Genomic DNA, 57671 nt, shown 5'->3' with positions numbered 1-57671 from the left:
GCGGATTTTGCCGAACGGTATTCCTGCCAGAAACGCACCAGCCCGCTGAGGCCGACCATCGCGCAAATGATGTAAACCGACACCAGATCCGTTTCTTCTCCGGCGCGCAGCGGCAGCCAGTAATCGGTAAAGAAGCTGATTATCGCCAGCACGGTGAGCACATAAATAAACGGGTTGTTGAATGCTTTGATTAACTGAACCAGCGCGTGAGGTGGCCTGTCGTGTGCCACTTCGTTGTAGCCTTCTTTCTCCAGTCGTTTCGCCGCTTCCCCATGCGTGAGGCCCGCGCGGCTGGCATTAACATTAATCAGCGTCACGTCAATGCCGTTTTTGGCTTCCTGAGCGGCGCGCATGGAGAGCGCCTGTTTCTTTCTTTCTGCTGTTTTTCTTTCGAGTGTATTGTTGTTTTGTACAGTCATGGTGGTGCTCCTGTCACCGGATAACGTGCAGGGGAATAATGTCGCCTGTTATTTCAGGCAGTAAAAACCCTTCACGTTATTTCAGTGATCGGTATTAAATTCATATCGCGCAGAATTCCCCGCCGTTTATTATCCTTTAATTAAAAAGGGCCTAAACAGAGTGAAACCGATAGTGTGTCTTTTATTGACGCGTAACTTTTCTGTGTTTTTTATTACGCGAAGAATTTCTATTTCGCGGATAATAAAAAGACAGTGCCGTCAGGCATCAGTCAGGACGATGTTCAGCGCAGCGTAATGCCGGGACTGAATCAGATGAGGGATAACCGACTTTGGGGTTCTTCGCTGTCAGAAACGATGCAACGTTGCTCCAGTTGACCGGTGACAGGGCTGACACGCCATGTGGTGATGCGTGCGTTCACCCTGCTGATTTTAGAAGAAAAAATGGATGGAGAGTCTTTCTTATGCGCAGCCAGCGTCCGGTCGCGGGACGGGCGTACACGCAAAATGGATGTCAGGGTTTTGACATCAGAAAAAAGGGTAGATTTGAACTTCATAACACACCTCGGGACCGTGACATTCAGGTTGAGGTGAGATTACACCAGAGCATCAGGCTCTGGTGAGGCGCACCCAAACGGTGAAATGATCACAATCGATTTTATGTTTACTGTTCCGGTGCGCTATTTCAGCGTCATCCGGCAAGTTACTGGTTACAGTGTCCATTAGTCTCTTATGTAAAGTTAATAAAGGCCGCTACTTCCGGCTCGTGCAATTTACCCATGCGCCCTATTATTGTCAACCCGCAAAAACTGCTTAATATGTTTCGTTTATATTTCAGTGAGGAAATAGCCGGACAGCATGCGCTGACCGGCTGACAGACGTCACACCGTAATGTGATAACGTCAGAAATTATATTGGATCCCCAGGCGTAAACGGGTTTGCCTTTCGTCGGTGGTTTTCCTGACCGAAACATCACCGATCTCGGCGTAAGGCGTCCATTGCTTGTTAATATTATACGCGACCTTTAAATCCTGCTCATAATCCCATTTGTCGTTGTCATACAGGATCTGATCGCTGTGTTTATAAATATAGTTATATTCAAATCGCCAGTCTGCCAGACGGTAACCCAGCCATATTTCGCCGCGATTGGTTTTACGGTCTTCGGTATTTTCTTTGGTATAACGGGTATATTCATAACGATAACGGGCATTGAAATAAATGCCGCTGTCAAAGGTATATCCCGCAGTTAAAAATGGTTTGTAGATACTGCTGTCAGAGCTGGACTCCAGCGTGAATCCCGGCTGGACGAACACTTCTGGCGTCACTTTAACCTGATAGCTGATGGTGCTTTCTGTACCATTATCTACCAGATTATTAAAGGGTTTATTCTCATTGTCGCCGCCGGATTTCCATTTGGCCTCCAGCGAGAAACCGAACCCGTTGGCGAAGCGGTGGGAGACCAGCGCCCTGTCTTTATGTTGTTTACTGTCATCGAGCCATTCGTGGCGAAGGTCAATTGTGACGGCCTGACTGCTGGCGCTGGCCAGCAGTAAACCGCAGATCATCAGTCTGCTATTTTTCATTTTTATAAGTCCCAGAGATATTGAGTAGTATTGTTTTATATAAAGTATTGACTGTTAATAACGCCGCTTTATTTGTTTTTCAAAAAGTCAGCGTAATTAAATCCGCCGTCTGAAAGACGGGTAATCGGATCCGGCAACCGCAGAGAAATATAATCTCCCGGTTTAATTTCCTGATGCTTTGTATTCACCGTTTTGTGGTCAGCGTAAAAATAATTACTGTTATCCACATTACCGGTCACGGCATCGTCATACTTTCCTGCGGTGGTGCGCAGCGAAATGTTGTCCTTAAAAGTGCCCTGCTTGTCAGCCGTGGTGTATGGCGAAGGCCGGAACAGGAAGTTGAAGCGTTTGTTATCGACTGCGCGGTTGTCTTCGATAACCAGCGCACCCGGATTGAAGTTGTCGGTAAAGCCGTCCATGCCGTTGCCTACCGCGACGTTGTGACGCACCACATGGCTGACCGGTAATCCTTCACCACCCAGTTTGAAGCCATTGCTGCCGTTGTTCACTGACAGGCTGTGCTCAATGGTCACACTGCCGTTCGGGCCGTCTTCGATTTTGTTGAACAGGTCGAAACCATCGTCAATGTTGTCGTGGGAATAACAGTTCACCAGCCGGTTACCCTCGCCCACGCGCATTTTGACGGCAAATCCGTCGGCGTTCTTGCGCCCCGGATCCTGATTTCCCCAGGATTCAGCATTGCTGATGAGATTATGGCTGGCCCATAATGCCCGCCCGATGCCGTCCGGCGATGCCACCCAGATGCCGGTATCATCGGCGTGATGCGCCTTAACGCGGTCGATATGGTTATAGCTTCCGGCAATATGAAAGCTTTTTTGCGTAACGGTAATGCCCTGAATATTCCAGTAGCTGGCATTGAGTGTCAGGCCGTTAAACACTACGTTGTCGCCCTGTGCACGCAGGGTTTTCCGGTTTTTTTCGGTGCCGCTGGCGGTTGCCGGGATCACGCTTTCCGGATAATCACCCTCTTTCAGCCACAGCGTGCCGCCCGGTGCTAAAAGATTAACGGCACTGTTAAAATCCAGCGGATGTTCAGCCGAGCCGTCATTACCTGCCGCGCCAGCCGGTGAAACATACAACTGGTCAGGATTGCTGACCAGCGCCATACTCACCGCAAATTCCTGCGTCACCGGTTTGCCGTCTGCCGGGGTGTAGGTTATTTTCAGCGCTGTCACCGGTTGTTCAGCATGAAACGCAACCGCGACCACTTCACCACCGCGTACCGCTTTTTGCGGCAACAGCGGTTTGCCATTCTGAACAACCTGCACCTGTCCGTCACCGTTAGTACGTAACTGGAACACGCTGTCGCGGCGGGTAATGACCGGCGATGACATCACCTCAATACGCGCATTAAGTGACGGTGTCACATACGGCGCAGAGGGCTGAGTATGCGCTTCGCTGAGTGTCAGCTTTGCGTGATCTACCGTCATTTTGGCATTGCGTGAGGCGAAGAAACCGACGTAATACCCGGTTTTATCCAGTTGTGTCACGCTGTCCGCGCGCTGCACGGATTTGCTTACCCACTGATCACTGCCTTGTGGCGCATAGGCGACGGTAAAACCGTTGTCCGTGCGGGTCAGTCGCAGCGAAAAACGGGCTGGCGTACTCAGCGGATGATAGCTTTCACGTACCATGCTGATGCCGGTATTTCCCCAGGGTTGCTGTACGCCCTGACGGGCAATCATCGCCAGCACCGGCGGTTTATCGCCGATGGCCATGACGCTGTTCATCACCATATTTGATGCTGCCGGTAACTCCTCAATGCCCGGTTTGGTCACCGGCTCACGCGGATTGCCCAGAATATCGCGTACCAGTAATCCGGCCCCTTCCTGCCCGGCGGGTTTCGCACCATTTTCCGGCCCGAACTGGTTGAGTGTGATCTCCGCTTCAAGCTGGAAATTCACCTCCGCCGGTAAGCGTGTATAGAAATAAGTTAAGCCGTCGTGACTGTTACCGACTTTGCCGCCACGGCTTTCGAGTGTGAACGGCGTGCTGAGCACGGTGCCCGCCGCCGGAACTGCTTTGCCATCTGCCAGTAAGGTTTCGTTCATGCCGATTTTCTCCGGCAGAACGTTGGTGGCGAAATTGACGTCGGTTGACTGACCAAATGTGATGCTGTGCCAGACCAGTTTGCCGGTATCCGGCAATGCAGCGGCCAGGCTTTGTGCGCTCATTCCTAGGGACAGCGCGACAATGACAAATTTTGATGCCCACATAATCGTTCTTATCCTAAAAACGTGAGGGGTCACTGGCCGGTGACCCGGCCAGTCGGAAAAGTGGAAAAATAGAGTTAAATCAGCTGTTAAGGTTGTTGTGTGGTACTCACCATCGGTTTGGGTTCGGTGACCTCAACGGCAGGCGTATCGAAAATTTTGCGGCAGACGACGCTGTTACCCCAGCACTGTTCATACGGATAACCAATCAGTTCTTCCATCACCGCCCGTACTTCCGGCTGAACCTGGCTAATCTGCCCGCCCGCTTTGATACGTGCTACTTCGCCCAGCACCACAAGGTGAGTTTTGCGGTTCAGTTTCATCTGATTACTGAACACGATAGCCATCAGCGCCAGCGCAATAACACCGATACAGAACACCAGCGCAATCGCCATCACCGCACTTTCAGGCTGGGTATGAGATTTAGACTGGAAGCCGTAGAAGCTCAAAATGGCACCCATCACGAAAACAATCACCGAGCGCATCAGTTTGCCGGAGAAGGTCATCGCACCGGCGTAAATCCCCTCGCGGCGACGACCGGTGAAGGCTTCGTCAATGTCCGCCAGGAAGGTATAAACCGTCCACGGAATGTAATACACGCCGCCGGTACCGATACCGAAGATGACCGTGATAGTCAGCATGGCCGCTGTGGCATATTGCTGCGGCAGATGCAGGACGTGCAGCAGGCTGTAGCAAATGACCGAGAAAATCACGATGCCCAGCGCCAGAATGTAAGGCTTGCTGAACCCGTGCCTGACGCAGATGCCGATAAATATCGCGGTAGAGAACAGTTGCAGCATCGAGTTCAGGCTGCTCAGGCCGGCAACCATCGTCGGATCATATTGCAGCACGAAAATAATGAAGTAGGTGAAAACGGAAGCAAACAGCCATTCTGCCCCGAAGCCACACAGATACATGCCCAGATGCTTACGGAACACACGCAGGTGGAATGTCGATTTCATGTCGCGAACCAGCGTCAGCATGGTTTTGCCGAGGGTCATTTTCTTCTCATCGACCGGCGTGGTTTCTTCTACCGGGCGTTCCCAGGAAGAGAGATACAACATGCCCAGGGCGATAAACAAGATCACGCCATACGTCAGTGCGGTGTAGAAAAACGGCTGCGCGGAGTCTTTGCCGTAGATCAGAATGAACTGGCCCGGAATGAACGCGGCGAGGAAGTTCGCTACTTTGCCGAAAATCGCTTTATAGCCGGTCAGTTTTGAACGGGCGGAGAAATCGGTAGTCATTTCGGTCGCGAGGGTTTCATACGGCACCATCACCGAGGTGTAAATCAGCTCGAACATCACGTAAGTCGAGAGGTAATACCAGAATCCGAAGCCTTCAACCCACAGCAACGGATAGAACATCATCAGTGGCACGCCCAGTAAAATGAAGAAACGGCGGCGGCCAAAACGTTTGCCGAGGCGTGTTTTACCAAAGTTATCCGAGAGATAACCCATCAGCGGGTTACTGATGGCATCGATGATGCTGGCGACGGAGAAGATCGCCGATGCCTGTAGCAGCGTCAGGCCACAAAATGTGGTGTAGAAGTACAGCAGCCAGATCCCGGCGATCGCCAGTGCACCGCTGCCCAACAGATTTCCGCCGCCATACGCCAGCTGATGTTTAAATAAAATAGGTTTTTCTGCGTTCATAGGTTATCCGCCCAGAGAGATATTTATAAAATGAACCGGTGTTTTGTTTTTATAGAGATGACGTTTTATATAGGCGGGATGAATGAATAGATGTGAATAACATCACATTTAAAACAGCAGGGGGCGGCTGGCGATAAGATTTTGCGATACGTGTAACATTCCTCACCATCAAAAATACACAATTCACGAGATGGTTCAGATCGTATTAGTTTTAAATCGAATGATTAACTGACTATTGCTCTACAAAACCGCCACTTAACCCATGCGGGAATTTTACATCCGTATCAGAATTTTCGTTGAAGGTCAGGCATAAGCGTTGGGGGGACTGAACAAAAGGCCGTTCCCTGGCCCCTGATACAGCGGGTGATTTACGGGTAAATCTGAGGTCAGGCGTTCAGTAAAGACGCTGTGCTCTCATGCAATTCATCAAGCAAGGTATAACGCTTGCGGTATTCGGAACGTTTCTTGCTGGCAATCTCTTCCATCGGTTTGCGCGGCAGTTCCAGTGGTACGTGATATAAGGCTGAAGACGCGGGCGTGGCGCTGATGGAATCCCAGAATTCGTTATAACTGGCGACAAATACGTTTTTCTTGCGGTGACGGTAGCGCAGGCTGCGGAACACATGGCCGGTATCGCTGACCGCAAGAATGCGCTGTACGCCGGTTTCGGCCGCGACACGTTGCAGGCTTTCCAGCAGCAGGCGTTTCGGGAACAACCCGTAACAGGATTTGGTCGCCTGTTTAATCACTTCATGTGGCGTTGAGCGATGTGCCCCCTGGAAGCCGCCGATAATCAGTGTCCTCCCTTGCGGACGTTTCACAATGCTAAACGTCAGCGCCGCAAGCAGCGTGTCCCCCATATAAAGGAACATGTTGGCCTCGCCTTCGCGCTCAGATTTGCCGATGGAACCCAGCACCACCTGGAAAGCTTCACCGTCTTTGCCGGTGAACCGGGTGATGGTGTTGCCGGTTGCGCTCAGAAAAGTATTGCGCAGGCGGACGTTTTCCAGGTTTTTGACGAATGCGTAGTGATCAACCAGTGCATCAGCACGTCCGGCAGAATGTAAACCGAGGTGCAGATACGGCTTATGAATTTTACTCGGCAATTTGGTCTGTACGGTGAAAGCTTCCTGCCAGACCGGCTCAGCAGCCATCTTATTCAACACCTTCAGGGTATCGAGCGGATGCAGTAAGGTGCGCACGGCGTATTTGACCCGGAACATCCGGTCGCGCCACAGATTGTCCGGCACGCACGTTCCGCTCAGAAGATCGACAAACAGGCTGAATCCGCTGGTTTTTTTAATGGTGTGTTCAACGGGATACGCTTCGCTGAGTGATTCGGTTTCATTGAGAGGGATGTGTTCCATGATCTATTTCCGATGCCTGAAATAATCACGGTATCACCCAATTTTTAAACCTCTTTACAACGTGGTTTTAAAGAGAAGCGAGGTTGTCGGAATAAGTGCGGGCCGTTTAGCTGCCGTTTATCCGGGGTGACTGAAAGCAGTCTCACTGCCTGATATCTATTGATATGCGTGATGAGTTTCTCGTTTTCGGACATCATACAAACGCTATTGCACAGAATTTGGTTAACTTAGAAATGTTGGGAAATGTTACGAAAATGAATTCGTGATGATCATTCAGCAGTTGTAAGGAAACTTTGATGAAAATTATTACTACTTTTTGCCTCGCCAGTCTTTTCACTGTCAATGCGTTTGCCCTGACCGGCAACGATGCGACCACCAAACCAGACCTCTACTACTTAAAAAACGATCAGGCGATTAACAGTCTGGCGCTGCTTCCGCCACCACCCGCAGTGGGCAGTATTGCTTTTTTGAACGATCAGGCCATGTATGAACAGGGTCGTCTGCTGCGCTCAACTGAACGTGGCAAACTGGCGGCAGAAGATGCCAACCTGAGTGCGGGTGGTGTCGCGAACGCCTTCTCCGGTGCCTTTGGTTCGCCAATCACCGCCAAAGACACCCCGGAACTGCACAAACTGCTGACCAATATGATTGAAGATGCAGGTGATCTGGCGACGCGTTCCGCCAAAGAAAAGTACATGCGCATTCGTCCGTTTGCCTTCTACGGCGTGCCGACCTGTAACACCACCGAGCAGGATAAACTGTCGAAAAACGGTTCGTATCCTTCCGGCCACACCTCAATTGGCTGGGCCACCGCGCTGGTGCTGACCGAAATTAACCCGCAGCGCCAGGACCAAATCCTGCAACGCGGTTTCGATTTAGGTCAGAGCCGGGTAATTTGCGGCTACCACTGGCAAAGTGATGTCGATGCCGCGCGCATCGTCGGTTCCGCAGTAGTGGCAACCCTGCATACCAACTCTGCTTTCCAGCAACAGTTGCAAAAAGCCAAAGAAGAGTTTGCGAAGCAGCATCCGTAAATATTGCTGGCCTCCCCGGCCTGATCTTCGTAAAAGCCGGGGAGTCTGTAATGCCACATCTCTCATTGATACTAAATTTCTGAAAATTGCTTTTTTGCAACGGTCACTAATTGTTAACTCCCCTTCGCAGGCATAACGTCATTCCTCATTTTAAAAAGGAGTTTCATTATGGCTAGCCCCGCATATCTCTGGCTATACGATGCAAATGGCGCACTACTTTATGGCAGTTCTGAGGTTTTAAGCCGTGAAGGCGCGATCGAGATTCAAAGCTTCACGCATGGTCTTTCCGTACCCTTCGATGGCAATACCGGTCGGCTGACATCTACCCGTGTTCATCAAACCATGGGACTTGTAAAAGAGTTCGATAAATCTACTCCCTACCTCTACCGTGCCGTCGCCACCAGCGAAAAGCTGCAAAAGGCGGTGATTAAATGGTATCGCATTAATGCGGCTGGTATGGAGGAAGAGTTTTTGAATATGACAATGGAAGGCGTGCGTATACTTAACATCAATCCACATATGCACAATTTCAAACAAGCTGACGGACAGGCCAGTATGCCCACGGAGTCCATTGGCCTTGGGTATCAGAAAATTACATGGTTGTACCTCGACGGACATATCAGTTTTACCGATCAGTGGAACTCCAGCATTTACGCATAAACGGAGACAGGGATGATTTCATGCAGAGTGGATTTTAATCGCCTTTATGAGAGTGGAAAAATTGCAAAACTTTATTGTGCTGGGGTTGGGATCTTTCCTGTATTTTCAGGCTTATTCCCGCACACAAACAGAATAGGTTGTGGAGGTAATGAGAATGGGCCAATTCCGACGGGTAAATACTGGATTGTTGACCGCCCCAGAGGGGGAGTGAGGTCGAGATTAAAGGAGTACGAAAAGCATATTCGCACGGGTAATGATTACTCATCTTGGTTTGCCCTGTATCGACAAGATGGCTTGATTGATGATTCAACTTATATCGGTGAGACCTTGCGCAGAAGTTTCCGTTTGCATCCATTGCGACCGGATGGTACCGGCGTATCAGATGGGTGTTTAACATTCATGTATCATGCCGATTTTGACAAGCTCAGAAGCGCGTTGTTGAATTCGCACACTAGAGACATCCCAATCATACATCTGAAGGCATATGGAGAAATCGAAGTTACGGGGGATATGAATGCGCCATGCCTTATTCTGTAAGATAGCGGTGCGGCTGGCGCTTTTTATTTTTATAGATTACTACCTGCTGTCGCCCTTCCCCGGCTGGCTGATTGATTATGAATACATCAAATCGATAGCCATCGCGGATTATTTTGATCAACTGATGAAACCAGATTACGGAGCCCCCCCATGGCCTGGATTGCAGGATGATATTTTTGTCGTGTTGCTCTCCGTCACAGGATTAATTCCAACCTTGTTGATAATGGTTATGATTGAGGCAATTGTGAAGGCAGGCATTAAGGTCGTTAAACGTAAAAATATAAAGTAAACCCGGCTGATGCCGGGTTTTTCTGTTCAGGGAATTAAAGACCCCGATACCTTATTTATTCTCAACAAACTCAAATGCCAGACGCAGTTGTTCGGCGTTGGGGTTTCCCGGCAACAGATGAATGGATTCTCCGGGCTGGAGCGTGCGCTCAATCAGTCGGGAAAGCTGTTTCTCATCATGAATATCCACCTGCAACTGCGCCAGACTGACCGGCAGATCCAGCACTTTGTACAGCGCGGTTAACTGCTGCACCACTTCCGGTTGATTGAGCAGCGCGCTTTGCACCAGAATGCCGTAAGCGACTTTGGTGCCGTGCAGGAAGGCGTCAGTTTGGGGCAGCGCGGTCAGGCCGTTATGCACCGAATGCGCCGCTGCGATACGCGTATACCGGTCGCCCAGCCCGCCCACTAATCCGCCGCCCGCAATAATGGCGTCGAGCACATTGAGGAATGGCTGCGTCAGTTGATTATCGTCCTGCGCCTGTAATGCCGCTTCGCTTTCGTTGAGCAACACATCCCGAATGGTCAGCGCGGTATTCAGGCCGAGCTGCACGGTTAAGGGCAGTTTTTCCGGCTGCGGGCTGAGTACCACCGCTTCGTACCATTTCGCCAGCGTATCGCCGATCCCGGCCAGCAGATATTCCTTCGGTGCGCGCAGAATAATGCGCGGTTCGACCAGCACCAGATGGTTGGCGTCGTTGAATATTTCGTAACGCAGCGCCTGCCCTTCGTCGTTATACCACACAGACAATGGCGTCCAGGCCGCACAGGTCGCGGCAATGGTCGGAATGGCCACTACCGGCAATCCCAGACGACGCGCCACCACTTTGGCGGTATCCAGCACCGCACCGCCGCCGATGCCGATCACCACCTGCCGGTCATTGCCGCCGATATGCGCAATGCGCTGTACTTCAGTTTCGCTGCAATGTGCCGCGAACAACACACGCTTCGCCTGCGGGGCAGTAAACGCTTGCGGCAGGAAATCTTGCGCAGCCACTAGTGCACGCTCGCCGTAAATCCACAGCGCGTTATCCAGTTGTTGCGGCGTATAAAACTGCGCCAGCCGGTCGATGGCACCGGGGGAAGAAAAGTAGTTGGCAGGGCCGGTAACCACACGGATATCTGTATCACTCATGGGGAAATCCTTAATTTAGAAGCTGTTAACATCCTACGCCCGGACATCCGGATGGCTAATACTCTTTGGCATTAACTTATGCCTTTTCGTTCGTTGCCAAGTGTTACCCGGTCATGAAAACTCGGACAATCAATTCATTAACCCACTATAAAAGCCTGCACAAAGGGCTCGCGTGAATTGTCCTCCCGTTAAATGATGATTAACCACACAGGGTAATAAACATGAAACTGTTCTCCGCGTCGTTACTGGCGTTAAGTTTGCTCTCCGTTTTTCCATCTTTCGCCGCAGATACTGCACCGGTGCCGAAAGCCATTGCCGATCATAAAGGGCCGGTCCGCATAGCGGTGATCCGCAATCTGGGCTCAGATGACAACACCACGCAGTTTGTGTCCGGCGCCATTCAGGAAGGCCGCAAACTGGGCTTTCAGGTGAGTACTTTCCTCAGTAACGGCGATGACGCGAAATTCCAGGATTTCGTCAATCAGGCCATCAGCCAGAAATACGACGGTATTATTTTGTCGCAGGGGCGTGACCCGTATTCCACCGATTTGCTGAAACGTATTACCGCCAGCGGCATTGCGGTATCGGTGTTCGATACGGCGGTGAACGGCGATATTCCCGGTGTGACGGTCACGCAACAGGATGACGCCTCGCTCACCGATCTTTCCGTCGGGCAACTGGTAAAAGATTTCAACGGTAAAGCCAATATCGTCAAACTGTGGGTGGCCGGTTTCCCGCCGATGGAACGTCGTCAGGATACCTATAAAAAAGTATTAGCCGCCCATCCTGGCATTCATGAGCTGGAATCGGTCGGCGCCGTGTCGTCGGATGTTCAGGGCGATACCGCCAATAAAATCGGCGCGCTGCTGGCGAAATACCCGAAAGGAAAAATCGACGCGATCTGGGGCACCTGGGATGCCTTCAGTCAGGGGGCGTATAAAGCCTTGCAGGAGAATGGCCGCACTGAAATCAAACTCTACAGCATCGATATTTCCAATCAGGATATCGGTCTGATGCGTGCGGCCAACAGCCCGTGGAAACTCAGCGTGGCGGTGGATCCGAAACTGATCGGCGCGATCAACCTGCGTCTGGTCGCTAACAAAATTGCCGGTGAAAAAACGCCAGAGACTTATGAATTCAAAGCCTCGGCTATCCCGCAGGCGTTGCTGACAAGCAACCCTGATGCCGTGAACGTCGCATCGCTGGCGAAAGTGATTCCGGGCTGGGGCAAATCTGATGATTTCATCGCGCCGTGGTTCGCAACCCTTGAAGCGCAGCACAAAAAATAAGGCCGGACTATGACAACGCAATCTCTCCCGACCCCGGAATACAGTCGTAATATGCGACTGATCGGCCACAGCGATCAGGGCGGAAAACCTGACGGCGTACAGGTAATGGTCCATCGTGGCTACGCGTATATCGGCCACATGGTGTCGCAGGGTTTCTCCATTGTGGATGTGCGTGATGCCAAAAATCCGCGCCCTGCCGGTTTTGTGGCGGCACCGCCGGGCACCTGGAATGTGCATCTGCAGGCGCACGACGATTTACTGCTGGTGATCAACGCCCGTGATTTGTTCGCAGATGTCCGCTTCGCCGATGAAAAAGTCTATTACACCCGCTCCGTCAGCGAGACGGTTCAGGGTACGCAGCAGCGTGGCTGGAGCGCCGGTGTGCGTATCTTTGATATTTCGGTGCCCGATCAACCAAAAGAAATCAGCTTTCTCGCGCTGGAAGGTATCGGCGTGCATCGCATCTGGTATGTCGGCGGGCGCTGGGCGTACGTTTCAGCCCTGATTGATGGCTACAGCGATTATATTTTCCTGACGATTGATCTGGCCGACCCGCGCAATCCGCAGGTCGCCGGACGCTGGTGGCTGCCGGGGATGCATACCGCAGGCGGTGAAACGCCGGACTGGCCGGAAGGTAAACGTTATGCGCTGCACCATGCCATTATCAGCGGGGATACGGCATATGCCAGCTGGCGTGACGGCGGCCTGACGTTGCTGGATATCAAAGACCGCAGCGCGCCACAACTGATTTCTCACCGCAACTGGAGTCCGCCATTTGGCGGCGGCACGCATACCGCGCTGCCGTTGCCGGACCGGGATTTGCTGGTCGTGCTCGACGAGGCAGTGCTGGATAATCAGGAAGATGGCGAGAAGTTGATCTGGCTGTTTGACGTGCGCGAGCCGTCGAATCCGGTGAGTATTTCGACCTTTCCGCAGCCGGAGGAACGGGATTACGTCAGCAAAGGGGCGCATTTCGGGCCGCACAATTTGCATGAAAACCGGCCGGGCAGCTTTATCAGTTCAACGCTGATTTTCGCGACCTACCAGAATGCGGGTGTACGTGCGTACGACATCAGCAATCCGTACCAGCCGAAAGAAACCGGTGCGCTGGTGCCCGCTGCGCCCGTTACCATGATGGATAAACGTCCTGGCAGGCCGCAGGTGATTCAGTCCTGCGACGTGTTTGTCGATGCGCAGGGAATTATCTACAGCACCGACTATAACGGCGGATTATCCATTATCGAATATCTCGGCTGATCCCCTGCCCGCGCCTGAACTTATCGGGTTCCGGGTGCGGGCGTTTTTGTTTTTCCTGCCACTGACTTGCCCGGACTGAGGACCAGCCACACCGCCACGCAAATCAGAATGCCGCCCGCAAAAAAACCTTCTGACAGCGTTTCATTCAGCAGCAGATAACCCCACAGAATACCGAACGGCGGGATCAGAAATGTCACGGTCATGCTGCGCAGCGGGCCGATATCGGCTATCAGGCGGAAATACAGAATGTACGCCCATGCCGTACAGATAAACCCGACGGCCAGCACACAGAGCCAGACCAGCGGTTGCGCCCAGGTCACCGGCGCTTCGGTAGCCGAGGTATAAAGGAAAAAGGGCAACAGGAACAGTGTCGCGCCGAGCTGGCTACCGGTCGCCACCAGTTTGGGATCCAACCCGCCACGTTCGCTGATCCAGCGTCGTGTCAGGAAACCAGCCACTGCATAACAGCCGGTCGCCACCAGGCAGGCGATGACGCCCGCCAGTAATTGCGGCACCGATTCCGCACTGCCGGTGGTGGTGAGCAAGGTAATGCCGAACAGGCCGGTGAGTACACCGAGCGCTTTTTTCAGCGTCACGGTTTCATGAAAGAATAAACCGCCGAGCACGACACCCATCAGCGGCGTAGTGGCGTTGAGAATGGCGGAATAACCGGCGGGTAACCAACGTGCTGCCAGACAATACATCAGAAAAGGCAAACCGGAGTTGATCACCCCGAGCAGCAGCGAGCGGCCAAATTTATGCTGATAATCACGCGGCGTTCTCAGTACCGCAAGGATCACGACCAGTCCGACAAATCCGAACAGTACGCGAAGAAACGCCGTATTGATGGCACCGAACGCCGGAGCCGCCACGCGCATAAACAGAAAACTGCCACCCCAGATCGCCGCCAGCAGTAGCAATCGGCAATAATCCCCACTTTTCATTCACATCCCCTATTGAACATTGTCTGATGTCTTGTTTTATTGATGCCGGCGAATAACTAAAACGTGTTAATCAGTGTAGTGAATGTTCCGCCCGAAAAACCCTCTTTTTCTTGCTTTGTAATTCAGGGAACTTGCCAGTGAATGCAGTTAAAAACGTGTCAGCACCTCATATCCGGCTCGCGACAGTCAATGATATTGATGCGATTTTTGTCATCCGCACCAGTGTAAAAGAGAATCACCTTTCACGGGAGCAGTTGACCAGGATGGGTATCACTCATGGCGCGATTAGTGAGGCAATCCGGTCTTCACCCTGCATTTGGATCGCTCAAGTCGGTGAAAATTTAGCAGGGTTTTCTATGGCCGATATTAATGAGGGCAGCGTATTTGCAATGTTTCTCTTGCCTGAATTCGAAGGTCTGGGAATTGGACGTCTTTTGATGGAAAAAGTCGAAGAAACTCTCTTCCGGCATCACTCTGCTATTTGGCTCGAGACTGGCAGAAAAAGTCGTGCTCATGGTTTTTATCAGAGACTCGGTTGGCAAGTGACCCGTGAGTTAGAGGAGGGTGATGTCCGGATGGAGAAAAGCCGCCCTGAGGTTAATTCCTGATGACTGATTTCTCCACGTCGGCCGACTAAGCGTAAAAATCGCTCTTTTTGATCTTCATTTGATCTATAACCCGTATAAAGGTGTGTGATAGGTTTAATACTTATCATCTATCTTTTGCTGCAGCGTGTAGCGAGTGGGTTTTTCCGGGACAGAACACAATGAGCCACAGTAAACCGGATGCGTCAGAACATCCGCAGGGAGATTCCGCAGTTAATACCGGGATCTCCGTTATTGCTTTATTGGTTGCCGCTGCTTTCTTCATGGAGTTTATCGACGGTACGGTGATAGCCACCGCACTGCCGCAAATGGCGATTTCTTTCGGGGTATCTGCTGTTGATCTGAATGCCGGGATGAGCGCCTATATGCTCACGCTGGCGGTATTGATCCCTGCCAGCGGCTGGGCGGCGGAGCGTTTTGGTGCCCGCAACGTGTTCACGTTTGCGCTCGGCGTTTTCACGCTGGCCTCACTGTTTTGTGCAATGGCCTCCAGCGTCAGTGAATTTATCATTCTGCGTATTATTCAGGGGATCGGCGGCGCGTTGATGGTGCCGGTCGGGCGTCTGACGGTGTTGAAAACGACGCCGAAGCCGCAGCTGATTAAAGCTATTGCCACCCTGACCTGGCCTGCGCTGGTCGCGCCAATCCTCGGGCCACCGCTCGGCGGGTTTATCACCCATTACGCCTCGTGGCACTGGATTTTCTATATCAATGTGCCGCTCGGGATTATCGCGATGATGCTGGCATGGCGTCTGTTTCCGCAGGAACCTTCCGCGGAGCCGAAGCATTTCGACAAACCGGGGTTTGTACTGACCGGTCTGGCGATGCTTTCGCTGGTGACCGGTCTGGAGCTGATCAGTCAGGACCACATTTTATGGACCGCCGCCATACTGTTGCTGGTGACGGGAGTGGTGCTTTCGGTGCTGGCTATCCGGCATCTTTACCGCGACCCCGAACCGATGGTACATCTCGGGGCGATAGTCATTCCGACGTTTCGTATCAGTATGGGAGGCGGTTCTCTGTTTCGCGTGACCATCAGCGCCGTGCCGTTCCTGCTGCCGCTGATGTTGCAGGTCGGATTTGGCATGGATCCCTTCCATGCCGGCTTGCTGGTGCTGGCGGTATTTGCCGGTAATCTGGCGATGAAACCGGCCACTACGCCGCTGATCCGTCGTTTCGGTTTTCGCCCGGTGCTGGTGGTTAACGGTCTGCTGAGCGTTTTCTCGCTGTTGTTCTGCGCGTTTCTGACGCCGGACACGCCTGACTGGCTGGTGATGGTATTGCTGTTTCTCGGCGGCCTGAGCCGTTCGATGCAGTTCACCGGTATCAGCACTCTGGCGTTTTCCGACGTGCCTGCGAAACAAATGGCCGATGCCAATACCCTGTTCAGCACGGTGTTGCAACTGTCTGTCGGGCTTGGAATCACCGTCGGCGCGCTCGGTACCCGTCTTGGTGAACAACTGGTTGATGCGCTGGACTGGGCGTCTGTGCCCGGCATGAGTTTCAAAATCTCCTTCGTGGTTATTGCTGTGCTGACGTTGATCGGCTGGCTGGATATGTTGCGCCTGAAACCGGATGCCGGTTCCTCCGTTTCGGGCAAAAAGTGAATCGCTGCTCTATGATGAGTCGTGTTAATTAACCCTTACGGGAGAACCCGATGTTCACAGGATTAAGTGCTTTTCCTCTTACGCCGCTGACTGAAAAAGGTATTGATGAGAAATCTTTTGTCAGGCTGATGGAACGGCTGGTCAGTGCGGGTGTGGACTCCATTGGTGCGCTCGGCTCGACGGGCAGTTATGCCTATCTGAAGCACAGTGAACGCGACCGCGTTGCGCGGCTGGCAGTAGAACACGCCAATGGTATTCCGGTGATGGTCAGTATCGGCTCGGTGCGGACTTCCGATGTATTGCATCTTGCAGAAGATGCCCAGCGGGCAGGCGTCAGCGCCGTGTTGCTGGCACCGGTGTCGTATCAGAAACTGACGCAAGATGAAGTGTTTACGCTCTATGAAACCGTCAGCCGACATCTTTCCGTGCCGTTGTGTGTTTACGACAATCCGGCCACCACGCATTTCGATTTCACCGATGAGCTTTACGGACGTATCGCGCAATTGCCGCATGTGGGCAGTATCAAAATTCCCGGACTTTCAGCGGATCCGCTCGTCACGCGTAAACGGCTTGACCAACTCCGTCGACTTGTCCCTTCTCATGTGACACTTGGCGCGGCGGGCGATCTGGCGGCCGCCACGGTGCTGACGCAAGGCGGCGATGTCTGGTACTCCGTCATTGCCGGATTGTTCCCGGAAATTCCGCTGGCGATCACCCGCGCGGCGCAAAAAGGCGATGCGCAGACTGCGCAGGCGCTGTCTGCTCAGTTAGAGCCGCTCTGGGCGCTGTTCCGTCAGCACGGCAGCCTGCGCGTTGTGGCCGCCGCAGCGGAAATTCTTGGCCTGGTATCGGCCCCTTGTCTGCCGTTACCGCTTCAGTCGTTGTCGGCCGATGCCCGTCAGCATCTTACTTCCGTGCTTGATACCTTATTTCAGCACTGAAAAACTGCCTGAAACAGGGTGGATTATTAATTAAGTTCCTTTCTAAATCTAATGACATTCACAGCGTGAATGTCATTATCTTACAGCGTGTTACCCTGCCGTTTTATCCTTGCGTCATATCACTTTTTTCTGATTTTAAGGGGTCGAAATAAATCGCTTTCTATTATTATGCGTCGCGGCTGAAAGGCTATTTTCCGCGCGCGGAGAGGTTTGTTTTTAACTGAAAGTCAAAAGGAATGATAATGCCATACGGTGATAATGGTCAGGGACTCTTTCGCAGAGGGCAGCTTGAGCAACAAATAATCAGAACCACCAAGTTCTCGATTTACGCGCAGGCGGTGTATTGCGTTAACAGAATGCTGCGCGAGGCCAATGTCGGTATTTCGGAGCAGGCGTACCAAAGCATCTCACGCAATATTACTGCGGTGACAAACGGACGCCTTTACGAAACATCGGCTTCACTTTCAGAAGCGCGGGTATTTGCACGTGATACTGCGGGGGCGATAAAAGCCGGTGATTTTAAATCGGCGGCGATCACAGCCAGTGGCGCTGCGATCAACGCCATTGGCGGGCCGCTGTTTTTTGGTCATTATGACCGTAACAAACTGATGGCGATAGAACGCCATCTGTACGATAACTTCCACCTGTAATTTTCTGACGACCACATGGGGGCTGACAGTGCGTTTTGCCCCCGTACGGGTTTCCCCTCTTTTGCCTCGCGCTCCACGCCACAAACAGCCACCCTTTTTATCGCTTATTCACCCGTTTGATTTCGCTTAAATCGCCTAAAGTGGCAGCATCATGAACCTTTTCTGCCTGCGCGCTGGCGCGGAGCAAAACACATAAAGGCTATTCAGGCGTGGCAAAATCATTTTTACGCAGTGGCAGTCTCAATGACATCCTTGCACTGGGCGAAAACGGGCTACCGGTTTACGCATCAGCCCTGCAATTACGCGAAACCTTACGTCTGCGTAAACAACCGGTGATTGCCGACTGTCTGGCGATCCCGCAGCTTAATGAGGCCGGTGACCGCCTCGACTGGTATTCCCCCCGTGAAGGTAAAGTCGTTTCCTGGGCCGCTGCCACAGATACCGCGCGCGCATCGGCTTTGCGCCAGCTCGAGAACTGTCTCGACACCGTGTCACAAATCAGCAAAGCGGCAAAATCTTCTGAGAAACCCGCCACTCAGTTTTTTGGCTCGTTACTGGAAAAAGCCTTCCGTTTTCCGGATCAAAACCATGTGTATCTGGTCGGAGGGCAGCCTGTACTGACCTTCTGGGGCTTCCTGAGCCTCGACAGCGTCAGTAATCCTGATCCTTTTGCGGCGCTGCGCAATACGCTGACCGCCGATGAACCCCTGCCAGCGCTGTCGCTGGTAGCAGAAAAAATCAAAGCGCCGGAACCGGTCATTGAAAAGCCGGAACCTGTGCGGGTAATTAAAACCATTGAAGCCCGCGCGGCTGAACAGGAAGTTACGGCGCCGGAACCGGTTGCGACCCCGCGCCGTAAAAAATCTCCGCTGATCTGGGCACTGCCGGTCGCGGCGCTGGTCGTCGCCGGTTCTGCCGCAGGCTGGTTATATTCCCGTACGCCTGCGCCAAAAGTTGAAACCGCGAAGACCGAAGCGCCGAAACCTGCTGCGACAACGGAACCGGCGGTGATTGCCCCGCCACTGGTGGCTGAAGAAGTGAAATCCCCCGAAGTGAAGACGCCGGAACCGACACCGTTACCGGTCGCACCGGCCGCTGTGGTGGTGCCTTCTCCGGAGCCCGTCGCGGAAGTGGAAAAAACACCGGTCGCTGCTGTACCGGCTGTGCCTGTCAGCAAAAATGCCTTAGTGATGCCACCTGATGCGGTAAAAATCGGCTCGACCAAATTTCTCAACGGTAACTGGAATGTGGTGGTGGATATCAAAGATCCGGTTACCGGTAAACCGCCGGTGTTGCGTTATCAGTTTAAACAGGGTCAGGGTACGGTAAAAATTACCTACGGCGCGGGCGTGACCTGCCGCACGGTGGCAAATGCCGGTCTGATGCAATCAGGAAATCTGGTGATTAACAGCCGTTACCGGGCGAAATGCAGCGACGGCTCCCGTTATCAGATGCCGGAAATCAGTTGTACTCAGGGCGCGACTGGCGCTGCCGTGTGTCAGGGTCGTTATACCGGCGACACGGTTTACCCAATGACCATTAAGCGTGAAGGTAAATAACAGCATGCTGGCAACCCTTACAGATTTTAAACAAAAGATTACCCTGATCCGCGACAGCGGCATCCAGTTCCTCGACTTCGCGCTGAAGCCAGTGTGGGATGACGGACTGCCTGCCAAATTTGTGCGCAAGAGCGCCAACGGCCCGTTATTGCGCCTCGACTATAACCCGCAAAATGGTCGTCACTTTTTACCGGGAGTGGATGGCGGTGCGCCGGAAGTGGTGCGTCCTGAATTCAGTTTCCCGCTGGAACAGTCGCTGAAACTGCTTGACCAGATCTGGCTGCCGTTGCCGTTCCTGCGCTTTAATCCGCCGCGCACCTTTATGGCCGGTCCCGACAACTGGGCGCGGGTGCAAATCCGTGAACTGGATACCCCGGAAGCGGATGGCAGCACGCACCGCGTCGTGATTGCCTTTGATACCCGCGTAGTGGAAGGCGATGACGAACAAACCCAGCTCGCACCGACACCGGATGACGTCAAAAACGGCATCAGCTTTGCGCTGGCATGGCATAACGAAGAACTGCCCGATTTCCTCGATCAGACCTGGGTGGACGGCTGGTTACGTGAAGTATTCACCGAGCAGTCCGCTATCCGCGAGGAACGTGAAGCGCGCAATATTAAAGTCGCCCTGCGTGAATTCGAATATCAGGCACATTATCTGAATCTGCTGGAAATGCTCGGCAGCCAGCTTGGTATCCCTGAACTGAAAATTAATGGCGCGACGTTGCAGGAACCGGCGATTAACGTCGATCTGATTCTGGATGTGGGTAACTCGCACACCTGCGGCATTCTGGTGGAAGACCATGCAGGCGAAACCGATGGCCTGAAGCAAACCTGCGAACTGCAACTGCGCGACCTCTCTCAGCCGCATTTTCTTTATAACGAACTGTTCGAGAGCCGGGTGGAGTTTGCCCAGGCTCGCTTTGGTAAACCGAACTTCTCTGTCGAAAGCGGCCGTGATGACGCCTTTATCTGGCCGTCAATTTTACGCGCCGGTCGGGAAGCCAGTCGTCTGGCACTGTTGCGCGAAGGAACGGAAGGATCGACCGGGATTTCCAGCCCGCGCCGTTATTTGTGGGATGAAGACAGTTATACGCCGGGCTGGCGTTTCAGCCAGGGCGGTCACGGTGCGATTACCGAGCCGGTCGCTGCAGCCATGCCGCTGACATTTCTGATCAATGACGACGGTCAGCCGCTGTCTGATCTGCCTGCGGAAGATCGCCTGCCGGTGTTCTCCGCCCATTACAGCCGCAGCTCGGTGATGACGCTGATGCTGTCGGAACTGCTGGCGCAGGCGCTGATGCAAATTAACAGCCCGGCGCAGCGCACCCGTATGCTGCGATCTTCCGCACCGCGCCAGTTACGCAATATTATTCTGACCCTGCCCTCGGCGATGCCGAAACCGGAGCGTGAAATTTTCCGCCGCCGTATGCAGGAAGCCATCGGGCTGGTGTGGAAATCCATGGGCTGGCATCCCTCTGACGACGCGTTTAAAAACCAGAACGACAAAGCCAAAAGCAGCGTGCCGGTGCCGGATGTGCAGATGGAATGGGACGAAGCAACCTGCGGTCAAATGGTGTATCTCTACAACGAAACGCAGGTGAATTTTGGCGGTCATACCGGCGAGTTTTTTGCCAGCATGGCGCGTCCTGACCGCGAACTGGCCGACGATGAACCGGTGGGCAAAACCCTCCGTATCGCCTCGATTGACATCGGCGGCGGGACGACCGATCTGGCCATCACGCAATACTGGCTCGATGACGGGATGGGGAATAATGTCAAAATCACTCCGCGTTTACTGTTCCGCGAAGGCTTTAAAGTGGCGGGCGACGATATTCTGCTGGATGTCATTCAGCTCTATATTTTACCTGCGTTACATGCGGCGCTGAAGAAAGCCGGACTGGCTAACCCGGACAGCCTGATGACGCGCCTGTTTGGTAGCGAGGGGCGCATGGACGGGCATGCCACCTTGCGTCAGCAAAGTACGCTGCAAATTTTTATCCCGCTGGCGCGGTCAGTGCTGGAAGTTTACGAACGCTTTGATCCGCTGGATACCCACGCAGAAATTGATGCGCCATTCGGTGAATTGCTGGAACAGACACCGACGCTGAAAGTGCTGGATTATCTGCATACCGAAATCCAGCGCGTTCTGCCTGCCGGTTCGGCGGTATTTGATCTTCTTCAGGTACCGCTGGTACTGAAACTCAGCAAACTGCACAGTGAGTTTTTATCCAACCGCATGAGCATTACGCAGAACCTGCGTTCGCTGTGTGAAGTGGTGTCGTTGCATGACTGCGATGTGTTGCTGCTGACCGGTCGTCCTTCGCGTTTCCCCGGCATTCAGGCGTTGTTCCGCCATCTGCAACCGCTGCCGATCAACCGTATGCTGTCACTCGATGGTTATCACACCAGCGGCTGGTATCCGTTTAACAAACTCGGGCGCATCGACAACCCGAAATCCACAGCAGCCGTCGGCGCAATGCTGTGTCTGCTGGCGCTGGATTTACGTCTGCCGGGCTTCTATTTCAAAGCCGGTGATTTCCAGCCGTATTCGACCGTGCGCTATCTCGGTATGCTCGACGGCAATCAGGTGCTGACTGAAGATAACGTTTGTTACGGTGATATCGATCTTGATGCCCATGATTACAAACTCGATAGTGCGGCCAGTTTCCGCATTCGCGGTGCCATTTGTCTGGGCTTCCGCCAGCTGGAAAATGACCGCTGGCCAGCCTCGCCGCTGTATACCCTGTCCATCGCGGAACCTGAACTGGCGCGTAAAGTGGCGGGTGACAGTGTGCTGCGGGTGAAACTGGCGGTGAAAAAAGGGGAAGATCATCCGACGCCGGAATTTTTTGATATTGCCAGCGCGGTGCTGGATAACGGCACCAAAGTGCCTCCTCATCACCTGCGCCTGCGGCTAAATACACTGGGCGAGAGCCATTACTGGATCGACAGTGGGAGCGTATTCGTCTCATGACAACAAGCACGACAGAAACAAACGCCGGTCTGACCACCAATGTTTTGCAGCGTCAGTTTGCGGCGGTATCTGACACCATCGGCGAGGCGCTGGGCTGGGTCGACGCCACACGCGCTGAAGCTCCGCGTCTTGATCTGGAAGCCGACCGGCTGAATTTGCAGTTAACACGCTGTCGCGAGAAAGCACAGCGCCTGGCACAGGCCTGTGAACTGCCGCCAGCACTGGGTTTTTACGGGCATTCTCAGGCCGGGAAATCGTACCTGATTTGTTCGCTGGCGGCCGGTAACTACGGGCGACTGGAGACTCGTCTCGGGGGTGTCACGCTCGATTATCTGACCCAGATTAACCCCGGTAACCGTGTGGCGCGTTTCGCCACCCGTTTTACCCGTCAGGCAGACGTCAGGGATCGCGCATTTCCGGTTCGTGTGCTGCTGCTCAATGAAGCCGATCTTGCCCGCATCGTTATCCGCGCTTTCCAGCCGGACAGTCATTACCCCGTGGCGGACACACAGCAAATCACCGAGCACCTCAGTAAACTGATGATGCACCGTCAGCCGGAGCCGGTAGACGGCTTTACCAGCGAACAGATTATGGGATTATGGGATTCCATGATTCGCCTCGATCCCCGCCGTTTCCGTTATCTGAATGCACATTACTGGCCAGTGGCGGTGAAGCTCGCGCCTTATCTGAACATCGACGATCGCGCACGTCTGTTCTCTCTGTTATGGGGCAACGACCCTGCGCTGACGGCAGCGTATCGCCACTATGCCCACACGCTGCAACACCTCAGCGGTGCAGAAAGCCTGCTGGCACCGTTGAGCATTCTGGTTGATGACGCCATGCAACCGGCAGACGGTATTTTCAGTCAGTCGCCCGGCTGGGATATTCAGATCCCGGTTTGCCCGCAATGGGGAGATGAAAGCGCACCATCTGTGACGTTGTCACTGGCTGAGCTGACCATGCTTGCCTCTGAAGTGCAAATACCCCTGCTTTCCCCACCACGCGAAGTCCTGTTCGAACAGATCGATTTACTGGATCTGCCGGGTTATGGCGCGCTGACTGATGAAAGCGGTGAGGATGAACATTCCGATCTGTTCCGCGCAAAAATTTCTTATCTGCCGGAGCGCTATACCGACCGGCATGAAATGAACATGCTGATGGTTTGCACGGCGGCTGACGTGCGTGATGACGTGGTTGCCGTGGGCCGCACGCTGGAATACTGGGTCAAAGAAATGCACGGCGAAAACACGCAGGTGCGTGACCGCCGCAAACCGGGACTGGTGTGGGTATTCACGCCGTTCGATCGCCGCATGAGCGGATCGGCACATTTCGACGAGGCCGTTCAGCGTCATGTGGGCAATCCGGGTGATGCCTGGGGCGCGCTGCTGGCGATGGATGATCGCGGTCTGCAACGTATGGCAGATTATCTGGCGGCTGAAATTCGTCCGGAAATCAGGCTGAACCGTCTGAGCGAAATACGTGACGAGCTGCGTCGTGAACTGGCGGATAACCTGCTCGGACGCTGGTATCAGGCGGGCGACAAAGCCGATCCGGCACAAAAACAACGCACAGTTCAGACCGTCATTAAAGCGCTGCAAACCCGCACGGGTGTTCACGGCGAGCTGCTGGAAAAACTGCTGCCCGGCCGCGACGAACTGCACCGTATTTATCACGAACATGCCGGTAAGCAGGCCGAAACGGGCGAGCAGGATGAATCTGGCGTGGAAAGTTTTGGTATTGGTATTGATATCGATTTATTCGCTGAGCAGCAGGACGTGCAGGTCTGGCAGGAAAAACCGGACGACGGCACGGCGTTTGCGCGCCAGGTACAGCGTTACTGGATTAACCATCTGCGCAGCCTGCCGGAAAACGAACCGCTGATCGCCCTGCTTGGCGTGGCTAAGCCAACAGTCGAGTTGCTGATGGAAGAGTTGATCACCGCCAGTTTCCGTCTGAACATGGGCGATGCGCTGGTACGTTCACTCAGTGGTACGTTATCTGCGGGGACGCGTGAACATGAGCATCATGCGGATCGTCAGGTTTCACGTGCCCTGACGGTGCTCGGTGATTTTGTTGCCTGGCTGGGCTTTGAGAAGCAAGCAGAAGCCGGACGCCCGGAAAGCCGTATCAATAAGGGCAATAAGATTTTTGCCAAGCCGAAGAAAAGCGTTGCAAGCTGGAAGTCATCCCGCCGCCTGACAAAACTTTCTGCCACGCCGACCAATTCCACGGCGTTTTACATTTACGACTGGCTGGTCGGTTTGCAGGAAAGCATCATGCGCAACGCCGGTTACGCGGCGGGCGGGGAAATCCCTGCGCAGCGGCGGGAAAGTCTGGAGCGATTACTCAATACACTGAAAGCCAACAACTAATATCAAAAACCGGAACCGCACAATGCTGTTCCGGTTTTTTTTTACAGTGAGTGTCTGCGCGTGGCTGACGTCAAACAGAGACATAACCGCAGCATGAGTCACACAAACCCGGCGTAATCCGTCTATACCTAGTGGGGTAAGAAAATATCATTCACCGCTTTGTGCCCCGCACAGAGCAGAAACGGAGTCCATTATGACTGATATCACCAAGTTGTTAGGCAAAGAAGCCGATTCACTTCTTCAGCATCAATGTTCCACCATCACCTCAGACCAGCTATACCTGCCGGGAGCCGATTTTGTTGACCGTGTGATGATCGACAATAACCGTTCGCCGCGCGTACTGGCTGCGATGCAAAACTTGTATAACACCGGACGGTTAGCCGGTACCGGTTATCTGTCGATTCTGCCGGTCGATCAGGGTGTTGAACACTCAGCGGGCGCCTCGTTTGCCGCGAACCCGTTGTATTTCGATCCTAAAAATATTGTTGAACTGGCGATCGAGGCAGGCTGTAACTGCGTAGCGTCAACTTACGGCGTACTGGCTTCCGTTTCACGCCGCTACGCCCATAAAATTCCGTTCCTGGTCAAACTCAATCACAACGAAACCCTGAGTTATCCGACACAATATGACCAGACACTGTATGCCAGTGTGGAACAGGCGTTTAATCTCGGTGCGCAGGCTGTGGGCGCGACCATTTATTTTGGCTCAGAAGAGTCACGTCGCCAGATAGAAGAAATTTCAGCCGCTTTCGAGCGGGCGCATGAACTGGGCATGGTGACCGTGTTGTGGGCATATTTGCGTAATCCGGCGTTTGTGAAAGACGGCAAAGATTACCATTCCAGCGCCGACTTAACCGGCCAGGCAAACCACCTTGCAGCGACCATCGGCGCAGACATTGTGAAACAGAAAATGGCAGAAAATAATGGTGGCTACAAAGCGGTTAAATTCGGTTATACCGATGAACGCGTCTATTCCAAACTGACGACCGATCACCCGATTGATCTGGTGCGTTATCAGCTGGCGAACTGTTACATGGGGCGGGCCGGATTGATTAATTCCGGCGGTGCCGCAGGTGAAAATGATATTCAGGAATCCGTGCGTACAGCGGTCATCAATAAACGCGCTGGCGGGATGGGACTGATTCTGGGGCGTAAAGCCTTCAAGAAATCAATGAAAGAAGGCGTGGGTTTGATTAATGCCGTTCAGGATGTGTACCTGGATACGAAAGTGACGATTGCCTGATCCTGATTTTGCACAATAAAAAAGGCCGGAAGATTACCCTTCCGGCCATGTTTACTTGTTTCGATTATTTGCTCAGTTGCTGAACTAACAATTCTGCCGCTTCTGCGGAAGAACCCGGATTCTGCCCGGTGATCAGCAGACCATCCTGCACTACGTAAGAACCCCAGTCAGCGCCTTTCGAATACACACCACCCAGTGCTTTCAGTTCATCTTCCACCAGGAAAGGCACTACGTCGGTCAGCTCAACCGCTGCTTCTTCGCTGTTGGTGAAACCGGTGACTTTTTTGCCCTGTACCAGCGGATTACCTTGTGCATCTTTCACATGACGCAGCACGCCAGGCGCATGACACACCAGCGCAACGTGTTTACCCGCAGCCTGGAATGACTGGATCAGCTCAATGGAGGTTGTATCTTCCGCCAGATCCCACAACGGGCCATGACCGCCCGGATAAAAGACTGCATCAAAATCAGCCTCAGAAATGCTGTCCAGACGCACGGTGGAGGCCAGTTGAGCCCTCGCCTGTTCATCGGCTTCAAAGCGGTGGGTTTGCTGCGTCTGGAAATCCGGTTCGTTACTTTTCGGATCCAGCGGTGGCTGGCCGCCAGCCGGGGACGCCAGCACAATTTCTGCGCCTGCATCTTTAAAAGCGTAATACGGTGCTGCCAGCTCTTCCAGCCAGAAACCCGTTTTACGGCCCGTGTTGCCCAGTTTGTCGTGCGAAGTCAGAACCATCAGAATTTTCATGTTGTTTATCCAGGTTGTTGATGCTGTTGAAATGTTTGTATAGTAGACCAGTCGTCTTGTAATCATTTTCAAAAAAACACCTCAACGTGAGGTGTCATTTGTTACGCATCAGCTTACTGCGGCTGATGGATAATCTGTTGTGTCATCGTCATGGCGGCGTCAAAAGGTTGCGTATTACGTAAAATTTTCACCATCACACTTGACCCGAGCCACAACTGATACAGCCCTTGTGCGGCAATCAGCGGCGCATCATTGACGGCCATCGATCCTTCTTTAATTCCCGCTTCAATCGCCCGGGCAATGCGGCTGATAATGCCGGAAGTGCCATCATTCAGCGCCTGACGCATCGGTTCAGAAAGATCGGCTACTTCGGCACCCAGTTTCACGGCGAGGCATTTACCCTGACAGTCGTAAAATGACTGACTCTCCTGCCATTGCTGCCAGTAATTCATCAGACGCTGCGCCATCGTCAGCCCCGGCTGGGCCAGGGTAACATCCATCGCAGACAGGTAATCCTGAAAATAGCTTTTCAGCAGTTCCTCACCAAATGCATCTTTCGACGTGAAGTAGTAATAAAACGACCCCTTCGGTACGGACGCGGTGGTCAGAATTTCATTCAGGCCGACTGCCGAGAAACCTTTCTTCGCCATGAGGGACTGCCCCACAGCAAGAATGTGTTTACGCTGGTCAGTTTTGCCTGTGTCAGATGCTTTTGTCGTGTTCATGGGCTGACAATACATTGAATTAGACCAGTCGTCTAGTGGTTAAGAAAAAAATTGATGTCCACTGTTCCTCAGTGCCGGTAAATGTCGGTTTTTCGTCAGGAATTAAATCCGGCAATCTACAAAATCTCCTCAACTTTCTGTAAATTTGGCCGATGAAAGTTCTTTCGGTTATATACAGTTTACGCTTCTGGGGTGATACGGATGTTGATAGGAATAGATTTAGGCACTTCAAACTGCGCAGTTGCCATCTGGCAAGACGGTCAGTCCGTTCTGGTTCCTAACGTCTATGGAAAAAATCTGACACCCTCAGTGATCGGTCTCGATGATAACGGTCATGTCCTGGTCGGCGCGCCTGCACAGGCGCGGTTATTTACCCACCCTGACCTCACCCTTTCCAGTTTTAAACGTTTCATGGGCACGGAGCATCAGTTCCGGCTTGGACATCAAAACTTTCGTGCGGAAGAGCTCTCCGCCCTTCTGCTGCGCAGCCTGAAAGCGGATGTTGAGCAACATTGTGGCTGTGAGGTGAAGCGCGCCATTATCACCGTTCCTGCTTATTTTAATGATATTCAGCGCAAGGCCGTGAAGGCTGCCGGTGAACTGGCGGGACTGCATGTTGAACGTCTGCTCAATGAACCGACGGCGGCGTCACTGGCCTACGGGCTGGTGAATCAGCAGGAGCAGAAATTCCTGGTGTTCGATCTGGGGGGCGGCACGTTTGACGTTTCAATTATCGATATGTTCGAAGGCGTGATTGAAGTGCGGGCCAGCAGCGGCGACGTGTTCCTCGGTGGCGATGATTTTACCCGCAGTCTTGCCGGCTGGATGCTGGCGCAGTATCCGGAGCTGGATAAAGACGATAACGCCCTTTTCGGACAGTTGATTACGCTGGCGGAAAAAGCGAAATGCCAGCTGACCACGCAAGACAGCACGCCACTCAGATACCAGTGGAATGACAGATCGCTGAACTGGACGCTGACCACTGAAATTCTGGCGCAATGCTGTGAAAGTACGCTGGAGCGGATGAAAAAACCGGTGATTCAGGCGCTGCGCGATGCCAGGTTCTCCGCCGATGAAGTGGATCATGTGGTGCTGGTGGGCGGTGCAACGCGAATGCCACTGGTGCGTCAGGCGGTGGCCCGTCTGTTCGGGCGCTTCCCACGCAGTGAGTTACAACCGGACGAAGCCGTGGCGCTTGGTGCCGGTATTCAGGCCGGACTGGTCTTGCAGGATCAGGCGCTCGATGACATCGTGCTGACCGATGTGATGCCGTTTACGCTCGGCATCGGAATTTCCCGCCCTAAAGGCGACGGCTACGAAGACGGTCATTTTCTGCCGCTGATTGAGCGAAACAGCTTTGTACCGGTGAGTCGCGTGGAAACGATTGTCACGATCTCCGATCAGCAAAAGTACCTGAATCTGTCCATTTATCAGGGTGAAGCACGGCGGGTCGCCGACAATATACTGCTCGGATCGCTGGCCGTTGATGTGCCTCCGCGCCCGGCAGGTGAAATGAGCGCCGAGGTGCGTTTCACTTACACGCTCGACGGCATTCTGGAAGTGGAATGTAAAATCACCAGCACCGGGCAGGTGGAAAAACTGGTGATTGAGAAAGCGCCGGGCAGCCTGACACCTGCGCAAATTACCGCAAGTCTGCTGAAACTGGAAAACATCAAACAGCATCCCCGTGAGCAACTGGTAAACCGCCAGCTGGTAGCAGAAGCCAATGCGTATTATGAACAAAGCCTTGGCGACCAGCGGCAGTTTATCGCTGCTCAGCTGTATCGCTTTGAACATGTGCTCGACACGCAGGATGCCCGGCAGATTGCGGCAGCGCGTAAGGAATTTGAGGCGCTGCTGGTGCATCTGCGCAGTGAGTGGGAATAGCCCGATGGCGATCTGGTCAGTTCTGGGGATAGAAGCCACGCAGGACATCAGCGCGATCAAGCGGGCCTATGCGCGGCAGCTCAAAAACACGCGACCCGATCAGGATCCCGAAGCGTATCAGCGTCTGCGGGAAGCGTTTGAATCAGCCCGGCGCGGCGATTATGTGTGGAATACCAGTGACGCTGTCACTTATTCATCTCCCCTTTTGCCGATGACTGATGACGCATTAATCAGCCGGACGCAGGTCCACCATCTGGTATCCGATACCGTCAGCCTGCTGCTGGAAAATGAACAGGCTGGCGTGGCGTTGCTGAAAGTTTGTCTGTCAGAAGAATTGCTGCAAAATCTTCAGTTGCGCGAAATGTTCAGTCAGCAGCTGGCGTGGGATCTGGCGGAGCGTGAAGGACTGACCCGCCCGGTGCTGGTGAACGTTGCCGTGCTGATGGGATGGGAAATTGACCATTATCAGCCCGTCGGGATTTCGCTTTGTCAGCTTGATGCGTTGCATCAGCAAATTGAAAATACTGCCGGAAGTCGTTGCCGGGATGATTCCGGTACACGCTGGGGTGAAGACTGATGTTTCTTTTGAATTCAGGATTAATGACGTGGGCGATGGAATGAGCAGCCAGGGAATTTGGTCAGTTTTAGGCATTGAGCCCACTCAGGATCTCAGCGTGATTAAACGGGCTTATGCCCGACAGCTGAAAAATACCCGTCCGGACCAGGACCCGGAAGGGTATCAACGTTTGCGTGAAGCCTTTGATGCGGCGAAAAATCAGGGGAATGACGCGACAATCAGTGACGTTGTCACAATACATGAGCCATTTGCTGAGGTTGTCCCACAGACCTTTTTGCAAAAACCTGCTCCGTTTAACCCCGTCAATGAGATCCGGCAGGAAACCTATCGTGATACTGCGCTACGGCGAAAAATCATTTCACAGGCAACTGAAATTATTGATGAAATGATGGGCGATGAAACTGCCGGCCTTAAGCGTCTGGATGTTTTTCTCAAGAGCAATGTGCTGCAAAACCTTGAACTGCACGAATTGTTCAGTCAGGAACTGGCAGCGCAATTAAGTGATCGTGAAGGGTTATATTCCGCACTTCTGATCAAGGTCTCCGACATTATGGGCTGGGATGTCGACCATTATCAACCCGGTGGCATCTCACCTTACAGGCTGGCGGCCCTGCAACGTCAGGTTGAGATGACTGGTGCGAAACGTTACTGGTCGGTGATGGTACGTGCATATCAGGATTCAACACTGAATCGGTTGCGCTTGCGGTTACTCACGGTTGAAGGTGCAACCGTGCCCTGGTGGGCAAAGCTGGTACCCGATTTTATGACATCACTGAGCAATAAACTCAGAGAGATCAGAATGTATCATCCTGCGTTATTACCCTATTTAAATTCTGTGCTGCTGAAAACCCTGTCTGAAACCCGGGTAGCGCTAAGTTGGGGAACTGTTTTCCTGAACGGCTTCTGGCTTTTGCTGATCATGTTGGCGACGCGTGAACATCCAGAGCCGTGGCGCTCGCGTATCTTACTCATCGCGATTATCGGGTTGTATATTCACGGTTACCGTTACCTGGAGCGAAAGTTGCGTTATCGCCCGCGTATGTTATGCGCGACAGAATGTGTGTTGTCGGTGCTCTCGACCGCGATTATGGTGAAAATAATGCTGGGTTTCTTTACGATGTTTAAGCCTGACGCAGGAAATATGGTTATGGCATTCACCAATTATGGTGTACTCAGTGCCAGCAGTTTTTGCGTGCTCTGGATGATGGCACCAAAACACTGGAAATGGTACGGCGTGCCGTTAAACGCGATTATCATATTGGCGATGCTGCCGCGGCAGTTGATGGGAAAAAGTGCCGGAATCGTCAGAGCTGTAGCGTTTATCGCATTACTGGGGGGGTATTCCCTGCTGATTGCTTTCGGCTTCCGTTAAGGTTGCGGGTGGTTAATCCACCCGCTGTTGTTTTACTCTGCCAGAGTCCAGACACTGACGCTTCCGGCAGCGCAGTAAAATTGCGCGCTGCCTTGCTCGTCGGTTGTAATGATATCCTCGCGGTTTTCCAGCACGTCCCGCCATTTTTTACCGGCGAAGTTGTCGCCCAGATCAATCGTTTTCTCACCTGCTTCGCCGTTGGACATCACCACCACGCAGCCCGGGTGTTCTGCGGTGCCGCTGCGTGAAAACGCAATGCAGTTCGGGTGATCGAAATAATCGGTTTGTGCCCCCCATGCGTAGCGCTGACGGGCTCTGATCAGCGCTTCCAGTGGCACAATCGCAGGCAGTTCAATCGTGTAATTGTTACCGTCGTCCCCTTCATCCTCGTAACTTGCGCCGAATAAATCCGGATAAAATACGATCGGCACGCCCTGTTCCCGCAACAGGATTAACGCGTAGGCCAGCGGTTTGAACCACGGCTCAACCGGGGCTTCAAGAGACTGTAACGGCTGCGTGTCGTGATTGGCCACCAGGGTCACGGCATGCTCCGCATCGGCGGCAACCAGGGTGTTATCAAAAATGGTGGTCAGGTCAAAATCCGCTCCCTGCTTCGAAGCATGGTGGAAATTCAGCTGCAACGGCGCATCGAACAGCATGGTTTTGCCCTCCACCTGATGGATGTAATTTTGCAGCGTCTGGACATCGAATGACCAGTATTCCGCGACCAGATACATCGGCTGTTCGGCTTCCGCCTGAATATGGTCAATCCATTCTTTATAGAACCAGGCCGGAATATGTTTCACTGCATCAAGACGGAAACCGGTACAGTTCGTTTGTTCCATGATCCAGCGGCCCCAGTATTTGAGTTCCTCGCTGACCGCGTTATTGCGAAAATCGACGTTGGCTCCCATCAGATAATCGTAATTGCCAAACTCGTCGTCGACCTGATCGTTCCAGCCGCCGCCGGTGTAGTCGTTAACGATTTTGAAAATGCCCTGTTCATCCGGGTTTTCAATATGGTCGACACCGCTGAAGCAGTGAAAATCCCAGATAAATTTCGAATACCGGCCCTCACGGGCGGCAAAAATGAAACGTGTCCACGCTTCCGCTTCAATGATGTCATCACTGATTTCTTCACGGTTATCAATGTTAACGCGGTTAACCTGCACGCGTTCTTTCTCATCCGCCCCCATTTTATGATTGAGCACCACGTCAAGAATGACGCCCAGCTTATGCTGTTTCAGTGCGCCGATGGCCGCAAGTAATCCCTCTTTGTCGCCATATTTAGTGGCCCGGGAGCCTTTCTGTTCAAACTCGCCCAGATCAAACAAATCATATGTGTCATAGCCAACCGAATATCCCCCGGATTCGCCTTTATAGGCGGGCGGGAGCCAGGCAGCGGTAATGCCAATCTCAGCCAGCCAGGCTGCTTTTTCGGCCACCTCCGGCCAGAGCTTCCCCCCATCCGGGTAATACCAGTGAAAGAACTGAAACAACGTAGGATTCTGCATACAGACTTTCCATTCAGATGACCAGGAAATGAAGTATGGAGCAGGAACGAAAAAAATGCGGTAAAAGGCAAAAAAAAGCCGGTCAGCAAAGTGACCGGCTATGGGCATGTTGGAAAACGGAATCAGTTGATATCAGGATGCTGAGCAATCAGATTTTTTCTTTTTGCTTCAAGTTCAACAATCTGCGCATCAATATCTTCAATTTTCTGTTCGATGTTATCGTGATGTTCCTGGAGGATTTCACGCGCTTCCGCACGGTCTGAGGCCGCCGGTGTGGCGCCTTTCAGCGGACGGTTGGCGGTTTCTTTCATAAAGATACCGGTCACCAGACCAATCATCGCCACCACCATCAGGTAATACGCGGGCATGTACAGGTTATTGGTTGTTTCTACCAGCCACGCCGCGATCGTGGGCGTCAGACCCGCAATCAGTACTGAAATGTTGAAAGCAATCGCCAGCGCGCTGTAACGGATATGCGTCGGGAACATTGCCGGTAACGTTGACGCCATCACACCGATGAAGCAGTTCAGTAGCACCGCGAGGATCAGCAGACCTAAGAAAATCAGGCCTATCACATCACTGTTAATCAGAATGAAGCACGGGATAGCCAGAATGAACAGGCCGATGCTGCCGATGATCACGAAAGGCTTACGGCCAAAGCGGTCGCTCAGCATCCCCATGAATGGCTGTACAAACAGCATACCGACCATGATGGCGATGATGATCAGCACACCGTGATCTTCAGAGTAATGCAGGCTGTGGGACAGATAGCTCGGCATGTAGGTCAGCAGCATGTAGTAGGTGACGTTTGTGGCAATCACCATGCCGACACAGATAATCAGAGGCCGCCATTGCTTGGTCAGGATTTCACGGAAAGAGACTCTTGGCGGTTCAGCGATGTCTTTGCGTGCATCGCTGTCGATTTTATCCACGTGCTGCTGGAATGTCGGGGTTTCTTCCAGCGCATGACGCAGATAAATACCGATCAGGCCCAGCGGCGCAGCAATGAAGAACGGAATACGCCAGCCCCATTCGAGGAAGTTCGCCTCACCCACAATGCTGGAAATCAATACAACGACGCCCGCACCGAGAATAAAACCGGCGATGGAACCGAAATCCAGCCAGCTACCGAGGAAGCCGCGTTTCCTGTCAGGAGAATATTCCGCAACGAAAATCGCTGCACCGGTATATTCGCCACCCACCGAGAAACCCTGCGCTAATTTTGCCAGTAACAGCAAAATGGGCGCCCAGATACCGATGGAGTTATAACCGGGTATCAGCCCGATACAGAAGGTGCTGACGGACATGATGATGATGGTGACGGAAAGGACTTTCTGGCGACCAAATTTGTCGCCAAGCGCACCGAAGAACAGGCCGCCCAGAGGCCTGACAAGGAACGGTACGGAAAAGGTTGCCAGGGCGGCAATCATTTGAATACCCGGGTCTGCACCCGGGAAAAACACCTGCCCTAAAGCAAAGGCCACAAATCCATACACACCGAAATCAAACCATTCCATCGCATTGCCCAGTGCTGCGGCGGTAATGGCTTTTTTCAGTTTGGTGTCGTCAATGATAGTAATGTCATTGATTTGCATAGGTTTCACACGTTTTTTTCTTAATCTCATCTTTTACATCCCTTTTCTAAAATACTCCACCGTGTAAGCGTGAGATATTTTGTTCGTACTCTTTAATCATCCAGAGTATCAATAGCATTTGAGTAAGCTATATCATTATAGGATGGTTTTACGCTGTGGCAAAAGCCAACCGTTTTGTGATCAGCTTTGCACTTTTGTTTTCACCCGACGCCGTTTTATCTCACTAAGTGGTAATGTGTTTTCAAATTAATGAAACTGCATTTTAATTAATGAAAAGGAAGCCAGAACACCGGCTGATTTCAAACTACTTGTGGGGTGAATCATGGCAAAAGGTTCTCAGATTCAATTTAATTTCCATACCGTTCAGGACCCTCAGACCGGTGCGCGGGTAACCCGTTTAACGCCGCCCGATGTGTTGTGTCATCGCAATTATTTCTATCAAAAATGCTTTACCCGTGATGGCAATAAACTGTTGTTTGCCGGTGAGTTTGACGGCAACCGCAACTATTACCTGCTGGATTTGAAAACACAGAAAGCGGTGCAACTGACGGAAGGCAAAGGCGATAACACTTTTGGCGGTTTCCTCTCTCCGGATGATCAGTATCTTTACTACGTCAAAAATGAACGTAGCCTGCAGCGCGTAAAACTGGCTGATTTTAGTGAGCACACCGTGTATCAGGTGCCGGAAGAATGGGTTGGCTACGGCACCTGGGTGGCCAACAGCGAATGCACCCGTCTGGTGGGTATCGAGATCAGTCGTGAGGACTGGACGCCCCTGTCAGACTGGAAAATCTTCCAGGCGTTTTATCACAGCAATCCGCACTGCCGTCTGTTGCGCGTCGATTTACTCAGCGGGAAATCCCGTGTGATCCACGAGAAAAACGAATGGCTCGGACACCCGATTTATCGCCCGTTTGATGACAACACCGTCGCTTTCTGCCACGAAGGCCCCCACGATCTGGTTGATGCACGCATGTGGCTGGTGAATGAAGACGGCAGCAATGTGCGTAAAGTGAAAGAGCATGCGCCAGGCGAAAGCTGCACACATGAATTCTGGGTACCGGACGGTTCTGCGCTGATGTATGTGTCTTATCTGAAAGGCCAGCATGATCGCCACATCCGCCGTTTCGATCCGCAAACTGGTGAAGATGTCTGTCTGATGACTATGCCGGCCTGTTCGCATCTGATGAGCAACGAGAATGGCACGCTGCTGGTCGGTGACGGTTCCGGTACGCCGGTAGATGTGAAAGATACTGCCAGCCATACGATTGAAAACGATCCGTGGTTGTATATTTTCGATGCCAAAACCCGTCAGCATGCTCCTCTGGCCGCGCATAACAGTTCATGGCAAGTGCTTGATGGCGACCGGCAGGTGACGCATCCGCACCCATCTTTCTCGCCCGATGACCGTCACGTGCTTTTCACCACCGATTACGAAGGCTTACCGGCACTGTATCTGGCGGAAATCCCGGATGCCCTCCTCAGTTCATTACGCAAGGACTAACCGATGTTTACGTTTAAAAAAGATATTCCCTTACAGGATCTGGGTGACGGTGTGAGCCGTCGCGTTCTGGCGCATGACGGCACCATGATGGCCGTTGAAGTGTATTTTGAAGAAGGCGCCATTGGACCGATGCATAACCACGTGCATGAACAGCTGACATATGTGTTGTCCGGTCGCTTTAAATTCACGATCGGTGAAGAAACCCGTGAAGTAAGCGCAGGCGATACGCTGTATAAAAAACCGTACATCATGCACGGCTGCGTCTGTCTGGAAAAAGGTGTGTTGCTCGACACGTTCACGCCGCAACGACAAGATTTTTTATAATTCTTTCTGATCATAAAAAAAACCGGTGCCATGAGCACCGGTTTTTTTGACCCCACAGAAAACAAAATCTTATGCGAGGATTTCACGCACAAAGGTTTCGATCTCTTGGTTCTGGCAGTTTTCAAAGAAACATTTCTGGAAACGTTCGCCGGTGACAGCGGTTTTTACCAGTTCAGGATCGATAGCACGCAGCGTATCCAGATAGTTTTCTTTTACCACTGCGGCTTTCACCTGATTCAGAATACCGGCGTTGCGCACCTGAGGTTCTTTGCGGTCAGCCGGATAGCCTTCTCCTTTCACACCGGTAAAGGCCTTTTCAAAGATGAAACGCACGTTCAGCTCAGCGCCCCAGCCGAAGCCTTTAGCGAATGGCAGTGATAAGGCGTTGCCGTTGTTGATTTGCGCGAACAGGAAGGCATCCGCCGGATCAATGCAATAACCGCAGTTAACGCCCGGGTGAATGTTCAGAGACATCAGTGCGCCCTGACCGGTGCCGCAGCCTGCAACGACAAAATCCACAGCTTTAGAATTGAGCAGAATACTGGCCATGATGCCCAGATGGATGTATGTCAGGTGGTGATCCTGTTCGTCAGACATGCCCACGTTGTAGACCGGATACTCTTTTTCCGATGCCACGGCGTTGAGTTCTTTCAGGATGATCGCGTTTTTAGCGGCCTGACTGTTTTCCATCATCAATGCAATTTTCATGAGATTTCCTCTTTGGGCAGCGGTGTGATCCGCTGCTGTCGGTGAATATTTGTCAGTAATTAGCGTGATTAACGCGCCAGCCAGCCGCCGTCAACGGCAATCGTGTAGCCATTGATATAGTCGGAAGCCGGTGAAGACAGGAACACAACCGGCCCCATCAGATCAGATGGCAAGCCCCAGCGGCCAGCAGGAATACGCCCCAGAATCTCTTCGCTGCGTGCTTCATCGGCACGAAGTTGCTGAGTGTTGTTGGTCGCCATATAACCCGGTGCAATCGCGTTCACGTTGATGTTGTGTTTCGCCCATTCATTGGCCAGCAGACGAGTCACACCCATGACGGCGCTTTTCGATGCGGTATAAGAAGGCACGCGGATACCGCCCTGATAGGAAAGCATCGACGCGATATTAATGATTTTGCCGCCGGTGCCCTGAGCAATAAATTGCTTCGCGACAGCCTGTGACATGAAGAACACGGATTTGATGTTCAGGTTCATCACATCATCCCAGTTCTTTTCGCTGAACTCGATGGCATCTTCACGGCGGATGATCCCGGCGTTATTGACCAGAATATCCAGATGTCCCATTTCTGCGACAGCGCGTTCGAGCAGTGCCGGAATGACTTTCGTGTCGCTCAGATCAGCCGTCAGGCTCAGGAAACGGCGGCCTGTTGCGCCAACGCGTTCGATAGTTTCTGTGGGCTCGACAATGTTGATCCCAACAATGTCACAACCGGCTTCGGCGAGGCCGATTGCCATACCCTGACCTAAACCGGTATCGCAACCGGTCACTACCGCGACTTTTCCCTGAAGCGAGAAATTATCCAGAATCATGATGGTTCCTTTATGCATAAAACGGAGGCGAATACGCTTTTCCGCAGGACTATTGGTTGTCGGGCTGTGCCCGGCGCCGAAATGATAAAAGGAGTTTAGCGATAAAACTCCCGCAACTCAAGAAATTGAAACGTCATTTCAATTTATGTGAACTTTGATGTCGTTTTTTGTTGGGTTGATCACGTCCTGACGCAGGGGGTCGGGCAAATGCCAGAAACTGAACGCTGTAAACAGGAAAAATGCGCAGCAAAGCGCCTGATGAAATTAATCATCCGGAGGAATTCTGGAGAGGAAAGGGAAGTTTATGAGGGAGAGAAAAATTCACTGCCCGGCAGGGAAGCCGGGCCAGCGGTACACGCTCACCAGGTAAGCGGAGAGCTTAAGCAGAGGCAACCGTTAGTGCAGGCAGCCCTGACATTCCGTTGCCAGATTCAGACCACGACGCCAGTCGCCCGGAGTCTGACCAAACTGGCGTTTGAAACTGCGGGTGAAAGATTGCTGTGAGTCGAAGCCCAGAGAAATCGCAACGCTGACAATAGGTTCGCCACTACTGGCCAGCATATCGGCAGATTTCTTCAGTTTTTTCTCACGAATGTATTCACCCATCGGCAAGCCGGTGTGCTCTTTAAACATACGCTGCAGATACCAGCGGGAATACCCTGCCCGTTTGGCAACAGTTTTAATATCCAGACGTTCTTCCAGATTGTGATCGATCCACTCGATCAGGTCGTGAATGAAATCCTCGGTTCTCATGGCAAGTCTCCTGCTTCTTTTTTGTTTGCGCCCCCCGAGGGCGACTCGTCTTTTAATACGTTGACCCAGTTTTCGATTAAATGCAAGTTTTACTATTGCATTTAATTGGCCGTTACCGGATAGTCTCTTTCCCGAAGTAAACGTTCTGTAAAATAGCACAGAAAGTGTAACAGTAATTCTTGCACTTTAGTAAGCGCATCCCTACAATCCCCCTCGAATCAATTGTATCAATATTTGATACATTATTGTGCTGATGAACGGCGCAAGTCCCAAAAAAGTCAGATCAGGCAAAGGACGTTACCCGGCGGACAGGCCGGTGTATTGCCTGGCAGTACTTACTCACTGGAAATAAAAATAATGATGAACCTGCAAAAATCACAGGTTGTTGTACGCGGCCGCTCCGGCGGTACGCCTTTGACGTTGCGCCTTTCAGGGGTTGCGCTGATGGTTGCCCTGCTCGCCGGGTGTGACAACAGCGTGGCGCAAAATGCTGCACCACCTGCTCCGCAAGTCAGCGCGGCAGATGTGTTAATCAAACCAATCAGCCAGTGGGATGCGTTTAACGGACGTGTGGAAGCGGTACAAAGTGTTCAGTTGCGCCCCCGCGTGTCCGGCTATATCGATAAAGTGAATTATCAGGAAGGTCAGGAAGTGAAAAAGGGTCAGGTGCTGTTCACCATCGACGACCGCACTTACCGCGCCGCGCAGGAACAGGCGCAGGCTGAACTGGTGCGTGCGCGCAATCAGGCCAGTCTGGCGAGAAGTGAATCCGCCCGTACGGAAGCGCTGATCGGTTCGCTGGCTGTGTCGAAAGAAGCTGCGGAGCAACGTCGTTCGGCCGCTTCGCAGGCACAGTCAGATGTGCTGGCAGCTCAGGCACAGCTGGACATGGCACAGTTGAATCTTGATTTCACCCGTGTCATCTCCCCGATTGATGGTCGCGCCAGCCGTGCGATGATCACGACCGGCAATCTGGTAACAGCGGGCGACAGTGCCAGTGTACTGACCACGGTGGTGTCACTCGACACGGTCTACGTGTATTTCGATGTCGATGAAGGGACGTTCCTGCGCTATCAGGCGCAGGCCCGCGAAGGGAAATTCAATGACAGCCCGCAAAGTCGCTTACCGGTTCATGTCGGGCTGGTGGGTGAAAACGGCTACCCGCATCAGGGCGTCGTCGATTTTACTGACAATCAGCTGAACTCCGGCACAGGCACGATCCGCATGCGTGCTCTGCTGGATAACCGCGACCGCACATTTACGCCGGGATTGTTTGCCCGCGTTCAAATGCCAGGCAGCGCACAGTTCAACGCCCTGCTGGTGGACGATAAAGCCATCCTTACCGATCAGGATCGTAAATTCGTTTATGTGGTGGATAAAGACGGCAAGGCGCAGCGACGTGATGTTGAAATTGGCCGTATATACGGCGGCTTACGCATCGTGCAGAAAGGCCTTGAAGCAGGCGATCGCGTCATCATCGATGGCGTACAAAAAGTGTTCATGCCGGGCATGCCGGTCAATGCCAAAACCGTCAGCATGGCGGCTAATACTGTCACGCCAGCCGCTCCTGCCGTTCAATAAAAGAGAATCCTGACTCATGGACTTTTCCCGCTTTTTCATCGACAGGCCGATTTTTGCGGCCGTCTTGTCGATTCTGATTTTAGTCACCGGGGCGATTGCCATTCCCCTGCTGCCGGTCAGCGAATACCCGAACGTGGTACCGCCAAGCGTGCAGGTTCGCGCTGAATATCCGGGTGCTAACCCGAAAGTGATTGCTGAAACCGTGGCGACGCCGCTGGAAGAAGCGATCAACGGTGTTGAAAACATGGTGTACATGAAATCCGTGGCCGGTTCTGATGGTGTGCTGGTGACGACAGTCACTTTCCGTCCGGGAACCGATCCGGATCAGGCACAGGTTCAGGTGCAAAACCGTGTGGCCCAGGCCGAAGCCCGTCTGCCGGAAGATGTCCGCCGTCAGGGCGTGACCACGCAGAAACAATCGCCAACGTTGACGCTGGTGGTGCATCTGGTGTCACCTTCGGGTAAGTATGATTCGCTGTATCTGAGCAACTACGCCACGCTGAAGGTGAAAGACGAGCTGGCACGTTTGCCGGGTGTCGGGCAGATCCAGATTTTCGGTGCAGGCGAATATGCCATGCGCGTGTGGCTGGATCCGAACAAAGTCGCGGCGCGGGGTCTGACGGCTTCTGACATTGTGAAGGCAATGCAGGAACAGAACGTACAGGTGTCTGCCGGTCAGCTGGGCGCAGAACCGATGCCGAAAGACAGTGATTATCTGCTTTCCATCAATGCCCAGGGTCGTCTGAAAGATGAAGATGAGTTCGGCAAAATCATCCTGAAAAGCGGTGATAATGGCGAAATTGTCCGTCTTCGTGATGTGGCGCGTATCGAAATGGGGTCCGGCAGTTATGCCCTGCGCGCGCAACTTAATAATAAAGATGCAGTCGGGATCGGTATCTTCCAGTCGCCTGGCGCGAATGCGATCGATTTGTCAGACGCGGTGCGAGCCAAAATGGATGAACTGGCAACCCGGTTCCCGGAAGGCATGACCTGGCGTGCGCCGTACGACCCGACGGTGTTTGTGCGTGATTCCATCAGTGCGGTAGTTCACACATTGCTGGAAGCTGTCGTGCTGGTCGTGCTGGTGGTTATTCTGTTCCTGCAAACCTGGCGCGCATCAATCATTCCTTTGCTGGCGGTACCGATATCTGTGATCGGGACATTCAGCATTCTGTATTTGCTCGGATTTTCGCTTAATACACTCAGTCTGTTCGGGCTGGTGCTGGCGATAGGGATAGTGGTCGATGATGCCATTGTGGTGGTGGAAAACGTCGAGCGAAACATCGAGGAGGGACTCGCGCCAAGGGACGCTGCGCACCAGGCGATGCGGGAAGTTTCAGGGCCGATAGTGGCTATCGCGCTGGTGCTGTGTGCGGTGTTCGTGCCGATGGCGTTTTTGTCGGGCGTGACCGGTCAGTTCTACAAGCAGTTTGCGGTGACCATCGCCATTTCAACCGTGATCTCGGCCATCAACTCACTGACGTTGTCCCCTGCTCTTGCGGCATTATTGCTGAAATCGCACGGTGCACCGAAAGACATGCCGTCGCGGCTTATCGACCGCCTGTTCGGCTGGATTTTCCGACCGTTCAACCGGTTCTTTAATGCCAGTTCACATCGTTATCAGAATGCAGTGTCTAAAACACTTGGGCGTCGTGGCGCGGTATTTGTGGTTTACATTCTGTTGTTGTGCGCGGCGGCCTTTATGTTCAAAGCCGTGCCGGGGGGCTTTATCCCGACGCAGGATAAACTGTATCTGATCGCGGGCGTGAAAATGCCGGAAGGCGCGTCCTTATCCCGCACTGATGCGGTGATCCGCAAAATCAGCGCAATGGGGTTAAGTACTGATGGCGTAATTGATGCGGTGGCGTTCCCCGGGTTGAACGCTTTGCAGTTCACCAATACGCCGAATACCGGTACGGTGTTCTTCGCGTTGAAACCACTGAGCGAACGTACCCGTACAGCGGCGGAGATTAATGCGGAAATCAACGCCAAGATTTCGCAGATCCAGGAAGGGTTCGCCTTCTCCATTATGCCGCCGCCGATCCTCGGATTGGGTCAGGGATCAGGTTATTCTCTGTATATACAGGATCGTGCAGGGCTGGGTTACGGTGCATTGCAAACCGCGATTAACACCATGTCCGGCGCTATCATGCAAACGCCGGGAATGGGGTATCCGATTTCTTCATATCAGGCTAACGTGCCGCAGTTGGACGCGCATATTGACCGTGATAAAGCCAAGGCGCAGGGCGTATCGCTGGACGAACTGTTCAGTACGCTGCAGGTGTATCTCGGCTCGTCCTATATCAATGATTTCAACCGGTTCGGACGTACCTGGAAAGTAATGGCACAGGCCGATGGCCAGTTCCGTGACACCGTGGAAGACATTGCCAATCTGCGTACCCGTAACGATAAAGGTGAAATGGTGCCAATCGGCAGTATGCTGAATATCACCACCACTTACGGTCCCGATCCGGTGATCCGCTATAACGGCTATCCGGCAGCAGATTTAATCGGTGACGCTGATCCCCGCGTGCTTTCTTCGACGCAGGCAATGACCGAGCTGACTGCAATGTCGAAAAACCTGTTACCGAACGGCATGAATATCGAATGGACCGACCTGAGCTATCAGCAATCCACACAAGGCAATGCTGCACTGATTGTGTTCCCGATGTCCGTGTTACTGGCGTTTCTGGTGCTGGCCGCCCTGTATGAGAGCTGGACGCTGCCGCTGGCGGTAATCCTGATTGTGCCAATGACCATGCTATCGGCCCTGTTTGGCGTGTGGCTGACCGGTGGCGACAATAACGTGTTTGTACAGGTCGGACTGGTGGTGCTGATGGGACTGGCATGTAAGAACGCGATTCTGATTGTTGAGTTCGCCCGCGAGCTTGAACTGCAAGGTAAAGGGATTATCGAATCTGCGCTTGAGGCATGCCGTCTGCGTCTGCGCCCTATCGTCATGACCTCGATTGCGTTTATCGCCGGGACTATCCCGTTGATTCTGGGTCACGGCGCGGGTGCGGAAGTGCGCGGTGTCACCGGTATTACCGTATTCTCCGGTATGCTGGGTGTGACGTTGTTCGGGTTGTTCCTGACGCCTGTTTTCTACGTCGCACTTCGCAAGCTGGTGACGCGTAAGAAAGTCGTTTTAGAAACGCAAACTGTGTAAACCGTTAAGATCAACAGAATGCAAAAAGCCGGGAGAATGATCTCCCGGCTTTTTTTTATATGCTTTATTGAGAGCGGTGCGCGGTGTCTTGCGTATCAGCGCTCTATTTCAAACAGAGCGAATCTTCTGGGTTTTGCGCCGCTAAATCTTTGGTACATTTGTATTTGCCACCGCGTTCAAACTCAGCCAGGGCATCCGCAACGGTATGACGGGCTAACACCTGAAACGACGCTTCTTCAGCTTCGCTGACAATGTTTTTGAAATAGGTGCAGGCATTGGCGCTGACCACACAGCGGGCGGGCACGTCCGGGCGCGCTGCCCACAGACGTTTATCTTCAATCACCGCGCAATAAATATCACGAAGTGTGATTTCTTCCGCCGGACGGCCAAGTGTAATCGAGCCGGTGCGACCAAGTGTGGAGACGATAATGCCATGCTGAGTCAGTGGCACCATCAGTTTGCGGATAAAACTGGAGTTGGCTTCCAGACCCGTTGCTAAAATCGCACTGGTGCAGCGCTGGCCAGCCTTTTGGGACTGAGCGATACAAAACACCATCTGCATAGCTGTCGGAAAGCGATAATCTAACATGTCATTGTCCTGAGAAACCAAGTCTTAGGTGAAGCACCGTATCACAGAGGAAATCCCCTATACGTGATCTGGTCAATAATATAACAAACACTGTTGCATTATTGAAGGCAGACACCTCTTAAACGCACAGAAAGCCACGATTTAAGGCACAAAAAAACCCATCCGGAGATGGGTTTTGGTACTCAGATTCTTTTATGAGAAGTTTCGGAGATTAGAACTGATATTGTAAGCCTACACCCACGATATCATCGGTAGAGATTTTGTTGGTTTCGTAGAAATTATCATCGTTGTCCAGCAGGTTAATTTTGTAATCAACGTAGGTGGACATATTTTTGTTGAAGTAATAACTCGCACCAACAGAAACATATTTAACCAAATCTTTATCGTTGTTATCAGAAGTATTACTGCCGTCTGCAGTCAAATCCTTACCTTTAGATTGCAGGTAAGACACTTCAGGACGTAATCCAAAATCAAATTGATATTGTGCGGTTACTTCGAAGTTCTGCGTTTTGTTTGCAACACCACTCTCACCAAACATTGTCATATTACGCGTTTCGGAATACATCGTAGCGAGATAGACATTGTTTGCGTCATATTTTGTACCCACAGTCCAGACATCAGCTTTATCCCCTCCTGCAAAATTCTCGCCTGCAGAAGTCGTCTGATCGTTTGTACGGTCAGATGAGGCATACGCGGCACCCGCAGTGATACCCATACCGAAGTCGTAGGAAGTGAAATGTTCATTAACTATATGTTTAATATGATTATTAACTTGATTTTCAGCTTGATTGCGTAAATAAATCCCACCACGCATCCCCATGAATTCATGAGGAATAAATTTAGTTTTGCAGAAAGGTTTTATTTTACTAAGACAAATATTGCTGTATGCATACCCAGTTTGTTTTGTGCATTGTAGTTTATGCTTGTTAAGCGGGTGTACAACAAAAGAAATATGGCCGGTGTGCCGAATGTCAATGCGCTGATCTTGGCCGAATGGACAAAGCGTGTGATGGATAGAAAAACACAGTTACAGCCCATTACCTTGAGAGGCCACACTTTCCGATTGATTTTTTTGAAGTATTTACTATTCATCGTCGAGGGCTACGTCTTGCTTTGGAATATCTTGACCTATTTTGGCGACAGCATGCTCATTTTGCCCACCGGAATAACCCTCGATTTTTTATCAATGCTAGTGGCACTGGTCAGTAATGAGCTATGCCAATCAATTTTTCAATCTACTAATTCCTATGATGAAGAGGTTGATTAGAAATTAGGATACTAACTAGCATCAAATGCCGAAATTTTGTGGCACACAGCAGACAAAAACGTGACGCTGAAGGTCTGCTGAGAGCGAGAAGCGGATATCAACTCGATGTCAGAAATGACATTTTGTAGTTGAACTATAGGGCAGGATCGTCTACCGGGTCAGTCCAGACAATCTATGGTTAGAAGCTGTTTAAACGACTGCTTCCGGCCAATTGATGTCAGCTAGCTGTGGTCGGTATGCCGGAATCTTAGTGAAGGGGGTAGAATCATACTAACATCCCTCCTGATAAAATTAGATTATAATATGTTTCGTCATTAAATTGTATTGTTTCTTGCCCCTGGAATTTTTGGATAGAACCAAAAAGAGTATTGGAATAAAAGAAACCCGAAGATTTATTTTCTCGAGGCCCTCTAATAGGATAGAGTTCATCTGCAAGACCTTGATTTTTCATTGATAAATCTTTCATTTTGCGAATGGTTATTTCATCAATTCTATCATTGGTTGCACCGCCTTGATACTGCATAACCCATATGGGGAATTTTTTAAATGAAATGATTACTTGCCCGTAAATATTCCTCCCCTCCGTAAAGTAATTTCTATAGGTATAGCCACCATCATTATATTCAATGACTTTCATATCCCCCCCTGTTAATGACTTTATAATTACATTTTCAGGGTTTCTATAAAGAAAACGATTTGCTTTTATTAAAAACTCTTCCATTTACACTCTCGAAATTTTAATATCATGCAGATAATAAGTCCTTAGAATTGTCAATGTATTAAAAAGGTATGAAATTTAAAAATACTTAGCATTCATAAAAGTTGTTTTATAAATATGTCGGAATCTTCGCTTCTCATGAAATTTTAACGTCAACTATGAGAGTCCGTATTACTCATGATGCTAACTATGCATGAGTAACCTTAGAAAAACCTTAAGAACAGAATTTATTTGAAGCCTTTTTTTACAAAATCAATCTAAATAATACATCTCATTACTAATAATTACTTGTGCACTCAATTTTTTTCAATTACCCCTATGTCTGGATACAAGCTTTTAGCACCATTCCTGGCTTTGTTGAATAAATCGGACTTTTGGCCGCAATCAGGATCAGATCAGCACATTCATGATGACCTGCTCTCTGTTGGTTAATGCACTATATGTTAACAACTCCCGCTTCTGGCACACAGCAGACAAACACGTGACGCTGAAGGTCTGCTGAGAGCGAAGAGCGGACGTTGAGGTTGGTCTCAAATCTGATGACTGTATGACTCATATCTTGGTTTATTGATCAACAGATAGCAGGTAAGGTCTAGAGTCCGATATAGCATAGAAAAAGTTAGAATTCATTCTCCCCACTTACTATGAACAAGTGTTGTGGAGCACAAAATCAGTACACCGAGATAACTTGTTTCAACTGTTCTTCATACACGTAATGAAGGTAGACCACCGTTGTTCCTGTGAGGATGACGTTGTAAATATGCAGGGTGAGTTATCGTTTTGATGATGATCACTTGATATTGTTCACTGGCTGTCATTATACTCATCGAACAATGAACACTCCTCTTATAAAGTATATGAGCACATACAATGAAAAAAAACAAAATTAATATTGATAAATTGATATATTTAGATCAAAGGATCATTGTTAATGAGTTCCAGCAGAAAACCTCTATAATCAAACGTGACAAAGATTATACGTTATGGGTTGATATCAACAATATCAAACCTGTAGATTTATATTGTTACCTGCAAGCTCGATTTGGAAAACCTAACGGGATGCAATCATTGTTCCGAGAGTATGACTCATCAAACCTTATTCATTGGGATTACACGTTTGATTACGAAGGTTATCGGATCACAATTATGTGTATGACCTATCGCATAGAGATACATAAATCAATAGATTTCCAAGACCAGAAATATGCAAAAGACGAATTCATCAAAGATTTAAAAGATGATTTTAGGAATTATGGCAAAAAAATCTCCACATTCAGGACTAAAGTGGAAACGTGGCATCTATTTATAAATCCTTTTAAAAGAATAAAAACCGCTATTGATTCAAATTTCGTAGAGTTAGATAACTTAAAGATTGATGAAATAAAACACCCCGAATTCAATAAATTTAATAACAGAACAAAGAAAGAAATGTCCATCGCTGGAGAGAAATTCTCCAAAGCCAATACGTTAGGTATTAACATTTCTTTAACACTACCTATATATGCTGAAGCATTCATTAATTTTTTAATTTTCACCCTCGCAAAAGTTAATGCATATGAAAATAAAGAAGATTATGAATCGTTTATACGTAGCCCAATAAATGAACGCATGAGAAACTTACATATCAAGTGTAAATATTTCCATTGTCCTGTTGATTATAACAATAATGAGGTATGCAAAGAATTTCAATCGGTAATGAATATCAGGAATGAAATGTTACATGGAAATGTAAACCCAAATACTAATCATTTTGATACCGTATATTTTGATGACAGAACTCCGCTCTTTGCTAAATTTACCAATTTAGCTTTTGACTCCTACCTTGCATCTCAAACAGGAATTGAATACCGTACTTTACTGACAAGATATGAGAGCATACAAAACTTCATTTCTTATGTTTTATCATGTTTGGAATTAAATGCTGCCAAAGTAATTATAGATATGTTAGATGAACCCTACCCAGGATGGAATCCCAAAACTAAAAGATTAGGTAAACTTTTCGCAGATAAAGCTGTCGACTTTCAAATCGATTTAGGCAAAAAAATAAAAATTATTTATTAATTTTAAATTACTACATGCTCGCTACCGGTTGAACATGTTAAAGAAATTATATAATAATCGTAACATATTACTTTAAAGTTCACGCAGCACCCACACTTTAAATAAATTTACCCATAGTGAGTGGGCGTGAGTTACATAAATAGAAAGATATACCTTTTGTAACTGAAACTCAATGCTGACAATGTCCGCTCCTGGCACAGAACTGCCTGTCAGATTAGATTTGGCTCTGTGCCGTAGTTGTGTCAGGTCAAGTCTGAGCTAATACACCTTAATGACCCTTCCCTTTGGAATGCACCGCAAAAATTATTTAGTTAAGTCATTTAACTAATCCAAACTGGCCACAGAGCCGAGTTTTTTGCCTGTATACTACCAACCCTTTAGGCGTTGTATCGCTAACTGTAAGGCATCATTTTGTTTACTGTTCGAATCAACAACTTCTTCCTGGACTCGCTCCAGCCATATAACCATACGCCTCCGACTGACTCCCCCCTCATCTTCCGCAAGCATAAGGTAACACTCACCAATCATCCTGCATGCCTCTTGATAGGCAGAATCAACACCTTGCATAGTAACTCCGACTAACAAAAATGATATTAGTCATGTTAACCGGAGATTTTTTGTAAAGTATCTACCGCTTATAAACTTTATTCAAAATTCATCTAAACTAAGAATAGCTGACACAAGAGCAGCAAGCCTGCCAAGGCGCTATGAGTGCCTATCTTCTGATAACCCGCCGTTAACGCGGGTTTTTTTTAACTACAAACTACATTTACTTAAGCCAAATCTACTTCATGAGCTATCCTCAACAGAGGAGTAACACTCCTGTTCCTAAACTAAATTTGGTGATAATTCACTAGCCTTCGTTCGCGAAGGCTTTTTTGTTTATGTCGGTTACTTTTCGGTAAGGAAAGAAAGTTATGAAGCAGGTTTGTTGTTAATCCCAAGTGTTGACTCGATCTGTTTTAGCCGTTCGGATAAAGCTGAGATAAGTTCTGCCTGGTCTTCATTGCGTTTCTTTAATGCTTTTATCGCGGCACCAGCATATGCAGCTGATACGCCCAGCGTATTAAGAGACAAAGTGTCCTCTTTAGCGAAAAGCTCACCGTCCTCGGCGACGTACAACTGGGGATTTTTAGTCAGTGTTACAGCATCAGGACAATCTTTCTGGACGTCCTGCGCAATGAAACCAAAACCTTTAGCGCCCTTTGTTACCGAAATTACTTTTCCGGCTTCGTCGTATTCGCTCGGGACATCGCAGTAATCCCATGAGCAAGTCCGCCATGAGGTGAGTACTGATAGCGCTTTTTCCGGTTCAATTTCGACAACGTTCATCTTAACGTCAATGTCCGATACTGCCACCCACCCCGCAGACGAGACACCTTGACCCGTATTGAGCATGGTGAAATCTGTGATTACCGCTGTGTTTGTATTATTGACAGTACGGAAGCGGAAGCCGCCATCGCCAGTCCCACGATTACACAGGAAATCAGCACCTCCAACTAGGCCGGTTCCGTTCCAACCGATATAAGAGCCTTGAACTGCTGGGTTAACCAACCCCTGAGTATAATATCCCGCAGGACCCGCTGTTACGCCTGCCCCCACAGTTAAATTGCCGGATATCGACGTGTTGCCGGTAAATGATGGTGATGCTTTGGGCGCAAAGGGGGCTGCTGCGACAGTGGCTGCACCTGTACCACCATTTGCCACAGGAATGGTGCTCTTACCTGTGAAAATGGGCCACCAATCGGACCAATTCGGTGCGGCCGAATTGAAATTACCCGTGAGCCCACGAACAAAAGCCTCACCCTGAAAAGTGATATACATCTGCTGGCAGCCATACGCTGATTTGGTCACGAATAATGTCCCGGCTTTCCCTATTGGATATCCGTTCGCAATTATCGCGTTAGCATTGGCCGTCTGATAATAAATATTGAAGTCGGCAGTGTTTCCAAGAGAGTTCGGCGTGACAGTTGCATTGAGAATTCCGCCGTCATTGTAGGCTTTTGCCAACGTTGCAGAAATACCATTCCAGGCTGGCCCCGTATAGGTAGAACCATCCGGCAGCGTCACCGTGATTGTACCCGTTCCGCTGAAAACCTGTTGCCAGTTGGCCTTGTCTTGGTTAAGGCCACGGATGGCTTTTGCCACATCTGCTGCCACTTGAGCAGTAATGCCGACTAATGTCGCATTCGGTACCGCTGTCCATGCGTTACCTGTAGCCGTCGGTCCACCATAGGCAGTTATAAGAGTTAATGCTGTTGCTGAAGTTATCGTTTTAACGCCAAGCGTGTAAGTCACACCGCCGACAATAACGACAATGAAATCTCCCACTTTTAAATCTGTGGTAAAGGCCGTTCCGGTACCGGTCACTGCCGCTGAGTTATTGGTTAATGCGATGGTTCCTGCCGACATGTTTTGCTCCAGGCATAAAAAAACCCGCCGGAGCGGGTTTTAGATGATTAAGGTTGCATCATTTATCGCACGTTGTGCGGATGAAATTAGTTTTACTGACCCAGCGCCAGCCGAACGGATCGCCAGCCTGATATTGAGTTTGATGAGCGACCTGACGGACGCCATAAATCTGCACCGACGTTTCTTGCCCGCCAATGAGCGCCGTAGCATTACAGACAGGATGCTGCTCCTCAAGGATGCCTGAGCACCCGGAGACCAAAACCGCCAGACCAATTGCCATCATAATTTTTGTCATTTTTCTGTCCCTTGAATATTGATACCGGAACGATAACAACGATATTTATGACGGTATAATTGGTTTAATAGATCAATTAACAGAAATTGATCGTTAAAAACGATCTTAGGTAGCAATGCATTGATTAATAAGCGGATACCTCAATTGCATATACCATGTCGTTTGAATTTGCATAGCCAACATTCTCAAGCTGATCGCCTCCCGGACTGACTGTCTGTGTAGAGGATATTCGAGTGCTTGATCCGTTGAAGTATGCATAGGTCTGAATGGGTGACTGGAAAGGGCGTGTTGCACCCCCAGAATGAATGACACCTACCATTAAGCCAGTCATCTGCGGTATTACCGCGTAATTCCCGCTGAGTGTGGTATCTATGTTGTACCCAAGGCTGGCTGGATTACCCGGCGTTCCAACAGCGATGGGTGGATTCATGACCTTGGTTTCATTGGTCAGTATGCACTGTCCCTGAGCATTGTTTATCGCTATCCCCCACGCCGGTTTGGGCTGAGGGATGACGATACCAAAAATATAAACAGTGACATTTCCCACACTCCCACCAGCAAGCATGCCTACCGTGAGTGTGTATACACCGCTATTATTACTCAGCCTTCCATAAACACCCGTTACGTCAGACTTGAAGGCGACAACAAAGGGGCTGGACACGGACACGGCTAAATTAATATCGCCGCCACCCCCACCAAAATTGTACACATTCTTTGAGACCAGACTCATCGGCGTCGTGTCTGGCGTTGAGAACGGAATACCGTACTCATCGACCAGTATTGCCCCGTAATTTGCCATGTCATTGCTTCACTAAGTAGACGATCAGCCAACCCTCAGCTGCCGTGAATGTACCGGTTGAATAATCTGCACCGGCGCTCGAAAGCGAGACGCCGGTCGTTGTCGTGGTTATTTTGCGTCGGGCTGATGAAAGCTCGGCTCCCATAACTGGCGACTGCATCGCGGCCACCTTGTAACCCGACGGTACGGCGTATGACCACGCCCCGGATACCTGGTCTTTGGAGAGATAGACCGACCCCAATATCAGGATCTTTACTAAACCAGTATTATTCGGCGTTCCCGAGGCGCTCCATGTTTGAATACCATAGTTAGCCAATTAGAATACCCCTGTCAGCTCACCAATTTGGACTCGCAGCACGCCGCTGGCGTCAGCGACACTGATCGTCGTGTTAGTGGTTTTCATCTTTCCGCCGGAACCAGAACCGTAGTTCACGAAAGTACCGCCCTTATCCAAACGCCAGCCGGATACGCCCGCAACATAGTTGTTGGACTGAATGTAATCCCCGATCATCGCGTTGGTGATCCAGCCATTTCCGATAAACCCTTGAGAGATAAATACCTGGCCGTTTTGCACAGTGAAAGGAGAATAAATGTTATTGCCACTGCCGCTGGCAATCACAAATTTATCTGCGTTGATAGCGACACGGGTATCAACCGTTGAGCCATTGATAGTGACCGCCACAGACAGGCCAGCGTCATAATTAACGCCACCATATTTAAGCCCTGTTTTCAGCGTGTAAATAGCTGAGCCGCCTGAGGCATCCGCGTATGCGGTAAACTTCTCCTGAAGCGCCGCTTCTGTTTCAGCAAACTGAGCCACCACATCCGTCTCGAACTGGGCCACAGAACTTTCGGCATCGGCGGCCACTTTTTGAGCCTGGATGATCCCCGCTTTATTGTCTCCGTACTGAGCCCATTGCTGATTCACCGTATCGTAAGTTGCCAGCACATTTTGCAAAACGGCTTCCGGGTTGGTTTGCAAGGGCGCTAAAAGCGCCTTTCCGTCTTCCGAATTCATGAAGTCTTCAATAATATCGCCGAGAATATCATCGGCATCGGCATTACTCGCACCTTCAACAAAAGCAGTCCAGGCACCTGTATTCCCTATGCGGTCAACAAGGCGTGCCCGATACCAGCGTCTCACCCCTGCCGGCATTGGCCCGTGCTGGTAGCTCACCCCCGGATACGGAACGTAAGCGAGGAACTGCGGGTTAAGTCCGTCCGCTGTAGTGGCCACCTCAAGTTCTGTATAAGCCGTATCACCAGATCCCGCCGGGAATCCCCAGGTGATATCGATATTCCACACGACATCTTTGGTCGCCAGCAGATTAGTTGGCGTTCCTGGTTTGCCTACCTTCCCGTTCAGGGTGGTTGAATCTGCATACCCCCACGGTGATGACACCTCGACCGCATTAACCGCCCGGACACGGACATCGTAAACGCCGGCATATATCCCCTGAATGGTAAAACCCTGTGCGCTGGTCTTGCCAATGTTGACCCAGTCGCCGTTGTCCTTACGCCATTGCGCAGTGTAATTTATCGCACCCTCCACTTTATCCCAGGATGCCTGAAGCGATGCCACCGTGAGGCCCTGTGCAATGTGGTCAACTTCGGTGATCAGGATATTGGCCGGTGCTTTCATCACGTTGGTTGGCGTGACAGTAATCGGTGCTGCATCTACTTTAACGCCGTCATCGATGTACCGGTACTTATTCGGGTCGTGCTGTACGCCGGCCACCGTAAAGGTACCGTCATCATTAGAGGAAATTGAGGTGATGCGATAATACTGAATAGCCAGGTTATCGCTGTCGATGGCCCACACTGCGCCAGCGACCGGTGTCATGCGGTATGCCGTGGCCACGGTGTACGTTTTCTTATCGGCGCTCACGGCACTGATTGTCCGTGTCTGCGCGGTTCCGTCTGGCAGATTCACCACAAGACGATCGCCAATGCCGTAATCTGCGACACGGTCAAGAGTGACATTTCTGCCGTTCACCGCACTGATGCGGCCGCCGTTGGCTTTCCCTGCCCTGAAAGGGTCAGCAATGCCAATGATCTCCGCCGGCATCGGGATATAGCCATCGAGACCGACACCAAAAGAAACCGTGCCGTCTTTGGCATTGGATAAGAGTACCCAACGCCCGCGGCGGTGTGCCTCACTCTGCGACGTGCAACCAATTGCCATAAGTTGGGTTTCATTCCAGTTGTATCGCTCAACCAGATCAGGCTCATAGACGCTTTCAGGGGTGTCAGAAAAGTGATTTCCCGGATCAGACCAACTGACCAGACAGGAGGAAAACCGGTTTTTATAGGAGCCGCCAGCGTAGGTAAAAAGGCCGTCGACTACGTTCGCGCTGTGATAAGTAAAATCTACGTCATCCTGCGGCACATCGGCCCGCACGAATATCTGATCATTACCCCAGAAGGTAATGCCACGAAAGACAGCCGCCAGATCCCGGAGTACCGTGTAAGCATCCTGCTGGCTCTGGATGAAAACGTTACAGGTAAAACGCGGCTCGGTACCTCCGACCCCGTTGGAAACCGGTTCGTCGCAATACTGCGCAATGCTGTAAAGCTCCCATTTATCGATCATGGTCGCGTCAACCCGGCCGCCCATGCCATAAATCTCATCGAGCACCAGGTCGTAAAAAATCCACGCAGGGTTGTTACTGTAGGCAATTTTAAAATCCCCTGCCCAGGTCCCGCTGTACGTTCTTGTATCCGGGTTATAGGTTGAAGGCACCCGGATCAGTTTGCCCTTAGGCTTGCAGGTGGTTTTTGGCACACTCCCGTTAAACTGGCTGGAGTCGAGCTCGATATAAAGCAGCGCCGTGTTCGGATAGCGCAGCTTGCTGTCGATCACTTCGGCAAAGGAAAATACCTTGAAGGCGTTAATCAGTTTGGTAGAGGTCGAATCAGCGGTGATACGCCGGACGCGAATAGCCCAGCCGGTGGCGGCGGACGGCAAGTCGATACGGTGGTCCCGCTGATACTCTGAGGTTGTTTTCCCGTCAAACGAACCATTCACCACGGTCTGATAAGCGGCACCGTCTGTAGAAAGGTCAATCGCATACTGGGTGACTGTCCCCACCATGTCACCGTTATCTTTATACTGGTACTGAATCGGCAGGCTCAGTTTGATACGAATGGCATCGAGCGTCAGGTTAGAAAACTGGCGGGTCCAGGGTGAGGACGCTTTGACTTCAATCCCCACGGACGACTCGTTATCAATCTCGGGCATGCCCTGAAGGTATGTCTGATCCTGCGTACCTTTACGGTAATCCCATTTCACGCCGGTGAAATTATAGGTGCCGTCGTCATTAGCCAGTTGGGTATCATTAAGGAAAATTTGCTGAGCAACCAGATCACCCTGAATTTCACCTTCCGAAAGGGCAATGACCATTTTCAGTTTTGCTTCGGATAGCAGATCATCTGCCTGCTCAACCGGCGTATGGGCGCTGCTGCTCCCACCCTTCGCGCCGCGGATAATGGTTTCACCTTCAAGAAGTCGCATATTTCACCCATAAAAAAACCCGCCGAAGCGGGTTATTTAATAATTGTGTTGAGGTTACTGCTGGTCGCTGGAGAAAATCCCCGCGCTAATAATGGCTCCGCCTATTTCACGCTGTCCGTACAACACCGGTACGGGGTAACCCATGGCCACGGTGTTTACGGGGGCGCCAAACGCATAGTTTGGCTTGTTGTCCGTGCTGGACGAAGCGCCGACATTGTATGAGGGCTGTGGCGTCAGCATCTGGACAACGCCGCCCATCATCATTGACAGGCCGATACCCGTCAGGACAGTCGAAGCCGACATAGCCCCAGCACTTAAAGCAGCACCCCATGCAGCCATTGAAGCGCCAGCCGTAAAGAATGCAGCCACTAGGGCAACAGCACCAATAACGATCTGGAGCGTGCCAGCCCTCTTAGCGCCTTCAATCACCGGCACCATCATGTATTCTGTGGCCGCTGCCGACATATCAAACTCTTCGAGCGAGATATTGTTTTTGCCGCTGTAGAAAGCGAATTTCACGCCATTAAGATGAGAATTCGACACGTAGTTTTTGAACCCTTTAACCTGGGAGCACATAGCCCGGAGAAATTCGTTAATGTCGGCCACATGAAACTGGTGAGTTTTACCGAACTTCTTCGCGAGAGGCCCTTTTAACGTCATGGTCTTAAGCATCAACCAACTCCTTACGGCGGACGACGCGAACCGTCCGGTCCCGGTAATATTTGCCGTACGGAACGCGGGCAGAAAGGTTACCGAACATGTGGTGAACCATAATGTTGTCACCAATGTAAATGGCCGCATGATTGGTTACAGGGGCCTGAACGCGCATCATGATCATGTCACCCGCCCGCATGCCGCTGGCGTCAATCTCAACGAACCCTTCCGCCTGCCAGTTATCGTCATAGAGGTTTTCTTTTCCATCAACCCACCATTCACGATCAACCGCGTAGTTTCTAACGATGATACCGTGCTCCATCCGGTAGTAGTCCATGATGAGCGACCAGCAGTCAGCATGCCCCAGCACCCACCTGCGGCCCGCAAGCTCACGGTCGCCGCGCGGTGAAATCGTGCAGAAATCCCCATCCGGCCACGACATAATCCCCCATTCGACACCTGAGTGATCGCACTGGATACGGTCCATTTCCGACGGCACCAGTTGAACCACATCGGGATGCGAGTGGATAACCATAATGACCTCTCCCAGTTCAGCAGCTGAGAGGTAGTCGTCCGGTGAAAGCGTGAAGGTATCAGCGGGTTTTTCAGCGACATTCCGGCACGGTATAAACCGCTGTCCGGTACCTGTTTCAACGATCAGCCCGCAGGCTTCGTTTGGGTATTCGGCTGACACATGCGCACGGATTTCATTCATCAGTTTTTCACGCATGGTTATTTTCCCTGTAAGTTTGCTGCCGGAAACCCGCCAAACGGCAAAGGGTTTTCATCACCGAAACGCAGTTTGCAATCAGATATGCGGCCGCCGCACACATCGAGTGCGGGGTTGTTTATAGGCGTACCGTCTTTCAGGAAATAATTTGAACCCGCGTAATCACAACCCGTACCCGTCCGGTACCAGCCGCGCATGCACCAGGTACAAACAGGTGTGATTTGTCGCGTAGGCAACTGAAGGCTTTGTACGTCGAACGGAGAGCACAGTTCAAAATCTACCTGTACGCGGGTCTCCGCTTTTTTGGCATTGATGTAAAAAAGCTGAACGCGTTCTTCCGTCGGGCTGGCGGTGGGGTTTCCGGCGATCCAGTTTGCTGCATCAAGATATTTCGCCAGCGTCGTATGGATTTTGACTTTCGCCTTTACCATATCGTCATACTGCAGGCACAGCGCAGTGACGTAATTACCCACATTACCCACTGACAGCGTCGGCGTGGGCTGCGAACCAGTACTGGACAATTCCAGCCCGGTTAGCTCATAGGGATGGGGATCATACTCATTGCCCTGCCAGATAATGGAGGGCAGGTTTTCAGCAGCAAATGAATTCCAGCCCGTAGGGTCAATATTGTGTGCATGAAATCTCAAGATGGTATCAAAACCAAATTGAGTCCCATCAATCTCAATGAGCTGGATCAGTTGCCCCGGCTCAAGCGCCTGTACATCCTGCGTAAAGCTCATGGTTTCTCCCAATAAAAAAGGCCGCCCGCAGGCTAATGCCGGTCACTCAAGGAAATGAGGCCCGTGAATTTGGGCCTTCGATGAAGAAAAATAGCGCTATAAGCCTGATTCCTTCATTATCCTTTGAAGCACAAAAATGAATTTGTATTCATAAAAATGCTTAAAGTTGACCGTCCTAACAGGTGTTGTTCACTGTGGTGTTCCCGCTATCGCGCCTGTCATACCGTCTGCCGTGCTGTCTCCGGTTAAACCACC

Annotated in this window: 48 protein-coding genes and 1 pseudogene (1 of these 49 running past the window's edge); 23 read left to right on the top strand and 26 right to left on the bottom strand. The window is 51.2% G+C overall.

Annotated features, from left to right (window positions below; genetic code table 11):
* The 6 genes from mgtA to UC14_RS15175 form a co-directional block, all read right to left on the bottom strand.
* On the bottom strand, positions 1–419 hold the 5' portion of the coding sequence (gene mgtA, locus UC14_RS15200) for a magnesium-translocating P-type ATPase (protein ID WP_112197994.1). 2296 nt of this gene lie to the left of the window's left edge; only the first 419 of its 2715 coding nucleotides appear in the window; it begins with the start codon at positions 417–419; its stop codon lies off the left edge, out of view.
* Between the two features lie 308 nt (positions 420–727).
* Positions 728–973: a hypothetical protein gene (locus tag UC14_RS15195; protein WP_014416483.1), complete on the bottom strand. Its 246-nt coding sequence runs from the start codon at positions 971–973 to the stop codon at positions 728–730.
* Positions 974–1318: 345 nt separating this feature from the next.
* Positions 1319–1999, bottom strand: coding sequence for an oligogalacturonate-specific porin KdgM family protein (locus UC14_RS15190; protein WP_013577725.1), 681 nt, complete (start codon positions 1997–1999; stop codon positions 1319–1321).
* A gap of 68 nt (positions 2000–2067) precedes the next feature.
* Positions 2068–4236, bottom strand: a complete 2169-nt coding sequence (locus tag UC14_RS15185) for a right-handed parallel beta-helix repeat-containing protein (RefSeq protein WP_112197993.1) — start codon at positions 4234–4236, stop codon at positions 2068–2070.
* Between the two features lie 86 nt (positions 4237–4322).
* Positions 4323–5888 (bottom strand): MFS transporter, encoded by a 1566-nt coding sequence (locus tag UC14_RS15180; RefSeq protein WP_014416485.1) that lies wholly within the window; start codon positions 5886–5888, stop codon positions 4323–4325.
* 386 nt (positions 5889–6274) lie between these two features.
* Positions 6275–7255, bottom strand: coding sequence for a VirK/YbjX family protein (locus UC14_RS15175; protein ID WP_112197992.1), 981 nt, complete (start codon positions 7253–7255; stop codon positions 6275–6277).
* Positions 7256–7551: 296 nt separating this feature from the next.
* On the opposite strand from UC14_RS15175, the gene phoC reads away from it, so the two are divergent.
* The 4 genes from phoC (at position 7552) to UC14_RS15155 (ending at position 9775) form a co-directional block, all read left to right on the top strand.
* Positions 7552–8289 carry an acid phosphatase PhoC gene (phoC, locus tag UC14_RS15170; protein ID WP_013577729.1) on the top strand — a complete coding sequence of 246 codons (738 nt, stop codon included), beginning with the start codon at positions 7552–7554 and terminating at the stop codon, positions 8287–8289.
* Between the two features lie 168 nt (positions 8290–8457).
* Positions 8458–8949 carry a type VI secretion system tube protein TssD gene (locus UC14_RS15165; RefSeq protein ID WP_112197991.1) on the top strand — a complete coding sequence of 164 codons (492 nt, stop codon included), beginning with the start codon at positions 8458–8460 and terminating at the stop codon, positions 8947–8949.
* A 12-nt stretch (positions 8950–8961) separates the two neighbouring features.
* Positions 8962–9486, top strand: a complete 525-nt coding sequence (locus UC14_RS15160) for a DUF2778 domain-containing protein (protein ID WP_013577731.1) — start codon at positions 8962–8964, stop codon at positions 9484–9486.
* On the top strand, positions 9464–9775 hold the full coding sequence (locus UC14_RS15155; RefSeq protein ID WP_013577732.1) for a hypothetical protein: 312 nt from the start codon (positions 9464–9466) through the stop codon (positions 9773–9775). Before UC14_RS15160 ends, UC14_RS15155 begins: the two co-directional genes overlap by 23 nt.
* A gap of 51 nt (positions 9776–9826) precedes the next feature.
* On the opposite strand, the gene UC14_RS15150 is transcribed toward UC14_RS15155, so the two are convergent.
* Positions 9827–10909 (bottom strand): oxidoreductase, encoded by a 1083-nt coding sequence (locus tag UC14_RS15150; protein WP_013577733.1) that lies wholly within the window; start codon positions 10907–10909, stop codon positions 9827–9829.
* Positions 10910–11130: 221 nt separating this feature from the next.
* Between UC14_RS15150 and UC14_RS15145 the strand changes: the two genes are divergently transcribed.
* Positions 11131–12198 carry a sugar ABC transporter substrate-binding protein gene (locus tag UC14_RS15145; RefSeq protein ID WP_112197990.1) on the top strand — a complete coding sequence of 356 codons (1068 nt, stop codon included), beginning with the start codon at positions 11131–11133 and terminating at the stop codon, positions 12196–12198.
* Positions 12199–12207: 9 nt separating this feature from the next.
* Positions 12208–13455 carry an LVIVD repeat-containing protein gene (locus UC14_RS15140; protein ID WP_112197989.1) on the top strand — a complete coding sequence of 416 codons (1248 nt, stop codon included), beginning with the start codon at positions 12208–12210 and terminating at the stop codon, positions 13453–13455.
* A gap of 20 nt (positions 13456–13475) precedes the next feature.
* On the opposite strand, the gene UC14_RS15135 is transcribed toward UC14_RS15140, so the two are convergent.
* Complete coding sequence (locus tag UC14_RS15135; protein WP_013577736.1) at positions 13476–14399, bottom strand: DMT family transporter; 924 nt, start codon at positions 14397–14399, stop codon at positions 13476–13478.
* 137 nt (positions 14400–14536) lie between these two features.
* Here UC14_RS15135 and UC14_RS15130 point away from each other — a divergent pair, with 137 nt between their 5' ends.
* From UC14_RS15130 to fbaB, 8 genes are all read left to right on the top strand, one after another.
* Complete coding sequence (locus UC14_RS15130; protein WP_232829693.1) at positions 14537–15007, top strand: N-acetyltransferase; 471 nt, start codon at positions 14537–14539, stop codon at positions 15005–15007.
* A 158-nt stretch (positions 15008–15165) separates the two neighbouring features.
* Positions 15166–16611 carry a DHA2 family efflux MFS transporter permease subunit gene (locus UC14_RS15125; RefSeq protein WP_013577738.1) on the top strand — a complete coding sequence of 482 codons (1446 nt, stop codon included), beginning with the start codon at positions 15166–15168 and terminating at the stop codon, positions 16609–16611.
* A gap of 50 nt (positions 16612–16661) precedes the next feature.
* Complete coding sequence (locus tag UC14_RS15120; RefSeq protein ID WP_112197988.1) at positions 16662–17552, top strand: dihydrodipicolinate synthase family protein; 891 nt, start codon at positions 16662–16664, stop codon at positions 17550–17552.
* 242 nt (positions 17553–17794) lie between these two features.
* Entirely contained in the window at positions 17795–18202 is a 408-nt protein-coding gene (locus UC14_RS15115) for a hypothetical protein (RefSeq protein ID WP_013577740.1), read from the top strand.
* Between the two features lie 209 nt (positions 18203–18411).
* Positions 18412–19761, top strand: a complete 1350-nt coding sequence (locus UC14_RS15110) for an SrfA family protein (protein WP_112197987.1) — start codon at positions 18412–18414, stop codon at positions 19759–19761.
* 4 nt (positions 19762–19765) lie between these two features.
* The gene (locus UC14_RS15105) at positions 19766–22738 is read left to right on the top strand and encodes a virulence factor SrfB (RefSeq protein WP_013577742.1); all 2973 of its coding nucleotides are present in this window, start codon (positions 19766–19768) and stop codon (positions 22736–22738) included.
* On the top strand, positions 22735–25110 hold the full coding sequence (locus UC14_RS15100; RefSeq protein ID WP_112197986.1) for a virulence factor SrfC family protein: 2376 nt from the start codon (positions 22735–22737) through the stop codon (positions 25108–25110). Before UC14_RS15105 ends, UC14_RS15100 begins: the two co-directional genes overlap by 4 nt.
* A gap of 193 nt (positions 25111–25303) precedes the next feature.
* Entirely contained in the window at positions 25304–26353 is a 1050-nt protein-coding gene (gene fbaB, locus UC14_RS15095) for a class I fructose-bisphosphate aldolase (protein ID WP_013577744.1), read from the top strand.
* 64 nt (positions 26354–26417) lie between these two features.
* Here fbaB and UC14_RS15090 read toward each other — a convergent pair whose 3' ends face one another.
* Together UC14_RS15090 and UC14_RS15085 are read right to left on the bottom strand one after the other, a co-directional pair.
* A complete protein-coding gene (locus tag UC14_RS15090) occupies positions 26418–27098 on the bottom strand; it encodes a type 1 glutamine amidotransferase domain-containing protein (RefSeq protein ID WP_112197985.1) in 681 nt (226 codons plus the stop codon).
* 113 nt (positions 27099–27211) lie between these two features.
* A complete protein-coding gene (locus UC14_RS15085) occupies positions 27212–27823 on the bottom strand; it encodes a TetR/AcrR family transcriptional regulator (RefSeq protein ID WP_112151581.1) in 612 nt (203 codons plus the stop codon).
* Between the two features lie 201 nt (positions 27824–28024).
* Here UC14_RS15085 and UC14_RS15080 point away from each other — a divergent pair, with 201 nt between their 5' ends.
* Genes UC14_RS15080 through UC14_RS15070 form a run of 3 tightly spaced genes read left to right on the top strand, consistent with a single transcriptional unit; the run spans position 28025 to position 31659 of the window.
* The gene (locus UC14_RS15080; protein ID WP_013577747.1) at positions 28025–29710 is read left to right on the top strand and encodes an Hsp70 family protein; all 1686 of its coding nucleotides are present in this window, start codon (positions 28025–28027) and stop codon (positions 29708–29710) included.
* Positions 29711–29714: 4 nt separating this feature from the next.
* A complete protein-coding gene (locus UC14_RS15075) occupies positions 29715–30287 on the top strand; it encodes a J domain-containing protein (RefSeq protein ID WP_112197984.1) in 573 nt (190 codons plus the stop codon).
* Positions 30288–30315: 28 nt separating this feature from the next.
* Positions 30316–31659 (top strand): hypothetical protein, encoded by a 1344-nt coding sequence (locus UC14_RS15070; RefSeq protein ID WP_232829692.1) that lies wholly within the window; start codon positions 30316–30318, stop codon positions 31657–31659.
* Positions 31660–31691: 32 nt separating this feature from the next.
* Here the strand turns inward: UC14_RS15070 and amyA are convergent, their stop codons facing one another.
* Together amyA and proP are read right to left on the bottom strand one after the other, a co-directional pair.
* The gene (gene amyA / locus UC14_RS15065) at positions 31692–33173 is read right to left on the bottom strand and encodes an alpha-amylase (protein WP_112151358.1); all 1482 of its coding nucleotides are present in this window, start codon (positions 33171–33173) and stop codon (positions 31692–31694) included.
* 122 nt (positions 33174–33295) lie between these two features.
* Positions 33296–34798 carry a glycine betaine/L-proline transporter ProP gene (gene proP / locus UC14_RS15060; protein ID WP_013577751.1) on the bottom strand — a complete coding sequence of 501 codons (1503 nt, stop codon included), beginning with the start codon at positions 34796–34798 and terminating at the stop codon, positions 33296–33298.
* Between the two features lie 292 nt (positions 34799–35090).
* Here proP and UC14_RS15055 point away from each other — a divergent pair, with 292 nt between their 5' ends.
* Both UC14_RS15055 and UC14_RS15050 read left to right on the top strand, forming a co-directional pair.
* A complete protein-coding gene (locus tag UC14_RS15055) occupies positions 35091–36272 on the top strand; it encodes an oligogalacturonate lyase family protein (protein WP_112151357.1) in 1182 nt (393 codons plus the stop codon).
* Positions 36273–36275: 3 nt separating this feature from the next.
* Positions 36276–36596 carry a cupin domain-containing protein gene (locus UC14_RS15050; protein ID WP_013577753.1) on the top strand — a complete coding sequence of 107 codons (321 nt, stop codon included), beginning with the start codon at positions 36276–36278 and terminating at the stop codon, positions 36594–36596.
* Positions 36597–36665: 69 nt separating this feature from the next.
* Here UC14_RS15050 and UC14_RS15045 read toward each other — a convergent pair whose 3' ends face one another.
* From UC14_RS15045 to UC14_RS15030, 3 genes are all read right to left on the bottom strand, one after another.
* The gene (locus tag UC14_RS15045) at positions 36666–37304 is read right to left on the bottom strand and encodes an RpiB/LacA/LacB family sugar-phosphate isomerase (RefSeq protein ID WP_112197982.1); all 639 of its coding nucleotides are present in this window, start codon (positions 37302–37304) and stop codon (positions 36666–36668) included.
* A gap of 68 nt (positions 37305–37372) precedes the next feature.
* On the bottom strand, positions 37373–38134 hold the full coding sequence (gene kduD, locus UC14_RS15040) for a 2-dehydro-3-deoxy-D-gluconate 5-dehydrogenase KduD (RefSeq protein WP_013577755.1): 762 nt from the start codon (positions 38132–38134) through the stop codon (positions 37373–37375).
* A 396-nt stretch (positions 38135–38530) separates the two neighbouring features.
* Complete coding sequence (locus UC14_RS15030; RefSeq protein ID WP_013577757.1) at positions 38531–38887, bottom strand: helix-turn-helix domain-containing protein; 357 nt, start codon at positions 38885–38887, stop codon at positions 38531–38533.
* 444 nt (positions 38888–39331) lie between these two features.
* Here UC14_RS15030 and UC14_RS15025 point away from each other — a divergent pair, with 444 nt between their 5' ends.
* A complete protein-coding gene (locus tag UC14_RS15025; RefSeq protein WP_223509661.1) occupies positions 39332–40468 on the top strand; it encodes an efflux RND transporter periplasmic adaptor subunit in 1137 nt (378 codons plus the stop codon).
* A 16-nt stretch (positions 40469–40484) separates the two neighbouring features.
* On the top strand, positions 40485–43637 hold the full coding sequence (locus UC14_RS15020) for an efflux RND transporter permease subunit (protein ID WP_013577759.1): 3153 nt from the start codon (positions 40485–40487) through the stop codon (positions 43635–43637).
* A 103-nt stretch (positions 43638–43740) separates the two neighbouring features.
* On the opposite strand, the gene UC14_RS15015 is transcribed toward UC14_RS15020, so the two are convergent.
* Both UC14_RS15015 and UC14_RS15010 read right to left on the bottom strand, forming a co-directional pair.
* A complete protein-coding gene (locus UC14_RS15015) occupies positions 43741–44226 on the bottom strand; it encodes an Rrf2 family transcriptional regulator (protein WP_013577760.1) in 486 nt (161 codons plus the stop codon).
* A 211-nt stretch (positions 44227–44437) separates the two neighbouring features.
* Positions 44438–45043, bottom strand: a pseudogene (locus UC14_RS15010) (porin); the annotation flags it as partial.
* Positions 45044–45178: 135 nt separating this feature from the next.
* Between UC14_RS15010 and UC14_RS15005 the strand changes: the two are divergent.
* Positions 45179–45493, top strand: coding sequence for a hypothetical protein (locus UC14_RS15005; RefSeq protein WP_112197981.1), 315 nt, complete (start codon positions 45179–45181; stop codon positions 45491–45493).
* A gap of 265 nt (positions 45494–45758) precedes the next feature.
* Here the strand turns inward: UC14_RS15005 and UC14_RS15000 are convergent, their stop codons facing one another.
* Positions 45759–46214 (bottom strand): DUF5680 domain-containing protein, encoded by a 456-nt coding sequence (locus UC14_RS15000; protein ID WP_112151353.1) that lies wholly within the window; start codon positions 46212–46214, stop codon positions 45759–45761.
* Between the two features lie 867 nt (positions 46215–47081).
* Here UC14_RS15000 and UC14_RS14995 point away from each other — a divergent pair.
* Positions 47082–48272, top strand: coding sequence for a hypothetical protein (locus UC14_RS14995; RefSeq protein WP_112197980.1), 1191 nt, complete (start codon positions 47082–47084; stop codon positions 48270–48272).
* Positions 48273–49187: 915 nt separating this feature from the next.
* Here the strand turns inward: UC14_RS14995 and UC14_RS26870 are convergent.
* The 8 genes from UC14_RS26870 to UC14_RS14940 all read right to left on the bottom strand — a co-directional run bounded on the left by UC14_RS26870 (position 49188) and on the right by UC14_RS14940 (position 57416).
* Positions 49188–50684 (bottom strand): pyocin knob domain-containing S74 family peptidase, encoded by a 1497-nt coding sequence (locus UC14_RS26870; protein ID WP_198670076.1) that lies wholly within the window; start codon positions 50682–50684, stop codon positions 49188–49190.
* Between the two features lie 58 nt (positions 50685–50742).
* A complete protein-coding gene (locus UC14_RS14970; RefSeq protein WP_112151579.1) occupies positions 50743–50979 on the bottom strand; it encodes a cor protein in 237 nt (78 codons plus the stop codon).
* 124 nt (positions 50980–51103) lie between these two features.
* Entirely contained in the window at positions 51104–51778 is a 675-nt protein-coding gene (locus UC14_RS14965) for a hypothetical protein (protein ID WP_112197979.1), read from the bottom strand.
* A 1-nt stretch (position 51779) separates the two neighbouring features.
* Positions 51780–52094 carry a hypothetical protein gene (locus tag UC14_RS14960; RefSeq protein WP_112151577.1) on the bottom strand — a complete coding sequence of 105 codons (315 nt, stop codon included), beginning with the start codon at positions 52092–52094 and terminating at the stop codon, positions 51780–51782.
* Positions 52095–55292 carry a host specificity protein J gene (locus UC14_RS14955; RefSeq protein WP_112197978.1) on the bottom strand — a complete coding sequence of 1066 codons (3198 nt, stop codon included), beginning with the start codon at positions 55290–55292 and terminating at the stop codon, positions 52095–52097.
* 54 nt (positions 55293–55346) lie between these two features.
* The gene (locus tag UC14_RS14950; protein ID WP_112197977.1) at positions 55347–55964 is read right to left on the bottom strand and encodes a tail assembly protein; all 618 of its coding nucleotides are present in this window, start codon (positions 55962–55964) and stop codon (positions 55347–55349) included.
* A complete protein-coding gene (locus UC14_RS14945; protein ID WP_112197976.1) occupies positions 55957–56676 on the bottom strand; it encodes a C40 family peptidase in 720 nt (239 codons plus the stop codon). The genes UC14_RS14950 and UC14_RS14945 overlap by 8 nt, the downstream gene beginning before the upstream one ends.
* A gap of 2 nt (positions 56677–56678) precedes the next feature.
* Complete coding sequence (locus UC14_RS14940) at positions 56679–57416, bottom strand: phage minor tail protein L (RefSeq protein ID WP_112197975.1); 738 nt, start codon at positions 57414–57416, stop codon at positions 56679–56681.
* Positions 57417–57671: the final 255 nt, after the last annotated feature.

The organism is Rahnella sp. NRRL B-41462, assembly GCF_003263525.1.
Lineage (GTDB): Bacteria > Pseudomonadota > Gammaproteobacteria > Enterobacterales > Enterobacteriaceae > Rahnella > Rahnella aceris.
The sequence above is the reverse complement of the archived record's forward strand: the minus strand, read 5'-3'. Positions and strand labels throughout refer to the sequence as shown.

Bases quoted from the DNA above. Each gene is read 5' to 3' on its own strand.
- UC14_RS15195 (WP_014416483.1), bottom strand. From the start codon at position 973: ATGAAGTTCAAATCTACCCTTTTTTCTGATGTCAAAACCCTGACATCC.
- UC14_RS15190 (WP_013577725.1), bottom strand. From the start codon at position 1,999: ATGAAAAATAGCAGACTGATGATCTGCGGTTTACTGCTGGCCAGCGCC.
- UC14_RS15185 (WP_112197993.1), bottom strand. From the start codon at position 4,236: ATGTGGGCATCAAAATTTGTCATTGTCGCGCTGTCCCTAGGAATGAGC.
- UC14_RS15180 (WP_014416485.1), bottom strand. From the start codon at position 5,888: ATGAACGCAGAAAAACCTATTTTATTTAAACATCAGCTGGCGTATGGC.
- UC14_RS15175 (WP_112197992.1), bottom strand. From the start codon at position 7,255: ATGGAACACATCCCTCTCAATGAAACCGAATCACTCAGCGAAGCGTAT.
- phoC (WP_013577729.1), top strand. From the start codon at position 7,552: ATGAAAATTATTACTACTTTTTGCCTCGCCAGTCTTTTCACTGTCAAT.
- UC14_RS15165 (WP_112197991.1), top strand. From the start codon at position 8,458: ATGGCTAGCCCCGCATATCTCTGGCTATACGATGCAAATGGCGCACTA.
- UC14_RS15160 (WP_013577731.1), top strand. From the start codon at position 8,962: ATGATTTCATGCAGAGTGGATTTTAATCGCCTTTATGAGAGTGGAAAA.
- UC14_RS15155 (WP_013577732.1), top strand. From the start codon at position 9,464: ATGCGCCATGCCTTATTCTGTAAGATAGCGGTGCGGCTGGCGCTTTTT.
- UC14_RS15150 (WP_013577733.1), bottom strand. From the start codon at position 10,909: ATGAGTGATACAGATATCCGTGTGGTTACCGGCCCTGCCAACTACTTT.
- UC14_RS15145 (WP_112197990.1), top strand. From the start codon at position 11,131: ATGAAACTGTTCTCCGCGTCGTTACTGGCGTTAAGTTTGCTCTCCGTT.
- UC14_RS15140 (WP_112197989.1), top strand. From the start codon at position 12,208: ATGACAACGCAATCTCTCCCGACCCCGGAATACAGTCGTAATATGCGA.
- UC14_RS15135 (WP_013577736.1), bottom strand. From the start codon at position 14,399: ATGAAAAGTGGGGATTATTGCCGATTGCTACTGCTGGCGGCGATCTGG.
- UC14_RS15125 (WP_013577738.1), top strand. From the start codon at position 15,166: ATGAGCCACAGTAAACCGGATGCGTCAGAACATCCGCAGGGAGATTCC.
- UC14_RS15120 (WP_112197988.1), top strand. From the start codon at position 16,662: ATGTTCACAGGATTAAGTGCTTTTCCTCTTACGCCGCTGACTGAAAAA.
- UC14_RS15115 (WP_013577740.1), top strand. From the start codon at position 17,795: ATGCCATACGGTGATAATGGTCAGGGACTCTTTCGCAGAGGGCAGCTT.
- UC14_RS15105 (WP_013577742.1), top strand. From the start codon at position 19,766: ATGCTGGCAACCCTTACAGATTTTAAACAAAAGATTACCCTGATCCGC.
- UC14_RS15100 (WP_112197986.1), top strand. From the start codon at position 22,735: ATGACAACAAGCACGACAGAAACAAACGCCGGTCTGACCACCAATGTT.
- fbaB (WP_013577744.1), top strand. From the start codon at position 25,304: ATGACTGATATCACCAAGTTGTTAGGCAAAGAAGCCGATTCACTTCTT.
- UC14_RS15090 (WP_112197985.1), bottom strand. From the start codon at position 27,098: ATGAAAATTCTGATGGTTCTGACTTCGCACGACAAACTGGGCAACACG.
- UC14_RS15085 (WP_112151581.1), bottom strand. From the start codon at position 27,823: ATGAACACGACAAAAGCATCTGACACAGGCAAAACTGACCAGCGTAAA.
- UC14_RS15080 (WP_013577747.1), top strand. From the start codon at position 28,025: ATGTTGATAGGAATAGATTTAGGCACTTCAAACTGCGCAGTTGCCATC.
- UC14_RS15075 (WP_112197984.1), top strand. From the start codon at position 29,715: ATGGCGATCTGGTCAGTTCTGGGGATAGAAGCCACGCAGGACATCAGC.
- amyA (WP_112151358.1), bottom strand. From the start codon at position 33,173: ATGCAGAATCCTACGTTGTTTCAGTTCTTTCACTGGTATTACCCGGAT.
- proP (WP_013577751.1), bottom strand. From the start codon at position 34,798: ATGAGATTAAGAAAAAAACGTGTGAAACCTATGCAAATCAATGACATT.
- UC14_RS15055 (WP_112151357.1), top strand. From the start codon at position 35,091: ATGGCAAAAGGTTCTCAGATTCAATTTAATTTCCATACCGTTCAGGAC.
- UC14_RS15050 (WP_013577753.1), top strand. From the start codon at position 36,276: ATGTTTACGTTTAAAAAAGATATTCCCTTACAGGATCTGGGTGACGGT.
- UC14_RS15045 (WP_112197982.1), bottom strand. From the start codon at position 37,304: ATGAAAATTGCATTGATGATGGAAAACAGTCAGGCCGCTAAAAACGCG.
- kduD (WP_013577755.1), bottom strand. From the start codon at position 38,134: ATGATTCTGGATAATTTCTCGCTTCAGGGAAAAGTCGCGGTAGTGACC.
- UC14_RS15030 (WP_013577757.1), bottom strand. From the start codon at position 38,887: ATGAGAACCGAGGATTTCATTCACGACCTGATCGAGTGGATCGATCAC.
- UC14_RS15025 (WP_223509661.1), top strand. From the start codon at position 39,332: ATGGTTGCCCTGCTCGCCGGGTGTGACAACAGCGTGGCGCAAAATGCT.
- UC14_RS15020 (WP_013577759.1), top strand. From the start codon at position 40,485: ATGGACTTTTCCCGCTTTTTCATCGACAGGCCGATTTTTGCGGCCGTC.
- UC14_RS15015 (WP_013577760.1), bottom strand. From the start codon at position 44,226: ATGTTAGATTATCGCTTTCCGACAGCTATGCAGATGGTGTTTTGTATC.
- UC14_RS15005 (WP_112197981.1), top strand. From the start codon at position 45,179: ATGGCCGGTGTGCCGAATGTCAATGCGCTGATCTTGGCCGAATGGACA.
- UC14_RS15000 (WP_112151353.1), bottom strand. From the start codon at position 46,214: ATGGAAGAGTTTTTAATAAAAGCAAATCGTTTTCTTTATAGAAACCCT.
- UC14_RS14995 (WP_112197980.1), top strand. From the start codon at position 47,082: ATGAAAAAAAACAAAATTAATATTGATAAATTGATATATTTAGATCAA.
- UC14_RS26870 (WP_198670076.1), bottom strand. From the start codon at position 50,684: ATGTCGGCAGGAACCATCGCATTAACCAATAACTCAGCGGCAGTGACC.
- UC14_RS14970 (WP_112151579.1), bottom strand. From the start codon at position 50,979: ATGACAAAAATTATGATGGCAATTGGTCTGGCGGTTTTGGTCTCCGGG.
- UC14_RS14965 (WP_112197979.1), bottom strand. From the start codon at position 51,778: ATGGCAAATTACGGGGCAATACTGGTCGATGAGTACGGTATTCCGTTC.
- UC14_RS14955 (WP_112197978.1), bottom strand. From the start codon at position 55,292: ATGCGACTTCTTGAAGGTGAAACCATTATCCGCGGCGCGAAGGGTGGG.
- UC14_RS14950 (WP_112197977.1), bottom strand. From the start codon at position 55,964: ATGCTTAAGACCATGACGTTAAAAGGGCCTCTCGCGAAGAAGTTCGGT.
- UC14_RS14945 (WP_112197976.1), bottom strand. From the start codon at position 56,676: ATGCGTGAAAAACTGATGAATGAAATCCGTGCGCATGTGTCAGCCGAA.
- UC14_RS14940 (WP_112197975.1), bottom strand. From the start codon at position 57,416: ATGAGCTTTACGCAGGATGTACAGGCGCTTGAGCCGGGGCAACTGATC.